Consider the following 53783-nt stretch of genomic DNA (forward strand, 5'->3'; position numbering starts at 1 on the left):
TGCAAGGGAGACCGGCTTTTCCGGCTCTGGCCTTTGCACCGGCTTTGCTGTGCGGTCAAATGTGAACCCGGCGGCAGGCCCGCCGCGCTTTACCCGGAACCGCATGGCTCAGCCCTCTGCACTGGCGGTAGAAACAGCCCCGGCGGTCAGCTTGTTCCACAGTTCTTCGCCGCCCTCAAGCAGGTCGGAGGAGTCCTTGTTCCATGCGCCGCGGATGCCGATATAGTACCGGCTCATCAGCTCCTGACTGGAGCCGCTTTCGCTCTGCACAGCATCAGAAGCGTAATCGCCCAGATCAAGGCCGGTTAGCACCGGGCAGTCGGTCCAGCGGTAGACCATGTTCCACCAGTCACTGTCTGCGTCGGACTGGGGCAGGCTGCCGTTGAGGTAGCGCAGGGTGCCGGTGGTCTGCTGGAACCCGGCTGGGTCGTACAGGATGAAGATGGAGCTCAGTGCACCCTGAATATCGGTGGAAAGCTTGGTGGTGCCTGCCATGTCGAGGTAGGCATCCGAGTCCTCGTTGCCAAAGTCCATGGTGTAGAGGTTCAGCTTTACCACCACCTTGCCGTCGCCGTTCCGGTCTTCGCCGTAGGCGGCAAGGGTGTCCTGCAGGGCGGTCTGGGTGGCTTCCGGCAGGTAGTGGGGTGCCACCACGGCCACGTTATAGTCTGCATGGACGGTAAAGAAATACTGCCCGATGAAGTTGTAGCCGAAGAACACCACGATGATGCCGATGATGATGACCCACTTGAGGTTATAATCCCACCAGTTGGCCCAGCGTTCCTTGCGGGTGTACTGGCGCTGTTTGCGGGGCTGGAGGTCTTTGGGGTCGATATCGCGTTCGTAACGGTAGCTTGCCATGGGGCAGTTTCCTCCAAGTTCTGATTTACAGCTGTGCCAGAATGGCCTGACGCACAGCGTCCGGCAGCTGCTTCTGCTCGGCCTTGCTCATGCCTTCGGTCCGGATGGGCGGCAGCACCTTGATATGCACGCTGCCCGGATGGCACAGGCTGCCATTGCTCTCAAACAGGGCACGTGCACCGGTAATGGCCACCGGAACCACCGGTGCGCCGGTCTTGACGGCAATGCGGAATGCACCGGCCTTGAACTCACCGGCACCGCCCTCTTCTCCCTTGTAGCGGGTGCCCTCCGGGAAAATGATGAAACTCTTGCCGCTCTCCACAATGGCAGTGGCATCGTTCAGGGCGCGCACGGATGCCCGCAGGTCGTCGCGCTGCACGAACACGCAGCCCAGCAGCTTCATCCAGCGGTTCAGCAGCGGGATCTTTTCCAGCTCTTCCTTGGCAAGGATGCCGTGGGGCTTATCCAGACTGGCCAGCAAAAGCGGGATGTCGTAGTAGCTGCGGTGGTTGCCCACGAACACGCAGGCCGTATCTTTGGGGATATTCTCAAGGCCCTCCACGCTCAGGGAAACGCCGGTCACCTTTAAAATACCCCGGCTCCAGTGCGGGATATGCTTGTTGACGAGCTCTTCCACCAGCTGCATGTCGCCTGCAGCCAGAGCGCGTTCCGCCCGGCGTAGCACGCCATAATGGACGATCATATAACCAAATAAGTAAATAAACATCGCAATCGTGCGAAAAATGTTCATTGCGTTTTCCTCCCTCCGGCAAAATATGCCATTGTCATTGTATCACACTTTTTGTAAAAAGGGGAGAAATAACACTTTTTTTACAAATCGGAGGATCTGCGGTCTTGCAAAATTGACAAAATGCGGGTATATTTATAGTTGTAAAGCCAGCACAATGGCACTTTCTGCACGAAATGCTTTCTGCCGGCCCAATGGATGAAGAGAGAGGTACCATACGAACATGGGTTTATTTCCTTCCGCAAATGACTTCAAGGCCGGTAAGGGCGTTGAAAAGGATGCTCCCCGCAAAACCGGCATAGGCCGCTTTTTTGAGCTTGTGGGCCGTGATATGAACGGCATGTTCCTTGCAAACCTGCTGGCCTGCATCGGCTTTCTGCCGGTGATCTGTCTGGTGTACATCGGTTTTCTGGCAAACAGCCTGCCGGTCATGCTTATCAGCGCTGCGGTGGGCGGCATTCTGGCCGGGCCTGCGCTGGCCGGCATGTACGATACCGTGCTGCGCGCCCTGCGCGATGAGGCCGGTTATTGGTGGGTGACCTACCGCCGCGCTTTCAAACGCAACTTCAAGGCCAGCATCGCGCCGGGCATCTTCTACTGTGTAGTGGTCACGGCGCAGATCTTCCTTGTGTATTTCTGCTTCAATATGCTGAGCAAGGGCACCAATGTGGGCGTGCCGCTGTGGGTGGCCACGGTGCTGAACCTGCTCATCTTCCAGATGCTGTTCGCCTACATGTGGCCGCAGATCGTGCTGCTGGATCAGCCCTTCAGCCTGACCGTGAAAAACAGCATCAACTGCATGATCGCGTTCCTGCCCCACGCACTGGCGGCGGCCATCGTGCAGATCCTGTTCTGGGGCGTGGTGATCCTGTGCATGCCGCTGGGCCTGCTGCTCATGCTGATCTTCGGTTTCTGGTTCGTGACCGAAGTATCCTGCCAGATCATCTACGGCGATATTGAAAAGGTGTTCCACATTGAGGAGAGCATCCGCAAAATGAAGGATGCCGAGCTGGAAGCCGCCCTCAAAGAGGACTACGGCGAAAGCACCGACGACACCGAAGAGTAAATTTGAACTTCCGCAAAGGAGAGGTGCTCCATGGAACAACGGAATAATCTGGTTTTGCAGGGCACCGAGACCTTCTCCCGCGGGCAGCTGGACAATGTGGCGCTGGACGGCGGCGCGCTGGTGCTGGACAGCGTGGCGGGCCGCTGCCTGCAATACGGCAGCTACACCACGCCGGAATTTGCCATGCCGGCCTTCTGCAACCTGAATGTCAGCTGGAACGCCTTTGCGCCCCACAACACCATGGTGGAGGTGCGCTGCCGGGTATATGCCGGAGGAAACTGGACCGGCTGGATGAGCTTTGGCAAGTGGGCACCGGGCTACCCCCGCTGCAGCTGCAATTCCCAGAGTGACGACGGCATGATCTTCCTCATGGGCGATACCGTGACCGTGGCAACGCCCGGCGGCGGCACCGGCGTGCAGCTGCAGGTGAACCTTTCCACCAACGATGACAAGGTCTCGCCCGCAGTGCGCCTGCTGGCCGCGGCAGTGCGGCCGCTGGCGTGGGAGAAGCACAACGGCCACCCGCTGAACCGGCAGCTCTATCTGCCGGAATACTGCCTTGCGGCCCACGATCCCAGCTTTGGGCGCACCATGGATCTGCCGCTGGTCATGGCGGCACTGATGAACTGCTGGGGCGAGGATGTCCTGCCCGAAGAAGTGGCTTATGTGATGGAGGACATGGCCCACAGCACCACCGCCAATGCGGCCTTTGCGGCTGCTGCCGCCGGCTGCTGCGGCTACCCCTGCTGGCAGGCATGGATGGACCTTGCCGACCTGCGTGCCCAGATCCACGATGACTGCTGTGTGGCAGTGCAGGTGGAGCGGCGCATCCGCGGCCAGCGGGACCCGGTGCGGGTCTGGATGGGCCTGCGCGGCTTTGGCCACGACGATGCCGTAATGGCAGATTATGTGCTGCTGAACGACCCCACCGCAGATTCCAACGGCGCAGTGAACTGCACCATGGCATTGGTGGACTTTATGCGGTACTTTACCGGGCGCGCCATCGCACTGCGGGCAAAACCCCGCGATATTGCCGCCAACCGTCCGCTGCGGATGCGCTGCGAGCTGGTGCCCGGCGAGACGGCAGACGTTTACTATTTTGAGCAGCGCGGTGTGAAGGACCCGCTGCCGGAAGGCTTTTCCGGCTGGGTGGCCTGTGCGTGCCACGACGGTGTGGCCCACGCCACCACCGCCCACCGCAGCTTCTGCCGGATGGAGCGCACGCCGGAGGGCGGCATCCGCTTCCCGGAAAAGATCATGGCCGCAGGCTGCCGCTGCAGCGTGTATGCAGTGGACCAGACCGGTGCCATGCGCGTGGCGGAGGTGCGGCTGCCAAAGCCGCGCCCCATGCCGGAGCAACCTGTTTCCCAGGCACAGGAAAAGCCGGCGGAATGACCGGCCAGACCCAAAGCCTTTGGGCTATAGATCAAGACATAGGAGGAACACATTATGGCAAAGACGATCATCACTTTGGGACGTGAATACTGCACGGGCGGCCGCTACATCGCTGAAGATGTGGCAAATGCGCTGGGCATCAAGCTTTACGACAAAGAGCTGATCACCATGGCAGCAAAGCACTCCGGTCTTTCGGAAGAAGCTGTTGCCGCCAGTGAAAAACGGCATACTCACAGCCTGCTGTACAGTCTGTACACCATGGGCAATGAGCTGCCGCTGGGCGATCAGGTGTTCATTCTTCAGAGCCGCATCATCAAGCAGCTGGCCGAGGAAGGCCCCTGCGTGATCCTGGGCCGCTGCGGCGACTATGTGCTGCGTGAGCGCAAGGATGTGCTGCGTGTGTTCGTGTACGCCCCCAAGGAGTGGCGGCTGGAATACGCAAAGATCAATCCTCTGGTCAAGGCCAAGGACGAAAAGGGCATCAAGGACGAGGTGGAAAAGACCGACCGCAACCGTTCCGCCTACTACAACTACTACACCCAGAACCGCTGGGGTGATGCCCACAACTATGATCTGGCCATCAACGCCGCTCTGGGCCGCGAGACCTGCGTGAAGATGATTCTGGACGCAGCCGCCGCCAAGGAGAAGAACCTTGGCTGACCGTCCGGGCACTTCAAAATAAAACAGCGATGATTCGTGGGTAGGGCGCTTTGGCACCCTGCCCACGTTTCGGGCAACGGCGACTGTTTTACTCCTTCAGTCACGGCTCCCACCGTGCCAGCTCCCTCGGAGAGGGAGCCTTTGGCAGTATGATGGAGTTTCTGATTTTGCCAATGCCTCCCTCATTGAGGGAGGTGGCATCGCGCAGCGATGACGGAAGGAGTTATTCGGCAGCGGCCTTGCCATATCCCCTATAACCTCAACGTCAAAAGGAGCAAACGTGGAAACAAAGCAACCCCAAACCTCTCCCGCCCAAACGCGGGAAAACGTTATGGGCACCATGGAGATCAACCCTCTGCTGGTCAAACTGAGCGTGCCCATGATGATCTCCATGCTGGTGCAGGCGCTTTACAACGTGGTGGACTCGGTGTTCGTGTCCCATGTGAGTGAAAGCGCCCTCACCGCTGTGTCCCTCGCCTTCTCGCTGCAGAATGTGATGATCGCTGTGGGCGTGGGCACCGGCGTAGGCGTGAACGCCATGCTGTCCAAAAGTCTGGGCGAAAAGAACCAGAGCCGTGCCAATGCCACGGCAAAAAACGGCATCTTTCTTTCGCTGTGCAGCTTCGTGGTGTTCCTCGTCATTGGCCTTACCTGCATGAAGCCCTATTTCTATGCACAGACCAGTGATGCGGCGATTGCGCAGCAGGGCATCCAGTATCTTTCAGTGTGCTGCATCTTCAGTCTGGGCCTTTTCACCCAGACCATGGGCGAAAAGCTGCTGGCCGCTACCGGCCGCACCTACCTGAGCATGATCAGCCAGCTGGTGGGTGCAGTGGTGAACATCATTCTGGACCCCATTTTCATCTTTGGCTACTGCGGTGAGGCCCTCAGTGGTACCACCGGCGCAGCTGTGGCAACGGTCATCGGCCAGTTCTGCGGCGCAGGCATGACCCTGTTCTTCAACCTGAACAGGAACCCGGATATCCAGATCGGCTTCAAGGGCTTCCGCCCCAGTGCAAAGGCCATTGGCCGCATCTACACGGTGGGCCTGCCCAGCATTGCCATGCAGTGCGTGGGCAGCCTGATGACCTTTGGCATGAACCTGATCCTCATGACCTTCTCGGCCACGGCGGTGGCGGTGTTCGGTGTGTACTTCAAGCTGCAGAGCTTCGTGTTCATGCCCATCTTTGGCTTGAACAACGGCATGGTGCCCATCATCAGCTACAACTACGGTGCCCGCAGACCGGACCGCGTGAAAAAAACCATCAAGCTGGCAGTCTGCTATGCCGAGTGCATCATGCTCATTGGTTTCTGCATCTTCCAGTTCGCACCGGATAAGGTGCTGGGCATCTTTGCGGCCAGTGATGCCATGCTGGCCATTGGTATCCCGGCCATGCGCATCATCTGCCTGCATTTCCTGTTGGCGGGTGCCAGCATCGTGCTCAGCTCGGTGTTTCAGGCACTGGGCAACGGTGTGTTCAGCCTGATCGTTTCGGTCTGCCGTCAGCTGTTCGTGCTGCTGCCGGCCGCATGGCTGCTGGCACAGACCGGCAATGTCAACAATGTCTGGTGGGCCTTCCTCATCGCTGAGATCGTCAGTGTCCTGCTGAGCCTTGGCTTCTACGCTCGCATCAACAAAAACATCATTGCCCCCATGTATTCCCCTGCCGAATGAGGACATGAAAAACTGTCCCTGCAAAGGAAAGGAACGTGATCTCTATGGTAAAAAAGCTCAAATGGAATCTGGTGCTCATGAGTGCGCTGTATCTGGGTCTGGGCGTTTTTCTGCTCATGAAGCCCACCACGGCCCTGAACATCGTGTGCTATGCGCTGGGCGCTGTGGTGCTGGCCTGCGCGGCGGTGCAGCTCATCCGCTATTTTGTGGTGGAACGCGGTGTGTTCCAGAGCCAGCTCACCCTGATCTCCGGCATCATCTGTCTGGCATTGGGTGCGTTCCTGATCCTGCGCAGCGACATCGTGGTGAGTATCCTGCCCATCGTGTTCGGCCTGTTCGTGATCTTTGACAGCATCAGTCGTGTGCAGAACGCACTGGACCTGCGCCGCTGCGGCTATTCCAGCTGGAAGAGCTTTCTGCTGCTGCCGGTGCTCAGCGTGGTGCTGGGCGTTATCATGATCCTGAACCCCTTCGGCACCATGGAAACGCTGGTCATGGCCATTGGCATCATCCTGATCGTGGAGGGTTCCATCAACCTGCTCAGCGCCCTGTACACGGTGCTGGCCGTGCGCCGTTTTGCCAAACTGCACCCGGAGACCCAGTCCATGCTGGAGTCCCTGACCGGTGAAGACCTGAACGGCGACGGCGTGGTCGCCCCGGATGTGACCCGCACCGATGCCGAGGCCAGCGCTGTGGAGCTGGATGAGGTGGACGAGAGCGCCACTGTGGAACAGGAGAACGAGAAAGATTAACGGGCTTGCCCTCTCAGTCTCGCTCTGCTCGCCAGCTCCCCCAAAGTGGGAGCCCTTGGCGGTCCACGCAAGGTTCATCTCTTTGCCAAGGCCTCTCCCTTTGAGGAAAGACTTCCCCCGCGCCGGGGGAAGATGTCGCGTAGCGACAAAAGGGGGAGTGTGGAACGGCGTAAGCCGTGACGGAGAGGGCGAGGCCGTCAGTCTTATCATGCAAGCTTGAGCCAAGCTTGAGCAAATAAAAATCATATAAAGGATAAAAGAGAAATGGAAAAGTATGATCTGATCATTGTCGGTGCCGGCCCGGCTGGCATTTTTACCGCTGTGGAGCTGCTGCGCCACGGCAGCAAAAAGAAGATGCTGCTGGTGGAAAAGGGCAAGCCCGTGGAAAAGCGCCACTGCCCCAAAGCCGAAGTGGGCCACTGCGTCAACTGCCGCCCCACCTGCGCCATCACCACCGGCTTTTCCGGTGCAGGTGCCTTCTCGGATGGCAAGCTGAGCCTCTCCTATGAGGTGGGCGGCGACCTGCCCACCCTGATCGGAGAGGAGTTTGCACAGGAGCTTATCGACTACACCGACAAGATCTATCTTGAGTTCGGCGCAGACCCCCATGTGGAGGGCATCTACACCGGCGAGGAGATCAAGGAGATCCGAAAGAACGCCATCCATGCCGGCCTGAAGCTGGTGGACTGCCCGATCCGCCATCTAGGCACAGAGAAGGCGCAGCAGCTGTATCTGGCCATCCAGAACTATCTGGCCGACAACGGCGTGGAGATGCTGTTCAATACCGAGTGCGAGAACATCATTCTTGAGAACGAGGAGTGCAAGGGCGTGCTGCTGAAGGACGGCGATCAGGTCCGGCCTGTGTATGCGGATACCGTGGTCATTGGCACCGGCCGCCGCGGTGCAGACTGGCTGGAAAAGATCTGCGCCGAGCACCACATTGCCCACAAGCCCGGCACCGTGGACATCGGTGTGCGCGTGGAGTGCCGCAACGAGGTCATGGAAAAGGTGAACAAGGTGCTGTATGAGTCCAAGCTCATCGGCTACCCCAAGCCCTGGAAGAACAAGGTGCGCACCTTCTGCCAGAACCCCGGCGGCTTTGTGGCACAGGAGAACTACGACAACGACCTTGCCGTGGTCAACGGCCACAGCTTCAAGGAGAAAAAGAGCGAGAACACCAACCTTGCGATTCTGGTCTCCCATAACTTTACCGAGCCCTTCAACCAGCCCATCGCCTACGCCCAGAAGGTGGGCGAGCTGACCAACATGCTGGGCGCAGGCCACATCATGGTGCAGCGCTACGGCGACATCCTGGACGGCAAGCGCACCTGGCAGAAGGAGCTGGCCCAGTCCAACGTGAAGCCCACCCTGAAGGATGCCGTGGCAGGCGACATTACCGCTGCCATGCCCTACCGCGCCATGACCAACATCATTGAGTTCATCAAGATGCTGGATATGGTGGTGCCCGGCTTTGCCGCCAACGAGACCCTGCTGTACAGCCCGGAGCTGAAGTTCTACTCCAACAAGGTGAAGATGGACGAGAACCTTGACACCAACATCAAGGGCCTGCACTGTCTGGGCGACTCCTCCGGCTGGACCCGCGGCCTGATGATGGCTTCGGTCATGGGCGTGCTCATGGGCCGCAAGCTGGCCGAAAAAGAAGGCTGCTAAAAAACGGCAGCATCGTAAATATAAATAAAAGAAAAGCGACAGTGTGTCAAAATTGCACGCTGTCGCTTTTTGTGCTATACTGTCTCTGCGGCCCTTCTCCATGTCCCCCAAGCGCGGAAAGGAGGTGGCACCCATGAATGGATTCGTCACATTCATTCAGACTGTCGGAGCACAAGTAGTAGCCTACTATCTGTGCAAGTGGCTTGACAGTTTGATCGGCAAGGGCAGTAAGCACTAAAAAGAGCCCCTCGGTAGTGCTAGTACCGGGGGGCTTTGTTTTTTGCGTGGCATCCACGTTCAGGCTTCGTCACATTGCCTAGCTCTATTATATGCAGCTACGCGCAAAAGTCAAGAGAAGCAAGGTGGATTTTTGAGGAGGATCAGCCCTCAATGAGCTCCACAGTCTTCATCTTGACCGGGGTGGTGGGCTTATCGTTCCAGTCGGTGCGGACAGCTGCGATCTTATCCACAACATCCATGCCTGCAACCACCTTGCCAAAGGCAGCGTACTGGCCGTCCAGATGAGGTGCATCCTGATGCATGATGAAGAACTGGCTGCCTGCGCTGTTGGGGTTCATGGCGCGTGCCATGCTGATCACGCCGCGGGTGTGCTTGAGCGGATTGTTCACGCCGTTTGCAGCAAACTCGCCCTTGATGTTCCAGCCGGGGCCGCCGGTGCCGTTGCCCAGCGGGCAGCCGCCCTGGATCATAAAGCCGGGGATCACGCGGTGGAAGGTCAGGCCGTTGTAAAAGCCCTCGCTGACCAGCTTCTTGAAATTCTCACAGGTGATAGGAGCGGCTTCTTCGTTCAGCTCGATATCGATGATGCCGCCGTCTTCCATAGTAATGCGAACCATAACGCTACAATACTCCTTTTGTGTTGCCCCGCAGCAGTGCGGGAGTGTTCGGCAGAAGGCCTGCCGGATATCTCTTATAGTATACCATAGGTTTTGGGGGTTGCAACGCCGCAGATGCAACGTTTTTGTTAAAATTCATCTTTCATCTCCACCATATCGGCCCAAAAGCGCTTGGGGCAGTGGGTCATGCGGCATTTTTCGTTGTGACGGGCCTTGATCTCCAGCGTCTGGTAGAACTGCTTCCACAATGCCTGAAACTGCTGCTCCCGCTCGCTGGGCGGTGGCAGCTTCAGCGGCGCGGCCAGCTCCAGCAGCCGGGCCTTGTGGTCCTCCTGCAGCAGCACAGCCTGATGCACCGCATCGTAGATCATAAAGTTCTCTTCCGGGAAGCGCCCGCAAAAGTGGGGCCGCAGCAGCGGCAGGATGTAGTTTTTGGGGTGGATGACGGTGCCCAGCATCCCGTCGTGCTCCTCGAAGCGGACGAAGCCCTGAAACTTGTCCACTTCCCAGTCAAGGCTTTTCTTCATCTCATACAGCGGGGCCACGTCCGGGTGGCCGGTGCGCTTCACGGTGCCGGGGCCGAGGGCGAAGGCCAGATGCAGAAAGCGGATGAGCAGCAGCTCTTTGTCCTCCCGCCCGGAGAGGAAATCCCGGCTGACGAGATACTCTGTCTCGGGGCCAAGCTTTCTGCCAAAGCTGGCAAACACCCGCTGAGCCTTGGCGTGGTCGGTGGGGATGTCCTTGACCGGGTACAGGGTGGAAGTTTCCCGCTGGGGCGTCCACACCGCAAAGGGAATCTCGTGCTGGGCAAAGCTCTCGAACACGCAGCACAGAAAGCCTTCAAAGCTGCTGTCGTAGAGGTACACCACATCCGCATCGTGGAGCCTGCGGGCTTTCTGAACTTGAACATTTACAGCGCCTTCGCCAGACATTGCACCGCCTCCTCCCGCACCATGCGCATGGCTGCGCGCGGTGCCACGCCCTGCGTGATCAGATCGTCCACCGCAGGCGGCGTGAACAGACTGAGCTGTTCGCAGCTGCCGCCGAACACGTTGGGGTCGATGAGCGCCTGCGTGATGCGCTCCCGCCCGGCGGTGCCGCGGCCCGGGTGCGCACCCGCAAAACCCTTGCAGGTGATGAAATACTGTGCCCGCTTGAGCACCACGCCCATGCGCTTCAGCTCGTCCAGCCCAAGGCTGGAAAGCTTGCGCGCGTGCCAGATGCGCCGGGCGCTTTTGGGGCCGATGCCCGGCACACGCAGCAGCATTTCAAAGGGCGCGCGGTTCACATCTACCGGAAAAAGCCCGTAGTGCTGCACGGCCCAGTTGCATTTTGGGTCGAGGTAGGGATTGAAGCTCTGGTTGGCTTCATCCAGAATTTCGTCTGCCTTGAACTGGTAAAACCGCAGCAGCCAGTCAGCCTGATACAGCCGGTGCTCCCGCAAAAGCGGGGGTTTGGTGTCCAGCGCAGGCAGGCGGGTGTCCTCGGCTACCGGGATGTAGGCGGAGTAGAACACCCGTTTCAGACTGTACTTCTGGTACATGCCCTCAGTGAGCTTTAAAATGTGGTAGTCCGTCTCCGGCGAAGCGCCCACGATCATCTGGGTGCTCTGCCCGGCGGGTGCAAACTTTGGCGCATGGCGGTAGACGGTCAGCTCCTGTTTGCTCTGCGCGCCGGAAACTGCGATCTGCTTCATGGGCCGGAAAATGGAGTGCCGCCCTTTGTCCGGGGCCAGCAGGTTCAGGCTCTGCTCACTGGGCAGCTCCACATTCACGCTCAGGCGGTCGGCCAGATATCCCAGCTGCTGCAGCAGTTCCGGGCTTGTGCCGGGGATGGCCTTGGCGTGGATGTAGCCCCCAAAGCGGTATTCGTCCCGCAGCAGCCGCAGGGCGGCCAGCATCCGTTCGGTGGTGTAGTCCGGCGTGCCCAGCACCGCGCTGGAAAGGAACAACCCTTCAATGTAGTTGCGGCGGTAAAACTCCACCGTCAGCTCGGCCAGCTCCCGGGGCGTGAAGGTGGCGCGGGGGATATCGTTGGACTTGCGGTTGACGCAATAGCTGCAGTCGAAGGCACAGCAGTTGGTCATGAGCACCTTTAAAAGGCTTACACAGCGGCCGTCGGCGGTAAAGGCGTGGCAGCAGCCCGGCGCATAGCAGCTGCCAAGAATGCCTGCCCGCGCGGTGCGGGATGCGCCGCTGGAGGTGCAGGCAACATCATATTTGGCGCTGTCGGCCAGAATGGTAAGCTTGTCCATCAGGGTCTGTTCCATGCAGAATACACCTCCAAAGTGGGAAAAAGGGTCAAAAAATAAAGCCATGCGCAAAATGCAGATGGCTTTTATGGCTTCACGGTTAGCGTCCTCGCCCTCTCAGTCTCACTTTGTTCGACAGCTCTCCCAAAGGGAGAGCCCTTGGCAAAACCAGAAACTTTGCTGTACTGCCAAAGCCTCTCCCTTTGGGAGAGGTGGCACTGCATCAGCAGTGACGGAGAGGGCGAGCCCGCTTCCCTTATAAAATTACCATTTTGCCTTAGTCTCCACCACGCGGCCGGCGATGTGCAGATGGTTCAGGTCCTCGCCCTTGATGACCATTTCGCTGTAGGCCGGGTTGAAGGGCTGCAGCACCACGCAGTTGCCGCGCTGGATATAGCGTTTCAAGGTGCCCTCGCCCTCATCGCCGTAGATCAGCACGCCAAGGTCGCCGTTTTCCAGTGTGTCCTGCTTGTGCACAAGGGCAAGGTCGCCGTCCTGAATGCGGGGCTCCATGCTGTCGCCGCGCACCACCAGATAAAAATAGTTGGAGGGGTCCTTCACACGGGCATACTCCTGACCGTAGTCCTCCTCAAAGGCGAGGGCGCCGTAACCGGCCTTTACCGTGCCGATCACCGGGATCAGGCTTTCAGAATAGCTGCCAAAGAACCGCTCTTCCGGGGCGGAAACATTGCTTACCGGGCGGTACAGGCCCAGCAGATAATCTGCTGTGGTGTTCAAAAGCTCGGCAATGCGGGCCACGGTAGACGGATCGGGAGAGGACTTGCCGCTTTCCCATTTGCCGACAGCCTGCTGTGTCACGCCCAGTTTGGAAGCCAGCTCAGCCTGGCTGATGCCCTGCTTTTTGCGGCACTGCTTCAAAAGTTCTGAAAACGACATGGTATATTTCTCCTTTACACCGCGAGGAAATTTTCTTGTGTTTATTATACAACAAAAAGGTGTACTTGTAAAGACCTGAAACAGGCCGAGACCCAAAAAGGTTGTGGTAAATTTTGTTTTTAAGGGCTGAAAGAAAAAAATTGCGCCAAAGGCTTGACACCGGCGTGCAAATCTGGTAAATTAAATAGGCATTCGACACGGCGTAAGGCGGATGTCCACAAGGAGAGATGTCCGAGTGGTTTAAGGAAGCAGTCTTGAAAACTGCCGTACGGCAACGTACCGTGGGTTCGAATCCCACTCTCTCCGCCATTTTTTATTGAATAAGTGTAACACACTTTGCTCTGGAGTAGTACTCAAGAGGTCGAAGAGGCGCCCCTGCTAAGGGCGTAGGTCGTCTAAACAACGGCGCGAGGGTTCAAATCCCTCCTACTCCGCCAAGAAAAAGCTCGTTGATTCGTTGAAATCAATGGGCTTTTTCCTTTGTAAAGGAAAAATGCGGCTTGCGGAACAAAAAGGAGGAACCAATGGCGTTTGGCGTTTTGGCGGGTCAGATTACGGTGATCTTTCTGGAAGTGCTGCTGGGCTATGTAGGTGCACGCAGCGGCATTATCAAGGATCGTGACAGCAAGTTTTTGTCGGATTTTATCATGAAGCTTCTGCTGCCCTGTACCATGCTGGCTGGTGCAGCCGTGGACGGTGAGCCGGAGCTGCTCACTCAGGCAGGGGTGCTGTTCGTGCTGCTGCTGGCACTGTTTGTGGTGACCACCGGCCTGTGCCGGTTGAGCAGTTGGCTGCACCACGACACGCCGGGCAAGTATGCGGTGCTGGTGGGCACGGCGGCTATGCCCAACTGCGGCTTCATCGGCCTGCCGCTGTGCAGCGCCCTGCTGGGCACCGCGCGCGGCACTGTGTTTGCAGGCATGGCCATGGCCTCTTATAATGTATGGTTCTTTACCTATGTGGTGTGCCTGTTCCGCCCCGGCGAGAAGATCCGGCTCAAGACCTTCATCACCCCCACCAACATTGCCACGGTGGCTATGCTGGTGCTGCTGGCCACCAGCTGGCGGCTGCCCGCACCGGTGCAGCAGTTCTGCAGTGCAGTGGGCGGCTGCACCACCCCGCTGGCCCTTATGATCGTAGGTGTGCTGCTGGCAGACAGCGACATCCGTGCGCTGCTGCACACCGGTTTCCTGTACCGGGTCACCCTGCTGCGCGGCATCCTGTTCCCGCTGCTGTTCATGCTGCTGCTGTGGCTGCTGCCGCTGGACAATGTGCTGCGCACCGGCCTGTCCATCATCGCCTGTTGCCCGGCCGGCAGCCTTGCCGCTGTGCTGGCCAAGCAGACCGGCACCGAAGCGACCCTTGCCAGTCAGGCGGTGGCCCACTCCACCGTGTGTATGCTGGTCACAGTGCCTGCCATGCTGCTGCTGACGGGCGTTATGTTCCCGATGTGAGAAGCTGTAAAAAAGCCCGCTGTCTTTGGACGGCGGGCTTTCTGCTGTTATAGCATAAGGTTCGTGATACCTGCTAGCACCAGCAGGTGCACCGGGTAGAACCAGTAAAAGGCTTTTTTCTGCAGCGGACTGCACGCGCCGCGCTGCCCGTTGTAGAACCAGACCAGCACAAAGGCCAGCGGCGCGGTCAGCTCGAACAAAAATAGCAGCGCACCTGCAAGGCACTGCCGCTTGCGGTCTGCGCGGGTCAGGTACAGGGTGCAGATGATGAGCACGCCGATGGCGTGGTAGTCGGTGTTGGCAGCCAGCGCCAGCGCGGCGCAGCCGCCCGCCCACACAAGCCCCTGCCAGCCGGGCAGGCCGTTTTCCTTTTCAAAGCGCTTGAGCCCTGCCATAGCCAGCACGCCCAGCGCCAGCGTCCAGTAAACATTCTGGTGCTGCGGGGCGAACGGTGTGCGGAAAAAGGCAAGGTCAAAAGGCACCTCGCTGACAAGCCCGAACAGCAGAAGCCGCCGGACGTATTTTTTTACATCGTGGGTGTGCAGAAAGCCCTCCACGGCCAGAAAGCAGAAGATGGGAAAGGCCAGCCGCCCGATATACCGCAGCACACGGTCTGCAGCCAGCAGGGTGCTGACCGGGATACCGCCGCAGCTGGCAGCACCGGCGGCGAGGGCCGGCAGCAGGATACCGGCTTCGATGCAGGAAGCGCCGATGTGATCAATGAGCATGGTGATGCAGGCGATGTATTTGAGCGCTGTGCCGCTGAGTCCACAGCGGACAGGGGCTTTGGCAGTCTTGGTCATAAGGAATCCCTCACTTGATAAAAAATCTACTTTTTGTGCTTTTTTAATGATACGGCGCAGGCTGGCAGGCTCCTGCGTCATCTTTGACAAAATACGCCGGAAAAGCGCATAAATCGGGCAAAATGCTTGACAGAAAAGGCGCGGGATAGTACAATCAAGAATATAATTGAACTATCTCAAATGAAAGATGAAAAAGATTCACAGAGAATCGGGCGTCTCCGAACCAGTAAAGACGGAAGGAGGCTTTGGGCATGACGCTTTTTTCCTACGAGATCTTTGATGCCGTGGCCCGGCAGGGCAGCTTCAACAAGGCGGCACAGCAGCTGCACCTGACCCCATCGGCCATCAGTCACGCCATTGCCGTAATGGAGGAGGAGCTGGGCTTTGCTCTGTTCAACCGCGGCAAGAACGGCGTATCCATGACCAGCTACGGCGCATCCCTGTACCCCTCTATTCGCGATGTGCTCAACAGCGACGAGGCCCTCAAGCAGAGCATCGCCCGCCTGAACGGCCTGGAAAAGGGCAAGGTGAAGCTGGGCGTATTCAACTCGGTGTGTGCTTCGCTGCTGCCGGGCCTGCTCAAAAGCTTTATGACCCACTACCCGCAGATCGAGATCGAGGTGTATCAGGGCACCTACGACGATGTGAAGGAATGGCTGCGAACCGGTCAGGTAGATATCGCGTTCCTTTCCTCCACCTGCCGTGAAGAGTTCAACCTCACCGAGCTGTTCCGCGAGCCGCTGCTGTGCATCGTGCCGCAGGACTGGCCCGAACCGGAAAACGGCGTGATGACTCCTGCCCTGATGAACGGCCAAAGCTTCGTTGTGCAGTGCGATGCCACCGATGCTGAGATGCGTCAGTTCCTGAAAAAATATAAGATCGGCACCGAGCGCCGCTGCCATGTCATCGACGACCAGTCCAACATCGCCATGGTGGAAGCAGGTCTGGGCATTTCCATCATGCCGCAGATGCTGCTGCGCGACTGCAAGGCCGCGATCAAAATCTATCCCATCGAGCCAGAGGAAGACCGTGTGGTGGGCCTGGCTGTGCAGCGCCCCGCCGCAATGGCCCCGGCAGTGGAACAGATGTTCCACCATATCGTGGACTACTGCAGGCAGATCGAGCTGAGGTGAGCCGGACACCTTTATACTATACCATAAAACAGTCTGTGTGTGGAGCATGGACTGTTTTTTTATTAAAAAGAGCGATTGTATCAGCGTGCAAAATCCGCTATACTTAGAAAAACAGGCTGGTTTTATGCAGAAGCCTTGATTGGAGCAGAAAGATGAAGACCATAAAACGACGTGCCTTTTGCAAGGCGGCAGCAGCTGCCGTGGCAGGCGTGCTGGCCCCGCACGCGGCGGCAGAGGCTTTGCTGCCGCAGGCCGCACAGGCTGTGGTGGGCAGTGCGGTGCCGGAGGATTACTACTCCTTTGCCTTCCGCAGCGACCACAGCGAAACAGATCTCTCCCACGATTTTTATTATACAGATGCCTTTTTTGAGAACACGGCGCTGCAGTACAGCCACAAGCTGGCACTGGCAACGCTGGGCCTTGTGGCGGCAAGCGGCAACACCTACCAGAGCGATGCGCTTTACTGGGTGGAGGGTGAAGCGGGCCGTGAGGACAGCATTGCGGATGCCTACCAGAAGCTTGGCTTTGCCAATGCGGTCTATGCGGGCTACCAGTGCAGCCTGAACACCCCGGTGGATACCGCGGGCTGTGCTTTTGCGCAGAAAACACTGGTACAGGATGGCCAGCGCACCACCATTATTGCAGCCATGCTGCGCGGTGTCGGCTATGGTGCCGAATGGGCCAGCAACCTGCATGTGGGCGAAGGCGGTGGGCACTATGGCTTTGTGACAGCAGCAGAGCATTTTTTTGAGGATCTGCAGGACTACCTGAAAAAAGCCGAGGCTGCAGCGGGAACGCTGGGCACCATTAAGCTCTGGCTGGGCGGCTACAGCCGCGGCGCGGCTGTGGCAAACCTGACGGCGGCGCGCATCCGGCAGCAGCTGCCGCAGATCGCGCAGGAAAATACCTTTGTTTACACCTTTGCCGCACCGGCGGCACTGACGGAAGCGGATCGCCCGGATCTGCAGGCGGACTACGACAACGACCACACTGCAGACGGCGGTCTGAAAACGGATTGGGATGTAAGCAATATCTTCAACATCATTTCCAGCGGCGACATCGTGGCCCGCGTGATGCCGGAAGAGTGGGGCTACCACCGCAACGGAAACGACCGCTTTCTGCCCTCCACGGCGTACCAGAACGAGCTGGATGATCTGAGCATCATCGAGAGCCGGATGGGCGGCGTGCCGCTGCGGTTCGACCAGCTGGCGACAAAGGAAGATGTGGATTCGGTGGTCGCGGCGGCTCTGGCGTTCTGCAAAAGCGCTGCAAATTACCACGAAAAATATGAAGCTGCCTTTATGGATATGCTGCAGTGTGCCTTTACCCTCTCGGAGAAAGAGGCAGCCGAGGGCGTGATCCTGGACGATGAAGCTGTGATGGAACGGCTGCGCAGCATGGAGAACATCCGCAAAATGTCGTGGACGAAGGTGCTGCGCTGCGTGATGACGGCTTCGGCCATGAGCAGACCCATTCTGGAGCAGGTGGGGGCCATCGTGCCGCTGCGGGCGCAGCAGGTGGTGGTGCCGGTGCTGGCGGTGGGTCTGTGCTACGAGGTGGAGAGCGATGTGCTGCGGATGCTGGTGTACTACATCCTCAGCCTGATGAGCGTGAACAGCCCGGCAGACAGCGTTCTGCGTGCGGCATTCTGCCACTACCCGGAAAACTACATCACCCTGATGGAATATTACGACCCCGCCGAGCACGGCATGGAAGCCTATACCCGAAAATAAAATCTCCGGAAATAAAAAAGAGGGGCTGTTGCAAAATAAAAATGCGATAGCAACTTGCACAAAGGAATAGCGCAAAAATCAGAAACCCGGAACCCTTTTTGAGCCATTTTGGCCCTGAGAAGGTTCTGGGTTTTTATAATTTTCCGGCGCAAGACCGGGCTGCCACTCAAACGCCCCGCTGGGGCGTTCGTTGCTTCGCAAACGCGGTCTTGTTGGGGCGTGCGGAGCCACAAACCCTGCTTCTTACTATTTGGAAATTACATGATTATGCACCACTGGGTCCACGAGAACTGACGCTCATCGGAGGCATAGAACTATAAAAAGATTGGCCGTTCACAGTGTTTTGAGTCAACCCAATCAAATCGATCAACTGGCTCTCGTTATAGCGCTCTTGACAGTTATCCAGCACAGCGCATTGGCAGCTATATACACCACTATCGTTAGAGACAACTCCCCACCATTCAAGGTCTGCCAAAAGTTTTCCAATCTTCTTGCGGTCAAAGCGTATTTCTTTTTCCAAAAGGGACGAGCAAATTTGTGGAGCAGACATCGGTTTTTGCTTTAATAGGAGAGCTAATGCTAATTCCTGTCCATGCAAACGGTGAAGCAAAAGACCTCTGCGAACCCAAATGTTCGATGCATTTTTCATAGCAAATACCTCCTTTTTTAGATAGCTCGTTCACTTAAAATATGATTGATGTCCATTTGAAATTGCGCTCATTCACAATTGTTATGTTGACGTGAGTATATCATATTACACAATAAAAGACTACTGTTATATATCAGAACTTGCCCTTTTTCCTGCGTACGTGCGTACCGACCATGTACGGACGTACGCAGCGATTGACCCGAAACGCACAACATGAGGAAAGGACAGAATCAAGTTATCAGATTGCGAACCTGATTCCAAAGCAAAAGGCAGGGCACCACCGCTATGGTGATACCCTGCCTTTACTCGTTCCTGCTCACCGTTCTGCGTACTCCCTCCGCAGAACCTCCCGTAAACAAAAAACGTACCCGAACCCTTTTTCGTAAAGAATTGGGTTCGAGTACGAACTGTATGGTGGACGGTACAGGACTCGAACCTGTGACCTCCTGCACGTCAAGCAGATGCTCTACCAGCTGAGCTAACCGTCCATATTCTGTTTTGCCGAAATCAGCTTGATTATATTACCATACCTTCTGCCAAAAAGCAAGTGCTTTTTCAAAAATTGTAAAACTTTTTTAAAGGCAGGGGCGCTGACTGCCCTTTTTACGCGCCAGCGCACATTTGGCGGCGGCATGCGAGCTGAATAGTTAAAATAAACTCGAAAGAAATCGACACGGTTTCTTACGGGTTTATTTTTTTGCGCATTTTTAGGAAACGAGGGGGCTGAGAGAACTTTGGGCGGCAGACATTTGACGATTGAGGATCGTCGGGAGCTGGAAAAATATTACCTCGATAGGATCAGCGTGGAGAGCATCGCGGAAACTCTGAGGGTTCACCGCTCCACTATTTATAACGAGCTTCGCCGCGGGGACACCGGGCGGGTGGACAAAAACGGGAACTGTGAGTACAGCGCAGAGCTGGCACAGAAAAGAATCTGCGATGCCCGCCGCAGCATCCATCATAAGAAGCAGGAGGACACCGCAAATGCCGATGTTTAAGACCTGCACGGCCTGTAAGGAAACATTCATTGCAGAGTCACCGTTCATCAAACTGTGTCCGATCTGCAATGCAAAGAGCCAGACCACCCCGGCGGAACGTGCGCAACGCAAAACTCGCATTACCCCGGATCGGCTGATGCTGGATGTTCGACAGGCGGATGCAGCGGGTAAATCCTATGGCCGGTGGCGGTACGAAGAAACCGAACGCCGCCGCAAAGAGGAAGAAGAGGAACGCCGCAAGTTTGAGGAACGCCAGAAACGGCGTAAACAGATGAAAGCAGCAAAGGAGAACGAACATGGCGAAAGTGAAACTTGACTACATGAGCCTGAGCATGAGGGCAGAGGGAAGCGATGACATGGTGCGGGAGCTGTCCGGCAGATTCCTTGACATGGCGGACAAGTATGCCGCACCCGGATTTTACTTCCCGGCTCTTCCTCCCTCCGTTTTCGAGGACGGTTGCCGTGACCCGGAAGAACTGAACACGGGAGATATGAAGCCGCTGACCACGCCGAAAGAAGTTGCACCCGGCGCAGACTGGGACGTGGTGGCAATCTATGACGATGCAGGCATTCCGTCCATCATGCACCGATTCCGCCGCATGAGCAATAAAGAGTTGTTCGGTGGCAGCGACAAGCCGCACCCGGCGTTCATCATCGGCGGCGAGGTATACGACGAAATCTATATTTCCGTGTACCCCAATGTGATGATTAACGGAAAGCCGTACAGCCTGCCGTTTCAGAAACCGGCGGGAAACATCACGCTGGACGACTTCTCCAAAGCCTGTTTCAGCAAGGGCGAGGGCTGGCATCCAATGACGGCAGCAGAGTGGGGCTTCCTTGCAAACCTTAGTCTGAAACTGGGGACTCTGCCGCACGGGAACACCGACTACGGCGCATGGCATGGCGACCATAAGGAGCACGGCCAGAAAGCACCGAACAGCAATCGGACGCTCACCGGAACTGGCCCGGAAACGTGGACGCACGATCACACCAAAACCGGTGTCCACGATCTGTGCGGCAATATCTGGGAAGTGCTGGCCGGTCTGCGGATTAAAAACGGTGTGCTGATGGTGGCCGCGAATAACGATGCAGCACTCCCCGAAACCGACCTGACCCAGTGCGGCGACGACTGGAAGCTGCTGACGGACGATAAGGGCGCACCAGTGTATGTTTCCGCATCCGGCAGCGAGATCGTGTTTACCACTGACAACGATGAAGCAGGCGGCGTGGGCAGCTCTGAGTGGGGCAAGGTCAAGACGGAATGCAAGAGCGAAATGCTCAAAGAGTATGCGCTGTTCGCCGGGGAGGAAGAAGCCTACTGCTACATTGATGCAACTGAGGGCGAATATATTCCGTTCCGCGGCGGCTACTGGGGCGATGGCGAGAGTGCGGGCGTGTTCTACTTGCACCTCGACTGTCCGCGCTCTAATTCGTGGACGGACGGCGGGGGCCGTTCCGCTTTCTTCAAGAAGAAGCAGAAAGCTGAACGCTGAAAAGCTGATGGGCTGCGCGGTAGCGCAGCCAAAAGCCGGGAGAGAAAATGCTGATCTATTTTGTAGAGTGCTTTATCATGGGGTTTGCGTTGGGCCTATCGTGGGCTTCGTTCGCCATTCCGGTTTACCTGATCTGCTGTTTTGCAGGGTGGGTATTTGATTGGAAAATTCCAACGGCATTGTGGCTCGTTGCATTTGCTGTTCAGAACTGGGACAACGCAAAGAGCTGGTTCAAATAAAAACGGTCTGGGCGTACCGAAACACGCCTGCCACATGACCGGGCACTTAGGGAGCGCACCGGTCAGCCGGTTTCCGCAAGACCGGCATCTTACCTGCTGGGGATGAAAAGAACACGGCAGGGCGACCCGCACGGGCAGGAGCGGAAGCATTGCGCTGTACGACACCGCTCCTTTATATGGCGCAGCCAGTGCAAGCGGGGATTCCACACCGCCCCGCCGCCCAGTGCTGACTCTGGGATGCGCCGCCACTTCCGAATATTCATCAAGCAAAGAAAGGACAAAGTTATGAACGACATGGAAAAGTGCTTTTACGAACCGGCTGAATTGTCGGTGGTGGACGAGGGAAAAGGATGCTCGCTGGTAAAGGCGAAAGGTAGTCCGTACAAGCTGGGCTTTCTGGTGGCGCAAGGTGCTGACGGCATTTTCAAAAGCCTTAACGACGCAGAAGCGGTAGATGCGATGGAGAGGGCAATCGTGGGAACCATTCGCATTATGGCGATGCGGCGCAAGGCGGAGTTCGGGAACCGCAACGGTGCGTTCGATATGAGCAGCGGTTTCAACGCTGTCCGGGACGAGGGTGCGCTGAAAGAAATTCTTAAAGGCATCTTCGGGAAGCAGTAAGAACATGAAAGTACATATTAGAAGCCCCACCGTAAAGGAAGTTCGCAAGAGCGAACAGTGTCGCCACACGTTCAGGATCACGGATGCGAAGTGTGCGCCGTGTGATGGGTACAACATGAACTGTGAGCATTACGAGAAAACCAACAAGGGTGCCGCTGATACAAAACATCTTTCGAGGTAAACAAGCCGCCCTGCGCCGCGTCAGCGGGGCGGCTTTTATATGTGGTGCGGGGCGGTTGGATGCGCGACCGACCACCGCAAGCGGGGCCGAACCCCGTCCGCACCTGCTTTACTTGAAATCATGGAAGCCAGACTGCACCGGCAGGCGCGAAGCGTCAAGCCATACCTGCATGACAACGACGGAGGTTGAAAGGTATGCCCGCTGCATGAGCGAAGAAATGCCTTGTCCGATCCACCCAAGCCAAAGGTGGTAGGTCTGGTTTGGTAGATCAGACCGCCCCGCCGCCCTGTCTTTCTTTGAGTTCAGCAGGGCGGCGGGTGTCTATTATGCGGATGCGCAATGGAGAAGAACGGCTCCCATGTTACTCTGAGCCGAAAGGTCGGTTCGATCCCGACCGTCCGCACAAGAAAGAATGGAGAACGTCAATGGAAATCGAATGTTTGACACCGGAATTTCCGCAAGGAGCAAGGGTATATAGTTCGGATGGTATTGCTCCAACTCTCCTGAACAGCGCGTCGGCCATGAGGTCACAGTCGATTTTGATTCGGGGGGGGGGTAGCATGAAAGTTCACAGCGAAAAATCAATGTGTCTGGCCGGGAATTTTGTGGATAGGAACACCAACCAAAACGGGAGCGGCGTAAAAGAAGATACGTCTTTTACGCTGAATACAGTAGACCGCCACGCAGTCGCTTATAGAGAGCTGCAATATGACAGTTACATAGAGGATGATGTGAGCGGAACGCTTAAAAAATCAGGTGGAGCGTTGGGAGGGGGTTCAGAAACGGTGGTTTGCGAAGAAAGAGAACAGCCGGACTGGATCGTCCGCCGATTGATTCCGCTGGAATGCAGTCGATTGCAAGGGTTCCCGGATGGATGGGCGGAAATTGAATCGCTGAAAAATCCGAAAGAGTTCAACTTCTGGCGGGAAGTCTATGCCAGAAGTTGCGAAATCAAAAAGACAAAACCAAAACAGACCATCCTTCGCGCGGACGGCGCAAAGAGCGATGAAGCGTTGATGCGGTGGCACGATGGGCTGCACAGTTTGGCGGCAGAATATGCGATGTGGGGAAATGGAATGGCGTTGCCGAATGCCATTTTCTTTGTCCAGAACGCATTCCGCGAGCTTGGAAAACCGCCGCATGAGGTGAAGCTGGGAAGCCTGTTTGACGGAAGCGGAACAATGCCGCTGTGCGCCGCCATGTGCGGCGGTCATCCGGTCTGGGCGAGTGAAGTAGAACCTTACCCGATTGCGGTGACAAGAACCCATCTGCCGCACATGAAGCATTTGGGCAGTGTAACGGAAATAAAAGGGTCGAAAATCGAACCGGTGGATATTATCACGTTCGGTTCACCCTGTCAGGACTTGAGCATTGCAGGGAAACGCGCCGGTTTGAAGGGAGAAAGATCCGGCCTGTTCAGAGAAGCAATACGGATCATCCGGGAAATGCTGGCAGCAACTAACGGAAGATACCCACGCTTTGTGATCTGGGAAAACGTGCCGGGCGCACTTTCATCGAACGGAGGTGAAGATTTTGAAGTTGTCCTCAATGAACTGCTCTGTCTTAGAGAATTTACCGGAAGTGGAGCAGCTAAGTTTATTCGGCAGCACGGAAAGTGGAGGAACTTCGCAAATTACGGAGCTGTTGCCTATCGAATCGTCAACGCGCAATTTTGGGGAGTACCCCAGCGCAGGCGAAGAATATATGCTATCTGCGATACTTGTGGAGAATCCGCCGGAGTGGTCGTTTTTGAGCGAAAAGGCACTCAATGGAATTTTGACCCGTGCATCCCGCAGGGGGGGGAAGTTGCAGGACTTACTGCTGACTGCTATTCATGGCATGATCGAATGGTGGCATCAAAACCCAGCGGGGGGGCAGCAGCATATACCATGAAAATCCGTGGAGGATGTGAGGGCGGCGGAAAGGGCGCACTTGTGCAAGAAGAACTTTCCGCAACGCTGGCAACCCATCAAGACCAAACGCTTTTTGAAAGCCACGGGTGCTTCCCAATAAACACAATGCTTGCGATGCGGTACAAAGCCCTTGGTCGAGGAACGGGACTTGGTATCGGCAACGATGGCGACCCGCAGTATACGATAACAAAAGGACATGAACACGCAGTAGCGTATAGCGTTGGCGATGTACCGGACACGGCCTTTGCAAATGCCGGGGATACGGTAGCAAGAACACTGACCGCTCGTGCAGACGGAAGCCCGATGATTGACCGAGGCCCGAACATTGTAACACAGAAAGGAAAGTAGATGCAGAGGTACAAGGTGGTTGTCGTCTGCTGCACCGCTGACGAAACGGATGTACATACAATCCGCGTCAACGGCTGGGGTGAGAGCGAAGCAGAGTACAACGCCCGCCGCAAAATCCAAAAGTTCCACCGCCACGAGTATGAAAAGATTACCGTGACAAGGATAGAAAAAATCAAATAGGAGGTTGAGAACGTGCTGTATGTTGATGCAATCAGGGTTCTGGAAAAGGTGGCACGGGCGAGGTTTGATCTTGCGTCGATGCCGAAGAAAGAGGAAATCGAAGAAGCGATTCCGATCGTGGCAGGCATGGCAACGGTTCAGGCTTGCCCGAAGTATGCGCTTCACGCCGCGCTGTGGTGGCTGGCGATCAAATCCAGCGAGGTGGAACAGTGACGAGAAGAGATAAAGCGATTCTGGCTCTGGTCTGCGCCGCTGAAATCATCAACTGCGCAAAGGCTGGTGCGTTGAAAAGCCGGGTCGCTGACCTTGAAGCGCAGCGGGACATTTACGCAAGCCGGGCGCAGCACTGGATCGACCGGGCAGTAGAGGACGAAGAGGTTATAGATTCTATGCAGCTTCGCCTTGACGCTTTGGCGGACGGGAAGGTTAAGCTGGAAGATGCAGGAGTGTTTTTCTGCACGGCCTATTGCACAGAGCAATACCCGCATATCTGCGGAGAGGGTCACGGAATCACAGCCAGCGGCCAGCCGATACAGGCGGGCGTAACAGTGGCGGCAGACCAGTCAATCTTCCCGTATGGCACGGTTTTGTACATTGAGGGTATAGGAATCCGCATTGTGCAGGACAAGGGCGCGGGAGTGCAGGGAGCGCACCTTGACGTTGCTGTTGATACCCATGAGAACGCGCTTGCGTGGAGCGGGTACGGTGAGCATCGGGTGTGGATTTTGAAAGGAGAATAAATTATGCCGAACTGGGTAGAAGGAAAATTGAAAGTCCGCGGGAAACCGGAAGATATTAAGCGGTGGGTGGAGGAATGCCTGCATTGCTACACTACGAACTGGCTGGGCGACGGCGCACACACGGAGCTTGTAAAGGGTGCTGTCCGATTTGAGCACGACCCCGACAGCGAAGAAATGTATCTGTATGTAGACAAGAGTGCTCATATCGAGGGGACGAGAAGAAACTTCATAGAAAAAGGCGAGTATGTGGACTTCTGCGAAGAGGGCAAGAAGTCGATCCTCGTTGTGAACATGAAAGCTGCATGGAATATCGAAGAGCAGCCCTATATTGAAATGTCCAAAAAGTACAACTTGGATTTTAGAGTGTATGGCTATGAAATGGGCATGGAGTTCAACAAGGAAATCGAGATCGTAGAGGGCGAGATCGCAACGTATCGGCTGATCCAATTTAAGGACTACAAGTGGGAATGCCCTGATCCGAAACTTGGAGGGTGAGCGGAATGACAAAAGAAGAAACTATTGCAGCAACAATGGAAAGAGCATATCGCGCGGGCGTGATCGGGCGAGCCGAAATGTTCAAGATCAAGATTATGCTCATTGTACACAACGCCTACAAGTTTCAGGGCTGTGCGCAGATTTACCGCAATTACTTGCCGCAGCACATCGCAATCCATGTTCGGAAACAGTACCTTGCTGAACTGAACAGAAAAAGAAAGGGCGGACGAAATGCGCAGGGCGATAGCCATTGATTTTGACGGGTGCATTTGTCAGAGCAAATACCCGGAGATCGGGGAACCAAACTGGCACGTTATCGAGGAAGCCAAGAAAGAACAGGAGGCGGGTGCTGGCCTGATCCTGTGGACTTGCAGGGCGGGCAAGGAACTGGACGCAGCTATTGCAGCCTGCAAAGAGTGGGGCCTGAATTTTGATACCGTGAATCAGAGCTTGCCGGAGTGGATCGAAGCGTGGGGCAGCGATTCCCGCAAAGTTGGCGCAGATGAATACTGGGACGACAAAGCGGTGATCGCGGACACGACCTGCATCCTGCGGAGTGCTACCTGCTACCAGAGGAAAAACAAATGAATTTGCCAGATAAAAAATACGCCGTGATCTATGCTGATCCTCCGTGGTCATATCGCCAGTGTGGAACCGGCCCAAAGAGCCGGGGCAATGCCGCGCAGCATTATAACACCATGACGACGGATGATATATGCGCCCTGCCGGTTAAAAACCTTGCGGGGGGGTCGGTGTGCTTCATGTGGGCGACATTCCCACAGATAGCTGATGCCCTGCGCGTCATGGAAGCATGGGGTTTCGAGTATAAGACCTGTGCCTTTGTGTGGATCAAGAAGAACCGGAAGAGCAACACAAACTTTTGGGGCATGGGAGCGTATACACGAGCGAACGCTGAGATTTGTCTACTGGGAGTAACGCCCGGATTCAAACCAGCGGCGCAGATCAAGAGCCATGCAGTACATCAAGTTATAGAGTCCCCGGTAGAGGAACATAGCAAGAAGCCGGAAGAAACAAGGCGGCGGATTGTGGAGCTGCTGGGTGACGTGCCGAGGATAGAACTTTTTGCCCGCCAGCGGTCGCCCGGATGGGACGCATGGGGCAATGAAATAGGTGAACAAGATGAAAAGTGAAAAAGCAGTTATGCCGATGCGTAGCGTCAACGCAAACCCCGGAAAGTATGTCAGCATCATTACGAACTTTGGCTGTCATTACACCTGCCCGGAGTGCATCGTAAGAAACAATGGGCTGAAAATGAGCGAAACAGACGATTTCAGCACACAGGAACCGCTCAACAAGGTGCTCTGCAAGGAAAGGCCGGAGTGGGTTTCAGTGTCCGGTGGTGGCGATCCGCTGTTCCATTGGAAAGATCATTGGTCATTCTACGAGGGCCTTTTCCACACGGCAGAACGACGAAACGTCAAGTTGGAAATGCACACGAGCTATCTCCCGGATAGCCCGGAAGTGCAAGACTTCCCGCTTAATTGGTTTGAACGAGTGGTGTACCACGTCCATAAATTCGACGATCTGCTCCACGTTAAAAGAAAGTTCGGTGAGATAGTCCGCGTGGTATTTGTCGTTGACGACAATATGACCGAACAGGATGTGCTTTTCATCGCAGGTTATGTGGCGGGCAGCAAAGAGATTGACGAACTTTCTTTCCGCCAGCGGGTAGATGAAAACTACAAGGAAACATACCACCTCCACGATTTGCTGACGGAGTATCACAAGAAGCTCTGGTGGTACATTACCCAGTGCGATTATAACCTCTACTTCCATAATGGCAAGGTGTACACGAAGTACACTGATATTTTTACGGAGGGCAAAGAGTGACACAGTATTGCCGGTATTGTTCTCTGGCGGTTCTGAATGACGATGATTTGATTTACTGCGAAGCCAAAGACGAAATGCGAGAGGGCAAGCAGATAAGAAATCCGAACAAGTGCAAGCACTTTGAGTTCAACCCGGTGGACGTTCTGGACGAGAACAAAAAGTATAGACCGAGAAAACCGAAGAAGAAAAACATTGAGGGGCAGGTGAGCTTTTTATAAACAACTGGAAACCAAACCTGCCCAGATCGGACCCCACCGCAGCTTTCGCCCGTACATAAGCACATGAGCGAAAGCGAGGAAATATGATCTTTTTCATCATCGGAGTGCTGGCCGCGTTGGTTGCACTGGCCGTTCTGCTCCTGTCCGAAGAGGGCAAGGCCGCAGCATTTATTCCCGGCGTGGTCGCCGTTATCATGATCGGTGTGTCCTGCGTGTCCTACGTCCCCACCGGCTACACCGGCATTGTGACCACGTTCGGCAAAGTCGAAGATGGCACAAAGGACGCTGGTGTGGTGTTCAAGTCACCGTGGCAGTCTATCGTCAAGATGGATAATCGTGTTCAGGAAATGAACATGGATTTATCGGCGTTCAGTTCTGACATTCAGGAAGTCGCCACGAGCGTTGCCGTTGGCTACCGGATCAACCAGCAGAATGCCATGACGATTTACAAGTCGGTCGGCAAGAAGTACGAGGACACTCTGATTACTCCCCGTGTGCAGGAAACGGTCAAGGCCGTGGTCGCCCACTACGATGCAAGCAGTCTTATCTCGAACCGGGATGCCGTTGCATCACAGATGGACACGAAGCTGCGGGAAGTACTGGCAGAGTACAACATTGACTTGCAGTATATCAGCGTCACCAACTTCGACTTCACCGATACCTTTACGGATGCCGTTGAAGCCAAAGTAAAGGCTCAGCAGGAAAAGGAAAAGGCGGAAACCGATGCGGAAAAACGCCGCGTCGAAGCGCAGGCAACGGCGGACGCTGATTTGATCGCGGCCAATGCCGAAGCGGAGAAATCAAAGGTTGCGGCGGACGCGGAGCTGTACGTTGCCGAAAAGAAAGCGGAAGCAAACCGCGCCCTCAATGACAGCCTGAATAGCAATTTGCTGGAATACTACCGGATCACAAACGTCGATTCCCTCTGGAATGGCGAACTGCCTACATACGTTGGCGGTGATGGCAGTATTCCCATCATCAACGGGATCAACTGATTTTCTCCTACCGGAGCCGCCCGGCGCGGCGGCTCCATTCTGTGAGCATGGGGACAGGCCCCTACCGGTTCAAGCCCGGAAATGCCCGAAACTAACAGGAGGAAAGGACAATGCCGAAATACTTAGTCATGCTGCGGTGCAGCAGAGCAAGAAGCAACGCAAACCGCCATAGGCAGGAAACACCGGCCTATCTGCCGTACCGCATAGAAGCACCGAAAGCACTTGACGCAGCGGACAAGGCAAAAGAAGAAGCGGCCCTGTACTACCCGCAGTACCAGAAAATCCAAGTGGACAGTGTAACGGAGGTGCGGGACTTGTGAACAGGTACTACATCAGCGTTGCCGGTTGGAATGGTGCTGGCGTGACTGCGCCGTGCATCATCATCGGACAGGAATTTGAAGCGGAAACGGAACGCGAAGCCGGTGAAGCGGCGGAGAAATCCGCAGACGAACAGTTTCCCGGATATGCGCCGTTTGCAGTTATCAGAAAGGTGGTTTGAATATGAAACTTTCGGGAGTTACAAAGATGGTGAAACGACAGCTTGTGTGCAACGTCTTTCACAATATCAAGAGCGACGACTTTTATATTGGAACAGCATCGGCTATCTACTGTGCGACAGGCTTCCCGCTCCCGCTGAACCGCAGCCAAATGGGTGCGCTGCTGGGAATCAGCGAAGATACCATGATCGAAAAGGTGATCTACAACGATTTTGATTGCGCATACAAAAGCGATCTTGAGGGGTTCAATCTGGACGACACGGTTAAGGGCGAAGTAGAAGTAAAGAAAATGGCCGTCGGCATTTACTACATGGGAGAAATCCTTATCCCGGTCACAACGGAAGATAAACACATGGTCGGCCTTATCTGCTGGTCGCAGCTTGCACCGGTTGAGGATGAAATCAAGAACAACGGGTTTATCCGCTACTATCAAAGAAAACGCGCTGACGGAAGAACGTACTATGTGGTAAAAAATGGTATGAGAGTACGCGCTGCTGTCACGTCTTATTCCCTGAACGAATATGCAGAAGCGACACTGCAAGAGCTGGTCGCTATGCTGGCTGAAACTCACACCGGCGAACCGGAAGAGCATGAACAGACATTCGATAATCTGACGGATGAAGTGGAGAACGAAGCGAACAATGAAGATGTTTGATGCAGTATACAAATGCCGCTTGTGCGGTGAAGAATTTGTGGAATGCTCTACCAGCGGAGAAGAAAGTAACCGTAGCTTTGTAATGAAAATCATGTGCAGAGCGGTTGACTTGAAAGAACCGGAAGAGGTCATGGAACCGACAATCTACGCTTGTCACCCGTGCAGGGATGGAAGCTATGGAGTTGCCGACTTTCGGGGGTTCAAATTCAACGACAAGGAGAACGCAGAATGAGAAATAGACCCGGAATCTACGGCAGAGTTATGTGTCCGCCGTATACCGCAGAAGATGCAGAATTTTTGGCCGAGAGAAATAAAGTTCTTGAAGAAGCCGTGAACGGACTAGCGGCTGAAAATTTTGAATTACGGGAGGATAACCGGAATCTCAAAGAGAGTTACAGGTATTTGAGCGCGACTAGAATCGAGGAAAAAAAGGAGCTAAAGGAGCAAAGCGAAAAGTCGATTCTGCACAGAACAACCGTTGGCGTTACGCAATGGGTGATTTACTGGCTGAACGCTGCTGTAAAGGCGGGAAACTGGCTGATTGGTAGTTTGTTGGAATGAAATAGAGCGTTTCTGAGCGGAGGAAGAGAAATGCCGGATAAGTACATCAACGCAACGAAGCTGATCGAACGGCTAAAATGCGAGAAAAGAAGGGAAGTCGCGGAAGCGGCGAGCAATCCGTTTTCAACCGGTCCCGCGCCGGAAATCAGAATATCGCAAATCTATGACGGTGTTGTGTCTGTTCTGGAAAAGGAACCGGCGGCAAATGTGGTTCCGCGCCCTGCTCCAAAGTGGCCGATATGCCAGAATTGCGGTAGGCCAATGGTCTATTGTGGAGAAGAAAACACGGACGGAGTTGTCTGGAAGCGGTATTCGTGCAAGGACTGTTATAACCAGTTTTGTGCAAGAAGGGTGATGGCAGGAGAAGAAACATGGCCGAAATGATAAGTAAGCAGCATTTATTGGAGCAGATCGACACGACGGGAAAAGGCTGCGAATATGAAGGCAAGGAATTTCTCGCATATCAAGAAGCAATGCTGGCCGTGGTGGAGTTGATCGAGAAAGAACCGACGGTCGAGAAAGAATACGATGTGATGTTTAGCGGGACAGAGCACATAGATTCACCGGGACCAGCACCGGTAGTTGGTTATAGAATCGCGGCGAAAAGCTGGGAAGAAGCTGTGCAAAAAGGTAAATTTTATGCAGAAATGCAGCACCCGGCATTTATTCCGTTTGCGTTTGCAGGGCCGGTAATTGAAGTGCCAAAAGAAGAACTTGAAAATTTGGAAACGGAGAAAAAATAATGGACGCAGTAAGAAAAGATGTTCGCCGTCTGGTAAACAAGGAGCTGGAAGCAGCAAACAAACGCTTCCCCCAGTTCGCCAGCCCGCACGAGGGACAGAATGTTGTTCGGGAAGAGCTGGAAGAAGCGGAACGGGCGATTGTGCCGCTGAAACTTTACATCGAAACCCGGATGTGGAACATGGTCAAGGCAAACTCGACTGTGCCGAAAGACGATTTCAAAGCCATTCGGGAAGCCGCAGTAAATCTGGCTGTCGAAGCAATTCAGGTGGCAGCAATGGCGAAGAAGTTTGAACACGGCCAGCGGAACAACTGGCCCGGCGCAAGGGAGGATAGTCATGGAGAAGAAAAAAACCGTGCCGGAAGTGGAAACAGTGACAATCACCATGAGCCGACCGGTGGCGGAAGCGGTAAAGACCGCCTGTGAGTGGTATCTGAGGTTGCACATGGGCCAGTTCTGGGATATGGCCGACGACCTCTGCATGGAAAAATTTTATTCCGATCTGGAAAACAATGTGTATGAGACGAACGAGCAGCGGGAGAATGCTTTTGACGTTGCCCTGCATCGGCGGGATACCATGCGGGAGGAAATGGAAAAGCTGTATAACCGTTGCGTTCTCTCTGCTCCAATTTCGGATGTGATGAAAATTCCGTACAGAGCGGAAATTGTATGGCTGGTCATTCGACACGCGCTGTCGTGGCACGACAACCCGGACGGTGTTGCAGGGTGCGTCAGCTATTATGCGCCGTTGAACCGCAGCGACCAGCCGCAGCCGAAAATCGAGCTGAAACTGAAAGGCAAAGGTGAAAATCATGGGTAGTGTCTTACAGGTAATCGGCATAATGCCGCTGAAAAAGAACGTCCCGCACCCGCGGACGGCAGACTGGAAACTGAAAACCTGCCCGGAGTGTGGCCGGGAGTGCTGGTATCAGACCAACAACGCGAAGCTGGTTTTGCGGGTCAACCCGGATATGAAGTTTGTTTGCTCGGAATGCGCGCTGAAAGCTGGGAGAAATTGAGATGGAACAGTTTACCAACACGGAAGAGCTGCTTCGGAGAATCCGGGAGAACGTGCCTGAAATTTTGGGCGGCGAAAGTAACCCGGATATGGAAGATGAAGTGGAACAGATCATGTGCGTGGTTGAGAACGCACCGAGGGTCGCCCCGGAGGGGGTGCGCCCGGTGGCGCACATCGCATGGAGAAAACGGCCCAAGCAGTTTGTCGTATATGATCCTGTTCCGACAAACGAGTGTTTGTACGATGGAAAGCCGGTTTATACACGGCGGGTTTTGAAACTCGAAGAATACACAGTGCCGTTTTGCTCTAACTGCGATCACCGTTTGGACGATTGCGCCGGGAGTTTTTGTCCAGTGTGCGGTTCGATTATAGAAGAAAGGCGCAGAACATGAAAAAAGAATGTTCCACCTGTGCATGGCATGACGGCTATACATGGGTGTGCTTCAACGGAAATTCTGAGTACCGGGCGGACTTCACTGACCCGGAAAATACCTGCCCTGCATGGGAAGAAAGGAAAGAGAAAAATGAAAAAACTTGAACCGGCGGAAATCCGCAGACTGGCCGCAATCGCCCTCTGGTGGCTGTGTGTCGGCATTGCGCTGTCAAACCTGCTGTCGGTGCTGATGCAAAACCTGACAGAGTGGATTATGTCGCTTGTCTGAGCGGCCCGCCAAAGCCCATATCTATATTATATAGGAAACCCGTCGTTAAATTGCCGCCCTGACGAGGCGGCAAGGGGCTTGTATACCGTAGATAAACTAAGGGACACAGAGAAAAGAGCGCGGAGAGATGCGCTTATCTCCGGCGGGGAAAGGGAGTGCAGAGGGAAAACGAGGGCGGCGTTACAGCAGCCTACCGGGATAGAGAGCAAAGGGAACGCGGCCCGGTGTTTCCCCTCTGCATCGTTCCCCCTCTCGTGTTTGTGGCCCATGATTAAGAAAATTCCATGACGTTTGCGGAAAGGAGGACGTGGAGAATATGACCGGCGGCTTTAGAGTTCGGGAACAGAAATTTATCTGCGGTATGAATTATGCCACGGCCCCCTCTATGCAGGTGGACTTCTTCGAGGTGACAGAGCAGCAGCACAAGGCCAGCACCCGGAAAAAGAAAGAGCTTGCCACCAGCATTGCCAAGGAATCGTATAATCTGCGCAAGAGTGGTCGGTATTTGGAACTACTGGCAAATCGGAACTTCCGACCCGGTGACTATTCCGTTACATACACCTACAACGAAGAACACCACCCTGCGCCCGGTGATCTGCAACGTGCCGACCGGGATTTTTCCAATGCCATCAAAGCATTGTACCGTATCTGCGACAAAAACGGAATCGAACACCCGAAATGGATCGTGGTTTCGGAATACTGCACGATGGACGGGGACAAGCCGCTGGGACGTCACCATCATCATGTTATCATGTCCCACCCGGCGGGGCTGACCCGTGAAATGGTTGAAAAGGCATGGGGTAAGCGCGGCAGATCGCGGTGCGAGCCATTGGAGTTTGACCACAACAGCATTGAATCCCTCGCAAAGTACATCACCAAGAACGTGCGCTGCAAACGTCACTGGCGGCAGAGCCGCGGGCTGAAACCGCCGAAGATGCCGCGCCCAAATGACGGGAAAATGAGCCGCACCCGGCTGAAAGACGTTTGCGAGAACCGGCTGGAAGATCGAGACTACTGGGAGAGGATGTACCCCGGCTATACCCTGCACCGGTGCGAGTGCATCATAACCGGCAACGCCACCCGCCACCTGATCGTGCGCCTGTACCGCAAGCCGGAACAGCGGAGGAATAGGAGGAATCAGCCTTGAACCGTTTGACGCTGGACGACCTGCCGCCTAGATACCGGGCGCAGGCAGAAGCACAGATCGCGGCCAGAAGCCGGGGAAAGTGCGCCTTGCCGCAGTCTGTCCCCGCCGCAGTTGCCACCGCTGAAAAAATCGGCATGGACTTTGACAGCCGGGGCGAGTACGAATATTACATGGGGACGGTTCTGCCCAAAGTGCAGACCGGGAAGATCGTGAAAGTGGAGCTGCACCGCACGTTCCTGCTCTTGCCAGAAAAAGAGTATGACGCGGTGAAACTCCCGGCGGTGCATTATACCCCGGATTTTGTGCTGACCTATGCAGACGGCACGGTTGAAGCCGTCGAAGTGAAATCGAAGTTTGTCCGGCGGCAGCAGCGCGATTACATACACCGCCGCCGGATGTTCATTGACCTTGTGGCCGAGCCGCGGGGCTGGCATTTCATCGAGCATATCACCGCAGACACGGCGGCAGAGGTCAAAGCGTGGAAGAGTCTTGCAAAACAGAGAGGATGAAGAACATGGGAAAATCTATGCCGCCTGTTGAAGTGCGGAAGATGATGTACGAAAAGGCCGTCAACCGCTGCGTGGTCGCAAAGGGCGACACCATGGAGAACATGAAGCTCAACCGGGCCGCTGTGGGGCAGGTGGTGACGTACTGCGCCATCATTGCCGCGCAGAATCTTTTCGACCTTGATCGGGACGGGGTGGAACGCTGGCAGGCAGAGCTTATCCGGCGGAGTGAGGTGTACACGCTGGAAACCAACGTGTACGGCACACCGAAAGCACGGGAAAATCTGCGCAAGCGCACGGCCCCCAAGATGAAAGAGGACTTCACCCTGCCGGTCGAGAAGTGGCCACGCAAAGAGTGGGAGAGGGTGCAGCTCTATGAACGCCGCAGCGCGGGTGATCTTGTGGCCCGGTTCTTTGTCGAGGTCATGGACGGTCTGGGCTACACCACAGAAGAAATCGCCGCCGCCCTGAAAGAGATACAGGGCAACTTCCGGCAGTTCCTTGAATGGTCGAAAGACGGCGAATATGTGGCCTACTACAAAATGGCCCAGTGCTATGAGCAGGCCACGGGTATAGAAGCGGCAATAGACGAAGAACCCGGCACGAAGCCGATCTTCGGGAAAGAAATCTGAGAGCTGACAGGCAGGAGGATAAACGCGGATGCAGAAAAAGGACACTGAACAGATTTTGCTCTACTATGGCAAGATCGAGAAGCAGCTTGATAGTGTCAACATGGAGCTGGCCGAGCTGCAAGACCGATACAGCCCGATCAAGGGCCTTGCGATGGACGGGATGCCACATGGCAGCACACCCGGCGACAGCACCGCGTCCCTTGCCGTCAAGCTGGCCGACAACGAAGAGTACCAGAACCGAGAAAATGAGCTGATTGTCCGGCGGGTCGTGCTGAAGTCGGATTTACAGGAAATCCGGCAGAAATTAGACCGCCTGAACGATGATTACAAAACGATCCTGAAAGGGCGGTACGTCTACGCTGACCGGTCGTTACAAAAAACGTGGGAAAGCATTGCAATTTCCATTGGCAAAAAGAAGATCACCGCGCAGAGGTGGAAAGACGCGGCTCTGGTCGTTCTGGGCGGGATGTTCGATGAAATTCCCATGATCGAAGAAATCCTCTCCCGCGCGTATGACGCGCGCGATTAAAAGGGCCGGTGTGCTGGGTATGCCGGGAAAGTGATAGAAAATCTATCAGAACCGGCAGAAACAGTCGCCCGGACAGCGGGCAAGGGAACAGCCCGGAAAGCTGTCTATAAAGGCAAGTTGGTAAAGCTCTATGCGCGTGTGCGATGAACCGCTTCCGCAAATCCTCCGAACCGCTCAGAAAAACAAACTTGCGAATACGCCAAAATAGAACGCCCTCGGCGGGTAACTCCGTCGAGGGCGTTAGTTTATATTATCACTCACCAAAACGCACTGTGAAGCCGTCCAGCGGGTCACAGTGATGCTTTTGAAGCATGGCGTTGATCTTCTTGTCCTGTTCGGTGCGATCCGGCGCGGTCACGGTGTAGGGGTGGCCGGGATCGTCCTCGTCATAGATGGCGGTGCAGCCGTGCGGAACAGAGAATGTGCCACGGTTATAGGGGTCAAAGTAAATATCAAAGTCGAATTTCCGACGCAGGTACTTGTCTAGCATGAAAGAGCTTTTGTCCAGATCGGTGCAGAGCCGATACCCGGCGGGATCATCAATCCACAAAAGCACGTTGCCGCCAACAAGAGCGCGGGCGGAATCCTCTGAAAGAGTGCCGCTGTACACCTTGCCATTGAACAGGCTGGACAGGATGCCGAACAGCTCTTTTTGTGCCGTGGCGGGAAGCTGCTCGATGCGGTCAACAGCAGTTTCAAAATCTACGCCGTCCAGCTTGTACTTGATTTTGCTGGGATCATGGATGAAATCACCGGGCATAAGATTAAGCTCCATTGCAAGGCGGTACTGGTGCTTGCAAGGCCGGGTGTGGCTACCGCAAACACAGCCGTTCGGCACGTCCAGCGTGACAACGTAGTTGCCGTGTCTACTGCTGAAATAGCCGGTCTGACCGTCAATGCAGGTCGGTGTCATATCGGCTTTGAGGGCGGCAAGGTAGCTTTTGAGCAGCGGGCCGTCCGAAACGGTGGGAATGTGGTTCACCCATTCTGGAACCCTATTTTCGTCGGGGGGGGGGGGTAACATTACGACACATATTTTCACCTCGTTATGTTCTTTTTTGCGTGTGGCCGGGGCGTTCCCGGCTGGCGCAAAATCACCACTTCAATGATAGCGCAAAACGCGAATAAAAGCAACAAAACGAGAAAAGAAAATCCCCGGCGGGATGCCCGCAGGGGATGGAAGAAATTCGTGTTCAATTCGTTGGAATCGTGAACGTACTGACCGGGATTCGTTCGGTGACGGTGAATGTGTAAGTGCCGGGGCTGGTTTCGTGGCCGGAAACATCGACGTTCTCCGGCGCAAGGTGATGAACGGTGCAGAGCCGCATTTTTGCATCCGCTTCCAGCACCTTTAACCGTTCGGGGGAAGTCGTGCTTTCCTGCTTGAAGTATTCTTTAGTCATTTCTTCCTGCATCTGGTTCAAGAGCTGGCGGACAAATTCGTTGGTTTCGCTGGTCATGTTTCGTTGTCCTCTTTCGGTTCGTTCTTCTTGAAGATGATCTTCGGAACGGTGGGCGGCTCACCCTGCTGTTTCATGTATTCGCTGATCTCGTTCGGCAGACCGACCGGAAAACCGTTTTCATCCAGCGGGCCGTCATAGCCGGAAAAATCTACCACATGAACCGTGGGCGGCTGGCGGAGCGTCTTGTAATACTGGCCGTCGCTGTAATTTACATCGGTTACATGATCCCACCACGCAATGTCGCCGTGTTCGTTCTGGGCGGCTTCCATAGCTGCGCGGGCTTGCTCTTCGGTGAATCCGTCAAAGGTCAGGCGGGAATCGTCGGCAAATTCGGCGACAACACGCCAAGGCGCGAAAAACTGGGCTTCGTTCACAAAAAGACCTCCTTTTTACGCATTTTGTAAAGCATAGTTCAATCTCTGGCACGAAAAATAGAAAATTCGTTGATGAAAGTATAACACAAAAAGCCCCGGCGGGGAACCGGGAGCGGAGATTCAGCGGGCCGGTCGCCGCTGAAAAGTAAAGCCGGGGTTACGTTCGGTCATTCGTGCAACAACCTTGTCCGCCTGATCTTTCGTGAACCGGGGCGCAAAAACCTTGTTCATGCCGCGCCTGCCGCCCCACGGGTCGCAGAGGGTGAAATGCTGATCTCCGGGGCCTTTGCAGTAGATGAAGTAGTAAATCGTGCTGGCCGCGGGCATATCGGGGTATCTGCGGGGCGTGGAACGCGCGGCGACATCGACAGAGAACGCGGACAGCATCGCGCACCCGAAAAGATGGGTGCAGCAGTTCGTTTTGCGGTCGAAAATCGCGGCTCCGTCCAGATTGCGCCCGTCTGTGGCATATTCTTTGACCAGATAGGAAATTCGTGTGCGGGCTTCGGCAATGGTGCGAAAACTCATATCTTCATCAGTGAAATCGGCGGAAGCGCAGGTGATAACCTGATACCGGTGGTTCGGATCGTATTCACGCATGGTTTGTATCTCCTTTTCGTTTTGTGGTAGCCTTGCGGCTGGGGCTGGGCTGCTTTACGGTGCAACCCGGCTAGAGTATCCGTTTTATGCGTTGAGCTGTAAAAGCGTGGCTTTCGTGGGGATCAGATGCCGTGCAAGGGTGTCTGTGTAACTCGCTTCGCCCTCGTAGCTGTCCACGATCTTCTGCTCTGCCTTGCTCATGTCGTGATAGGCTTTCTTGCCGTAGGACGGCGGCAACCATCCTTTCTTCTGGCTGGCGAACAGGTTAAATGACTTCAAAATGTCGTCATTTGAAAACTCAATGTGGCAAGTGCCTTTTTTGTAAAACGTGGCGGTGAAGTAGTGGAATTGCACTTTCTGGCTCTGTCCGGCTTCCCCGGCAGCTTTCAGCGTGGCCCGGAGATCATCACCGTTGTACTTCTTGCCGTTCGTGTCCAGATAGTGCAAGGTGCGTTCAATTCGTGACAGGCAGCTTTCCGCGTTCCAACTGGGTTCAAACCGCCCAGACCAATCGCTGAACGCTTGACACCGGAAAATCACTTTCTTGCCGACTTTGTACGCTTCGTTCGTACACCAGCCGTTGTAGTAGTGGACGTTCTTCGAGTATTCGGAATTGTAGTGCAGATTCGTCCAGTCGTCGAACAGTTCCACGATCTCGCTTTCGATGCCCTGCACGATGTTGGCGGACATTTCTTCCCGAATCGTGAGAATGTTGTAAGGGCTGAAATCGTAGTCAACCAGTTCGGAAACGCGGTTGTGATATTCGTCTTGCATCGCTCTGGTTAAGTTGTCCCGGATTTGGGGCAGGTCAAAGAGCTTTTGCCAGTACAAGCCGCGCAAGCTGCGGATCGCTTCGTTATAGCTCTTGTTGAAGTTCAGCACTTCGGTTTCCTTGTCGTCTGCGGTAGCAGCAGAAAACAGGCTCTTGATTCCGTTGTACTCTTCGTAGATACGGCGGATGCCCTCGGCGGCTGCGTTGTACCGTTCCACCGCGGCGGCGATGGGATCAGCAGACACCAGCGCGGCAAGCTGCGGATCGGCTTTCATGTGGTCGGTCATTTCGTTGTTGAGTTCCAACCGGATTTTGCTTACTGGCTCCTTGTCGGGAATGTCAACGGAGATCAACGCCACTTCAACGCGGGCGGCGCGGCGGGCGTTCTTGAAAGCGTCTGGGATGTACTTGATCTGGGCGTTGAGTTCGTTTAGCTTTTGCGCCAGCTCTTTCCGCTCGTTCGTGTAGGGATTGCGGATCGTTTCGGCGTTGAGCAGACAGCGGATTTTGCCGCCGTCTTTCATGATCTCTAAAGCCTTGAGCAAGTGAGCAGCACCGGCGGAAAAAGGTGGGTTCATGATGATCGCCGCGTATTTCTTCGCGGGGCGGAACGTGAGAAAATCGTCATGCACCACGCGGAAACCGTCTTTCTTCAGTTTGGCGCGGAAGTCGCTGGACAGTTCCACACAGTCAAGATCAAACTCTTTCGCCTTGCTCGTGCTGTAACGGTCAAGTTCTCCCGTTTTGGGATCGTGCCGAATATCTGCGACGGCGTGAATCTGGCGGGCCAGTGCGCCGTCACCGGCAGAGGGTTCAAGGATGGGCTGCGGTAGGTGCTTCCAGCCGTATTTTGTGCTTTGCAGACTGTAAGCCATTTCCCACGCGAGATTGTCCGGGGTAGGGTAAAAGTCCCGGCTATCGTTCGGGGTCGTCATGGTTCGTTCTCCTTTTCGTGTTTGATTCACCCCGGCGGGGTGTTGGGATCGGGTCGCTTTACGGTGCGGCCCGTCAAGGTATCCGTTTCACTGCTGGGCTAAAATCGTGCTCAACCATGTGGAAGAATCAGCGCAATCAACCATTTTCGCAAAGTAGCGGCCCGTTACAAGCTGGAACGCATATTGCGTGGTGTAAGTGCCGCTGTACATTTCCCGGCTGCAAAACTCTTCTATGTTGTTCCGGGTGTGCCAGTTGCGCGGCGGCAACACGTTCAGCGCGTTCTCATAGTCCTGTTTCGTGATCTCGACCATTTCCGGGGTGAGCAGCTTTTCCCGCTCAAAGTCCAGCCATTCGCCGTAGGTCATGACGGCATAAGAGCGGGCCTTTTCTTGCGCAAGGCGGCTTTCCCAATATCCCCGGTCGCTTTCGTAGTCGCCGGACTCGATGATCTGGGTGATCCGCTGGATGCTTTCGGCGGTGCTCTTCCGGGCGGCGTTCAACACCTCTTCGGCGGTGCGGGGCGTGGGCCAGCCGGACACGGTGAAAGCGTAGATATGGACGTTGGGAACATCCACAACAACAAGTTCGTTCTTCTCTTCGTTGGCGGTCATGGTATAATCTCCTTTTCGTTTTCGTGATTCACCCCGGCGGGGTGTGGGGCTGGGCTGCTTTGTGCGGTGCAACCCGGCTAGAGTGTCCGCGCTGGAATCATGCCAGCACACCGGCGGCGATGCTCGCAAAGTCGAGCTGTTGGACGCTGGGAACCATTTCGGGCTTGCTCTGCTCTTCTTCGAGTTCGTGCAAGGCCATCACAAAGGCGGCTGCTTCCCGGTCGCTGCTGATAAAGTCGTGCATCTTCTGCACCCACTGATCCACCAGCGCATGAAACGCGGGGTCATTCTTTGAACGGTTGTCAAACTCTTTCACCGCTTCCCGGTATTCGTGGCTTTCGTCGTCATCGTGAGAGCGGTACAGCCGGGAATAATGCTCACCAAACAGCTTTTCGAGCTTGTCCAGATCGACGACCGGGGCGGCGGGCTGCTTCTTTGCTTCCTCTACGGCGGTTCGTGCGGTGCGCCACTCAGCAAGGGCGGCGGCTTGTCCGGCGCGGTCGGTTTCGGGAACAGCAATAAAGCGGTTCATTGCATCCCGTGCGGCCTGTTCTGCCTTTTTGACGGCATCCGGGGCGGCTTTCGTGGTGCGGGACTTCTTCGGGGCCGGTTTCGTGGGAAGCGGTTCAACGTGAACCAGTTCGGGAAGTTCGTGGTGCTCTTCAACGATGATCGGCGCGGGGCGGGCGGCTTCGGCGGCTGCTTTTTCGGCGGCTTCCTTTGCGGCCTTGCGTTCTGCTGCAAGCCGCTTGTTGTATGCGATGATCTCCGCCGTGGACTTGAACCGGGCTTGCGGGGCGGGCTTGCTGCTTTCAACCTGTAAGCAACTGAAAAGATGGGACTTCGTAGGGTAGTAATGCGGATCGGGTGCGGCTTCCTTGCCCTCTGCCGCGGCCTTTTCGCGCTGCTCTTTGCTGGGCTTCGTGGTGTACTTCCACAAGTAGCATTCAATCAACGCTTTTTCGCCTTTCTTGACGCTCTTGCCCTCTTTCTTCCAATAGTCGAACGTGTGCAGTTCGTCCGCTGCAAACATGATCTCAATGTCCGCGGCGGTGGCGGGCTTTTCGTTGCCGTCCTTGTCAACGATCTTGCAAGATGCAGCAACGGCGGCGATCTCTTCCGGGGTGTGGTGTGCGGCGGCGATCTGGTGCAGCGTGGCCGGGTCAAGACGTTCAGCGGCGGCGCGGATGATCTGTTTATTCGTCATGGTAAATACTTCCTTTCGTGTTTCGTTTTGTGGATCGTCCCGGCGGTGTGCCGGGGGAATGGGATCGGGTCGCTTTCAGCGGTGCGGCCCGTCAAGGTGTCCGGCGGGGGTCAATCTTCGGTTTCGTCGCAATCGTGGCAATACAGCGCGTCAATAACCTTGTCGTCGCTGAAATCGTCCGGGGTTCCGTTGGCATCGACCACAAGATCGATCCGGTCAAAAATCCGCAAATCGGTTTCGCCGTCCACCAGAAAATACCAGTCGTCGCCGTCTAGCGCGTCACTGCACCAGACTTCAATCTGGTTTTCGTTGGTGGCAGTCATGCCTTGCACAATGGCCGGGGCGATATACCGCCCCAAAGGGCCGACTTTGTAGGGACAGGCGGCAGCGGCGCGGGGTGCGCTGGACAGCAGCGCGGCGGCAAGTGCGGCGGCGGTCAAAATTCGTTTCATGGTTGTTTCTCCTTTTCGTTTCGTGGTGTGGCTTTTCGTGCTTTTCCCCGGCTATTGTCGGGGCGTGGGATCGGGTCGCTTTTCGTGGTGCGGCCCGTCAAGGTGTCCGGGGGTCATGCGTAAATTTCATTAAACACTTCGACGGCGTTCCATTGCACCGCCTTTTCACGCTGGGCAGCTTTCGCGGCGTTCTGGTCGCCGCCGTTGGCTTTCAATGCCATATAGAAAGCATCAACAAGGGCGGCTTTTTGCCGCTCCCGCTCCCGCCATGCGTCCAACTGTCCAGCGTCGCAAACTTTGACGGCCCACGATTCATAGTGGAGCGGCGACAGCGTTTCAAGGTGTAAACCCTTGCACCGGTTCAGCGCGGCGGTGATCTTCCCGGCATCCTCATAGGTTGCCGCGTCGATGATATAGCAATCGACGGCGGCGCGGTGCTGCTTCTCGATGCTCCACCCGTGGCGGGCGGCGATCTGGTTTATTTTGCGGTCAAGTGCTGTCATGGTTCAAAACCTCTTTTTCTGTTGATTCACCCCGGCGGGGCGGTGGCATAGGGTTGCTTTTGCGGCAGCGGTGCAGCCCTTGAAAGTGTCCGCTTGACTTTACCGGCGAAAGCTGGTAAAATCATTGCAAGATCGGGATGCGAAAACCTATCTTGCAAGCCTGTCACCCTTTACCGGGTGGCGGGCTTTTTCTTTTGCCATTCGGCAAGAAGAGCGGCCCAAACTGCCCGCTTGACAGCTTTCGGCAGCTTGAAAAACTCTTTATTCATGGCTTTCACCTCTTTTCTGGTTTGATTCACCCCGGCGGGGTGTTGGGATCGGGTCGCTTTCAGCGGTGCGGCCCGTCAAGGTGTCCGGCGGTTCATGCGGTGTAGTGGTTCGCGGCGGCGAAAGTGTCCAGATCATCGGCGGTGTCAATCGCGCCCATCGGTTCGCCGTTGCGATAAACAACGTAGTACGGGCCATAATCGGCGGCTTTCATGATCGACCCGTCGGGGGTCGTCCATGTTACGGCGTATTCGCCGGATTCAATCGCGGCGATCTTTTCAGAAAGTTTCATGCGGCTTGACCTCTTTTCTGTTTTGCGGTGTTTCCTTTGCTGTGATTGCATTCTAGCATGATTCATGCTGTATGTCAAGCATGAATCATGCGAATCAGCAAAATACACAAAATTGCATGATTCATTCCGTCGATTTTTGCATGGTGCATTCCGGCAAAAAATGATATAATGGAGCAAAAAAGAAAAGAGGTGAACAAAATGCCATTGACACAAAAGAAAAAAATAACGAATGAACGCTATTTATCAAAATTCATCACAAAGTCGATACGGATACCAAAAGAGCTTGACGAAAATTTGACCGCCGCGGCGACAAGTTCCGGGGAAAGTGTGGCGGGGTATATTCTGACAGCCACGCGGGAACGAATGGCCCGCGACGGATTCCAGCCGCCCAACGTGGACGACAGCAGCACCGGCGGCGGGTGATTCCAGCCGCCCGAAAATTTGACGCGAAAAAAGAGGTAGACACGGCCCGCCGCCGCGCCTACCTCTTTTTTTGTTGCCCGTTTTCCGTGGGGCGATTTTTCCGGGGCGTTTTCCGTGGGCGGTTCGATGCCGCCCGCCGCCGGGGAGATCGCCGCCGATCTGGACAGGCCGCGCCCCGCCGCCCCGCGCCGGGCCGATGATGCCCGCGCCGGTAGGAGATCGCCCCCCGCCGCGCCCTACATAGCTATATAGGAGAGGACAGCAGCACCCCGCCCGCACATCATACCAGCACCAGACAGCAGCACCGCCCGCCATACGCCCGCCGCCCTACATAGCTATATAGGACAGGACCGCCCCGCGCCGGGCCGATGATGCCGCCGATCTGCACCCCGCGCCGGGCCGATGATGCCCGCGCCGGTAGGAGATCACGCCCCGCCGCGCCCTACATAGCTATATAGGAGAGGGCAGCAGCACCCCGCCCCGCACATCATACCAGCACCAGACAGCAGCACCGCCCGCCATACGCCCGCCGCCACGCCCCGCCGCCCTACATAGCTATATAGGACAGGACCGCCCCGCGCCGGGCCGATGATGCCGCCGATCTGCGCCCCGCGCCGGGCCGATGATGCCCGCGCCGGTAGGAGATCACACCCCGCCGCGCCCTACATAGCTATATAGGAGAGGGCAGCAGCCCCCCGCCCCGCACATCATACCAGCACCAGACAGCAGCACCGCCCGCCATACGCCCGCCGCCACGCCCCGCCGCCCTACATAGCTATATAGGACAGGACAGCCCCGCGCCGGGCCGATGATGCCGCCGATCTGCGCCCCGCGCCGGGCCGATGATGCCCGCGCCGGTAGGAGATCGCACCCCGCCGCCCTACATAGCTATATAGGAGAGAGCAGCAGCACCCCGCCCCGCTGGACAGATCGCCCCGGACAGGCCGCGCCGATGATGCCCCGCCGCCGCGCCGCGCCGGATCGAATCGGTGACAGCCTGTCACCAATTCGGCCCGCCCCGCGATACCTTAAAGGATGCCCGCCGCCGGTGTTTTGCCGCCGTTTTTCCGTCATTTTGCCGGGGTTTTGGGCTGTTTTGGCGGGATTTTTCCCGGATTTTTGGCAATTTTGACGGCTGAAAAAGTCCGATTTTTCGGTCTTTTCTTCCTTTTTCTACCATTTTCCGGGCCACCGGCAAGGTACTGGGGAGGAAGATTCTTCCACTCACGGGTCCGAAAGCCCGAAAATTTTCTAGGTATAGGGGCTTTTTTGCACTTCCCCGGAGGGGGGTCTGAAAAAGTTAGGGGGGATTTTTTCGGGAAAATTTTCAAAATGATACACTGTGATACACTTTTCCGGGTATAATGGGTACAGTGAAAAGTAAGCGAAGCTCCACGGCGTTATGTCGTGGGGCTTTTTCTTTTGCGCGGATTCTGGAAACGGGGTGCAGGAGTGATGCAGGATGCCGAAGCGGAACGACAAGCGCGACACCGCCAAGGCTGAGTACGTCAAGCGGCGGCGGTCGGGCGAGAAGATCAATCTCAAAGACTTTGCCAATGAGCTGGGCGTGACCTATGGCACAGTCCGCAACTGGAAAAGGATCGACCAGTGGGAAGATGCCATAGAGCGCAAGCGCGGCGGGCAACCCGGCAACAAGAACAGCCGGGGCAAGAAGAACGCCAAGGGCAACACCGGTGGCGGTGCGCCGGATGGCAACACCAACGCGGAGAAAGACGGCGCATATAGCACCATCCACCTTGACCGGCTGACCGAAGAGGAACGGGCGTGGCTGGATGCGATACCCACCGGGGCCAGCGCGAACAACGCCTATGAGTTGAAGCTGCTGCGGATTCAGCAGCGGCACATCATGGAGAAGATCGCGGAGTACGAGAAGTGCAGCCCGGAAGAACTATTTACGGCCACCATCACCGATATGCGCAAACCCGGCCCGGATGCCGAGGGCAAGACGGCGGACAGTGCCGTGCAGAAGATGGCGATGGTCAACAAAGACAGTGCCTTTGTCCGGGTGACGCAGTTGCGGGAAGCTCTGAACAAGGTTTCCGGCAGAATCATTTCCCTTACGACCCAGATTCGCCAGCAAGAAGAATTTGAAAAACGGTACGCTCTGGAACTGGCCCGCCTTGACATTGCAAAGATGCGGGCGACCGGTGAGGTAGACGTAGACCCGGAGGGGGACGAAGAGGATGAAGAAGAAGCTCCACACGACAAAGATAGTGGCGCAGTATCTTGACCTGTCCGAACGCCGGGTACGCCAGCTCCGGGATGAGGGTGTGCTGGAAGAGAAAGCCCCCGGCCTGTATGATCTGCGTTCCAGTGTCCGGCGGTACATCAATTACCTGCGGGGCGACGAGGGCGGCAAGGCTGATCTCAACGAAGAGCGGGCGAAGCTGACCAAGGAAAAGCGGATCGCTGCTGAAACCGAGAACAAGGTGCGGAACGGTGAGCTTTACCGCAAGTCGGATATTATGACCGGCATGACCACCATCGTCATGAACCTGCGTTCGAGATTGCTTGCCCTGCCGAACAAGCTGGCAGCGAACATCGCCAAGCTGGACGGCGACGAGGACAAGATCATGGATTTGCTGCAAAGCTCCCTCCACGAGATCATGGAAGAGTTTTCAAACTATCAGGTCGCATTGGAGCGGCCAAAGGATGATGAAGATGAACAAGACGGAGAAAAAACCGGATAAGCCCGGAAGCAAGTGCAAGGGCTGTCCGTGGGGTAAGCGCATCCATCAGCGGCTTATCCTGTGTATGTTCCCGGAATGCGTCAGGGGTGAGTCGAAACGTGAAGAAGAAACGGATCGTAAAACTTGAACCGCAGACCGTGGAGCTGTTCGCGGAGGTTTTGAGCAAGCTCCGTCCGCCACCGCCGCTGACCGTAAGCCAGTGGGCGGACAAGTACCGGGTGCTGTCCGCTGAGTCCAGCGCAGAGCCGGGGCGGTGGCATACAGAGAAAGCCCCCTACCAGCGGGCTATCATGGATGCCATTGGTGATCCTCACGTCCGGTCGGTCGTGGTCATGTCAGCAGCGCAGATCGGCAAGACGGATGCTTTCATCCTCAACCCGTTGGGCTACTACATGGACTATGCACCATGTCCGGTGATGTGTATGCAGCCGACCCTTGACATGGGACAAACGCTCTCGAAAGACCGCATTGCTCCCATGATCCGGGACACGCCACGGCTTACCGGCCTTGTAGATACCAAGAGCCGGTACGCTGGCAACACCGTCATGAAGAAGAATTTTCCCGGCGGACACATCACCATTGTGGGTGCAAATAGCCCGTCCAGCCTTGCCAGCCGCCCCATCAAGGTGCTGCTGGCGGACGAGATCGACCGTTACCCAAAGAGCGCGGGAACTGAGGGCGATCCCCTTGATCTAGCAAAGAAACGCCAGACGACCTTTTGGGACTACAAGACCGTCATGGTCAGCACTCCCACCATCAAGGGAGACAGCCGAATCGAGGATGCCTACTTGCTTTCTACGCAAGAGGAATGGAACGTACCATGCCCGGAATGTGGAGCATACCAGCCGTTCCTCTGGGAGAACGTCAAGTTTGACCCGGACGATCTTGACAAGGGTGTGAGCTACGTCTGCCGGGAGTGCGGCTGCATCGCCAACGAATACCGGTGGAAAGAGCAGGGCATTCACGGCAAGTACGTTGCAGCCAACCCCGGCGCAGAAGCCAGAGGATTTCACCTGAACACGCTGGCTTCAACCTTTGTGGGCTGGAAAGAGGTCGTGCAGAAGTTCATAGAAGCCAAGATCGCCCTTGACCACGGAAACCCCGAACAGATGAAAGTTTGGGTGAACACCGAGCTGGGCGAAACGTGGGAAGAGCGTGGAATCCAGTTGGAGGACACCGAGCTGTTCAACCGCCGCGAAATCTACGCCGCAGAAGTGCCGGACGATGTTCTGTATCTTACTGCCGGTGTTGACGTGCAGGACGACCGCTTTGAAGTTGAGGTGGTCGGCTGGGGCGAGGGTGTGGAGAGCTGGGGCATCCGCTACCAGAAAATCTACGGCGATATGCTGTCGGATCAGGTGTGGGACGACCTTGACAACTTCCTGCTCCAAACGTGGCGCAAGGCGGATGGCACGGCCTACCCACTGTTGGCTACCTGCATCGACTCCGGCGGACACCACACCGACGCGGTGTACCGGTTCGCCAAGGAACGGCTCAACCGCCGTATCTTTGCGATCAAGGGCATGGGCGGCAGCGGAGTCCCGTTCATCCGCAACCCGTCCAAGAACAACCGCGTCAAGGCGGAGCTGTTCATTCTGGGCGTTGACGCTGGCAAGACGACCATCTACCAGCGGTTGGAGGTCAAGACCCCCGGACCGAACTACTGCCATTTCCCGTCCAACCCGGAAGCGGGTTACACGGAGGAATACTTCAAGGGCTTAACGGCTGAGAAGAAAGTGGTGCGGTTTGTGAAAGGCCGCTTGAAAGAATACTGGGAAATCAAAGACAAAGAGCATAAACGAAACGAGCCGTTGGACTTGCGCAATTACGCAACCGCGGCTCTTGCCATTTCTCGCCCTGTGCTGAAAAAGACGGACGCAGACGGAACCACCGTCCAGCCGGTCAAGAAAGCGCGGGGCCGTCGTCAACTTTCGGGAGGTATCTAAATGGCAGGAATTACGCTGGAAACAGCACAACGGATGCTGGACGTTTGGGTAGCCGCCGAAGAGAGCGTATCGCACGGCCAGAGCTACCAGATCGGCAACCGGTCGCTGACCAAAGCCGACCTGACGCAGATCGGTAAACGAATCGAATACTGGTCGAACAAGGTGACGGAACTTTCCCGTCAGCGGAACGGCAGGAACCGGATGGGGCATTTTGTACCCCGCGACCTGTAAGGGAGGGCTGACATGGGAATGTTTGATAGCCTGCTCACGGCGATTGCCCCGGAGCGGGCGGTGAAACGTGCTGCCGCACAGTCGGCAATACGGGCAATCAATTCGGGCTACTCCAACTATGGAGCCAGCCTGCACAAGAAATCCATGCGGGGCTGGACATGGCACGGCGGAAGCCCGAAAGAGGACATCGAGGATAATCTTCGAGTCCTGCGGGAAAGAAGCCGCGATGCCTTTATGGGCGTTCCGCTGGCGACCGGTGCAATCAAGACGATGCGCACCAACGTGGTGTGCGGCGGCTTGACCCCGACACCCCAGATCGACAACGCCTTTCTGGGTATCTCCGATGAAGAAGCCCAGAAGATCAACGCCCAGATCGCACGGGAGTTTGGCCTGTGGGCGAACAAACCGACCTGCGATGCAGACCGGCTCGATAACTTCTATATGCTCCAACAGCTCGTGTTCACGGGTTTCCTGCTGAACGGTGACGCTGTGGCGGTGCTGCAAAACAAGAAGTCGCCCGGTGTGCCGTATGATCTGCGGCTGCGGATCATCGAAGCCGACCGGCTGTGTTCGCCCAGCTTCATGGACGTGCTTTCGCCCTGCGAGATCAACGGTCGCCATGTTGAAAAGATCGTGCAAGGTGTTGAAACCGATGCCGAGGGCATGGTCGTTGCCTACTGGATTTGCGACCGTCACCCGCTGGCAAGCACGGCGGCGGCTGGCCTTGCAGCATCACACTGGACGAGAGTGGAAGCCTACGGCGCAAAGACCGGGCGGCAAAACATCCTGTGCCTGATGCAGCGTGACCGCGCCGGTCAGGTGCGGGGAGTGCCGCTGCTGGCTCCGGTGCTGGAAAGTTTGAAGCAGTTGGGCCGCTTCACGGACGCAGAGCTGACCGCCGCTGTGGTGTCAGCCATGTTCACGGTTTTCATCAAGAAAACGGATCAGTCTGACGAGATACCGTTTGGCGAGATGCTTCCGCCGGAGGTGCAAGTGGATGCCCCGGACAAAACCAGTGTAGAGCTGGCTCCCGGCGCGTTTATCGACCTGAATCCCGGCGAAGATGTACAGTTTGCAGACCCCAAACATCCGACCACGGGATTTGAAGCGTTCATGAACGCCATTGTGAAGCAGATGGCCGCAGCGTTGGAAATTCCGTCCGAGGTGCTTTACAAACAGTTCAGCACAAGTTACTCAGCGGCGCGGGGCGCACTGAACGAGTTCTGGCGAACAACCGGGATGCACCGTGACTGGTTTGCAGATTATTTCTGCCAGCCGGTCTACGAAGCATGGTTCCGGGAAGCTGTGTGCAAGGGCAGGATCAAAGCCCCCGGTTTTCTGGTTGACCCGGCTGTGGCCGCGGCCTACATGAACTGCACATGGAACGGCCCGGCACGGACAAACCTCAACCCCAAGGATGAAGCCGCAGCCGCCCAGATGCGGGTGAACAGCGGCTTCTCTACGGCAGCACAGGAAACCGCCCAAATGACCGGCGGAAGTTACGAAGCAAATATGCGGCAGCGGAAATCCGAAGCCGCACTGAAACGGGAGGTGGACGAAATTGCAGGAGCGCAAGCACAACAGCAAACCGCTGTTCCTGAACGGGACGGCGGCGACCCCGGCAAAGACGAATAATAAGAAATTTTGGGAGTTCCGCAATGCAGCCGACACCGGCGGCACGGCGGAACTTCTGCTTTATGGCTACATCAGCGAAACGAGCTGGATGGGCGATGAAGTGACCCCGAAAGAGTTCGCCGCTGATCTTGCGACGATCCCGGCAACGGAGGATTTGACGGTGCGCATTTGCAGCGGCGGCGGTGACGTTTGGGCTGCACAGGCCATCGGTGCGCTGCTGGAAAACCGGATCGGCACAGTCACGGCGCAGATCGAGGGCATTTGCGCCAGTGCCGCAACCATCGTGGCAAGTCATTGCAAGGTGGTCAAGGCGGCGGAAGATGCAACCTACATGATCCATCCCATCCGGGTGAACCCGAACGGGTTTGTGGACATGGCGGGCTTGCAGCAGCTTATGGATGCGCTGACCGTGATGCGTACCAACGTGCTGAACCAGTACGCCAAAAAGACCGGCCACACCGTCGAGGAAGTGGCGGCGTGGATGGATGCTACATCGTGGTGGTCTGCAAACGAAGCCAAAGAACACGGCTTTGTGGATGAAGTCACGACCGGCAATCAAACCAAGGCACAGGTCGAAAACCGCAACGGTGCGCTGTTCATCAACAGCGTTGCCGTGCCGGGTGCTTTCGACGATGCCCCTGAATTTGTACGAAACCGCGCTGTGGTGGCCCCTGCCGCAGAGGGCGGTTTTGTAAATACCACCGACAACAGCAACCCGGCGGAAGAGCCGGACAACGACAACGGAGGAACCGAAATGGAGTTCAAGAACAAAGAAGAGCTTCGGGCGGGCTGTCCTGATCTGGTCAATGAGATCGTGAACGATGCCCGTGCAGAAGCACAGAAGCAGGAACGTGACCGTCTTGCCGCCATTGACGAGATCGCAGACACCATCCCGTCCGAGCTGGTGGCAGAAGCCAAGTATGGCGCAAAGGCTTGCACCGCACAGGAGCTTACCTACCGCGCCGCTCTGGATGCAAAGAAGAAAGGCCATAAGCTGCTGGACGATGTGCAGGACGACGCACAGGCCAGCGGCGCAAATGCCGTGGGCGGTGCAACCGCTGGCGGTGTGGGCGGTACTGGCGTGACCAACACCAAGCCGACCGATGCCGAGAAGCGGGCCGCTTTCAAGAACCTGCTGCACCCCAAAAAGGAGGACTGACCTATGGCAACTAAGATGCTGAGTGAAAAGCTGGGCGAGGTTGAGTACGACAACCTGATCGTGGGTCTGACCCCGCCCAAGCGCGTCGGTGCTGGCAAGATCGCCAGCACCGGCAGTAAAGAAGCAACCTATACCCGCGGTACTGTGTTCGCCAAGAGCGCAAAGGACGGCAAGCTGTACATTCTGGGCAGCACCGCAGCTTCCGGCGACACGCTGACCGCTGACTGCATCCTGACCGACGACGTGACAGTCCCGGCCACCGGCGATGCGACCACCACCGTTTATCTGGCTGGCTGTTTCAACCCGGACAAGCTGGTGGTCAAGGACGAGTACACCATGACCGAAGCGGACAAGAGCGCACTGCGCATGAACGGCATTGCAGTCCTGCCCGTGACTGAGATGTGAAAGGAGGATACATACAATGGCTGAGATTCTTCTGAATTTCTTCGACAACATCATTCTGGCAACAGCCGTTGAAGAGGTCGTCCCGGCGGTCGGCTTCTTCAAAGATCGCTATTTCCCGACCGGTGCAGGTGACATTTTCAAGGCCGACAAGGTTATTACCGAGTACCGCGACGGCGACCGCAAACTGGCCGCGTTTGTTGCTCCCCGTGTTGGCGACATTCCCATGACCCGCCGCGGCTATGAGATCACCAGCATCAAGCCCGCCTACATCGCACCGTCCCGTCTGCTGACGCTGGACGAGCTGACTAAGCGCGGCTTTGGCGAAGCAATCTATCCCGGCATGGACGAGCAGCAGAGAGCCGCCCGTCTGCTGGTGGATGATATGGCCGACATGGATGCCCGCATTACCCGCCGCGAAGAGTGGATGGCTGCGCAGACCATGATTAACAACGGCTGCGATATGGTGGAGTACATCGACGATGTGACGCAGGGCGACACCAAGCAGGTGCGCTTCTTCACCGGCGAAAAGAGCGACCACCTGTATACCGTGGCAAAGAAGTGGAACGAGACTGGCGGCGATTATCGCAGCGATGTGCGTAATATGTGCCGTATGCTGTCCGCTCGTGGCCTGCCTGCCGCCGATCTGATCCTCGGAACGGATGTTGCTGATTACATCCTGACCGATGAAGCAACCCAGCGGCTTCTGGACAAGAACAGCGGTATCATCACCGGCGAGATTCGCCAGCAGCTTTCCAAGTACGACGGTGTTGTGCTCATGGGTACTCTGAACTTCGGCGGCTTCATGCTCACCGTGTTCAGCGTTGATGAAACCTACTCCGACGACAACGGCGTGACGAAGAAGTATTTCCCTGCCGATGCTGCCATGGTGACTGCTCCCAACTGCGGCCACATGATGTACGGCTCCATCACCCAGATGGATTACGGTCAGGTGAACTACTCGACCTATGCTGCAAAGCGTGTTCCGAAGTTCGTTGTGGATCAGGACAAGGACACCCGCAAGCTCCGTCTGGGCTGTCGTCCTCTGGCCGCTCCCAAGAACAGGAACCCGTACATCTTCGCCGCAAACGTGGTGGGCTAAACCGGAAAGGAGCAGCTACATGAAGATCGTTCAGATCATCGCCGGTGGTTACGGCCACCGCCCAAAGGCACACGCCCCCGCCAAGCTGATTATGGCGGGGGAATTTGTTTGCCTTGATGATGCCGAAGCCGCCCGCCTTGTGCAGCAGGGCGTGGCAGTCTATGGAGAACCAGACGAGGAAACCCGCGAGATCGTGGAACAGGCAGATGCCGACAGCGGTGTGCCTGAACCGCAGCCCGCAGCGGAGGACAAACCGACCCGCAGAAAGGCCCGCAAGACCTCCGCGGAGTAACGGGTGCAACCATGACCGACTTTCTGGAAATGGCAATGGCCGACATTGACGAGGTTTTCTTTCAAGAGTTTGTCGAAAAGCACACCATCGACGGAGAAGAGTTCGATGTTGTGCCGTATGAGGTAGACCTGAGAGAACGCAAATCGCACTGGGAAGCCGGAGCCAAACAAAACTTCGACCAAGGCTTGTACATTTCGCAAAAGCAATTTTTTGTCCGGGCAGAAGATTATGGTCCCGCTCCGAAAATCGGGAAACCGATGGAGTATGACAACATCACATACTCGGTGAAAAACTGCCAGACAGAACATGGTCTGTATTTGGTCACGTTGGAGAGGGTGCGGCAGTAATGGCAAAAGCAATCTATGACGTGCAAGTGCCAAACATCGGTGAGGTGGAACGTGCGCTCGGCGATCTGCATGACAAGGCTCCCAGAGCCATGAAGAATGCAGTCAACCAGACCGCCACGAGAGCCAAGAACATGATGGTTCGGCAGGCACGGCTTCGGTACGCCGTCAATTCCGCCGGTCGCCGTCACCTGAATGCGTTGAAAATCCGCAACAGGGCGACGACGCAGAACCC

The 53783-nt window shown here is 56.0% G+C and carries 71 protein-coding genes and 4 tRNA genes (2 of these 75 cut by a window edge); 55 read left to right on the forward strand and 20 right to left on the reverse strand.

From position 1 onward, the window contains the following. The 3 genes in view from DWV57_RS04030 to DWV57_RS04040 are tightly spaced (at most 25 nt apart) and all read right to left on the reverse strand, a layout consistent with a single transcriptional unit that may run on beyond the window. A protein-coding gene (locus tag DWV57_RS04030) for a hypothetical protein (RefSeq protein WP_005943509.1) crosses the window boundary here: on the reverse strand, window positions 1-105 show its 5' portion. 75 nt of this gene lie to the left of the window's left edge; 105 of the gene's 180 nt are visible here — the first part of the coding sequence; it begins with the start codon at window positions 103-105; its stop codon lies beyond the left edge, outside the window. Window positions 106-108: 3 nt separating this feature from the next. Then, window positions 109-861, reverse strand: a complete 753-nt coding sequence (locus tag DWV57_RS04035) for a hypothetical protein (protein WP_120020031.1) — start codon at window positions 859-861, stop codon at window positions 109-111. A gap of 25 nt (window positions 862-886) precedes the next feature. Continuing rightward, a complete protein-coding gene (locus DWV57_RS04040) occupies window positions 887-1612 on the reverse strand; it encodes a lysophospholipid acyltransferase family protein (protein WP_120020032.1) in 726 nt (241 codons plus the stop codon). Window positions 1613-1832: 220 nt separating this feature from the next. On the opposite strand from DWV57_RS04040, the gene DWV57_RS04045 reads away from it, so the two are divergent. From DWV57_RS04045 to DWV57_RS04070, 6 genes are all read left to right on the forward strand, one after another. Next, a complete protein-coding gene (locus tag DWV57_RS04045) occupies window positions 1833-2675 on the forward strand; it encodes a DUF624 domain-containing protein (protein WP_120020033.1) in 843 nt (280 codons plus the stop codon). Between the two features lie 30 nt (window positions 2676-2705). Next, window positions 2706-4070 (forward strand): hypothetical protein, encoded by a 1365-nt coding sequence (locus DWV57_RS04050; RefSeq protein ID WP_118527709.1) that lies wholly within the window; start codon window positions 2706-2708, stop codon window positions 4068-4070. 54 nt (window positions 4071-4124) lie between these two features. Next, window positions 4125-4730, forward strand: coding sequence for a cytidylate kinase-like family protein (locus tag DWV57_RS04055; RefSeq protein WP_005943500.1), 606 nt, complete (start codon window positions 4125-4127; stop codon window positions 4728-4730). Between the two features lie 280 nt (window positions 4731-5010). Then, entirely contained in the window at window positions 5011-6405 is a 1395-nt protein-coding gene (locus DWV57_RS04060; protein WP_120020034.1) for an MATE family efflux transporter, read from the forward strand. 44 nt (window positions 6406-6449) lie between these two features. Beyond that, window positions 6450-7157, forward strand: a complete 708-nt coding sequence (locus DWV57_RS04065) for a DUF308 domain-containing protein (protein ID WP_005943498.1) — start codon at window positions 6450-6452, stop codon at window positions 7155-7157. A gap of 264 nt (window positions 7158-7421) precedes the next feature. Further along, complete coding sequence (locus DWV57_RS04070; protein ID WP_118527713.1) at window positions 7422-8828, forward strand: FAD-dependent protein; 1407 nt, start codon at window positions 7422-7424, stop codon at window positions 8826-8828. Window positions 8829-9208: 380 nt separating this feature from the next. Here DWV57_RS04070 and DWV57_RS04075 read toward each other — a convergent pair whose 3' ends face one another. The 4 genes from DWV57_RS04075 to DWV57_RS04090 form a co-directional block, all read right to left on the reverse strand. After that, complete coding sequence (locus DWV57_RS04075) at window positions 9209-9685, reverse strand: peptidylprolyl isomerase (RefSeq protein ID WP_005943496.1); 477 nt, start codon at window positions 9683-9685, stop codon at window positions 9209-9211. 128 nt (window positions 9686-9813) lie between these two features. Beyond that, on the reverse strand, window positions 9814-10617 hold the full coding sequence (locus DWV57_RS04080; RefSeq protein ID WP_120020035.1) for a TIGR03915 family putative DNA repair protein: 804 nt from the start codon (window positions 10615-10617) through the stop codon (window positions 9814-9816). Then, window positions 10596-11954 (reverse strand): putative DNA modification/repair radical SAM protein, encoded by a 1359-nt coding sequence (locus tag DWV57_RS04085; protein WP_118527717.1) that lies wholly within the window; start codon window positions 11952-11954, stop codon window positions 10596-10598. Before DWV57_RS04085 ends, DWV57_RS04080 begins: the two co-directional genes overlap by 22 nt. A 246-nt stretch (window positions 11955-12200) precedes the next feature. Beyond that, window positions 12201-12833, reverse strand: coding sequence for an XRE family transcriptional regulator (locus tag DWV57_RS04090; RefSeq protein WP_005943491.1), 633 nt, complete (start codon window positions 12831-12833; stop codon window positions 12201-12203). A gap of 221 nt (window positions 12834-13054) precedes the next feature. Between DWV57_RS04090 and DWV57_RS04095 the strand changes: the two genes are divergently transcribed. From DWV57_RS04095 to DWV57_RS04105, 3 genes are all read left to right on the forward strand, one after another. Then, window positions 13055-13142 (forward strand) — tRNA-Ser (locus tag DWV57_RS04095). Window positions 13143-13176: 34 nt separating this feature from the next. Continuing rightward, window positions 13177-13270, forward strand: a tRNA-Ser gene (locus DWV57_RS04100). Window positions 13271-13357: 87 nt separating this feature from the next. Further along, complete coding sequence (locus tag DWV57_RS04105) at window positions 13358-14287, forward strand: AEC family transporter (protein WP_120020036.1); 930 nt, start codon at window positions 13358-13360, stop codon at window positions 14285-14287. A gap of 47 nt (window positions 14288-14334) precedes the next feature. Here the strand turns inward: DWV57_RS04105 and DWV57_RS04110 are convergent, their stop codons facing one another. Then, window positions 14335-15090 (reverse strand): TraX family protein, encoded by a 756-nt coding sequence (locus DWV57_RS04110; RefSeq protein WP_120020037.1) that lies wholly within the window; start codon window positions 15088-15090, stop codon window positions 14335-14337. A gap of 251 nt (window positions 15091-15341) precedes the next feature. On the opposite strand from DWV57_RS04110, the gene DWV57_RS04115 reads away from it, so the two are divergent. After that, on the forward strand, window positions 15342-16223 hold the full coding sequence (locus tag DWV57_RS04115) for a LysR family transcriptional regulator (protein WP_005943485.1): 882 nt from the start codon (window positions 15342-15344) through the stop codon (window positions 16221-16223). A 152-nt stretch (window positions 16224-16375) separates the two neighbouring features. After that, a complete protein-coding gene (locus DWV57_RS04120) occupies window positions 16376-17956 on the forward strand; it encodes a lipase (protein WP_120020038.1) in 1581 nt (526 codons plus the stop codon). A 265-nt stretch (window positions 17957-18221) separates the two neighbouring features. Here DWV57_RS04120 and DWV57_RS04125 read toward each other — a convergent pair whose 3' ends face one another. Further along, entirely contained in the window at window positions 18222-18605 is a 384-nt protein-coding gene (locus tag DWV57_RS04125; protein WP_120020039.1) for a hypothetical protein, read from the reverse strand. A 412-nt stretch (window positions 18606-19017) separates the two neighbouring features. Continuing rightward, a tRNA-Val gene (locus DWV57_RS04130) sits at window positions 19018-19093 on the reverse strand. 246 nt (window positions 19094-19339) lie between these two features. Here DWV57_RS04130 and DWV57_RS04135 point away from each other — a divergent pair. The 32 genes from DWV57_RS04135 (at window position 19340) to DWV57_RS04285 (ending at window position 35826) form a co-directional block, all read left to right on the forward strand. Then, window positions 19340-19603, forward strand: a complete 264-nt coding sequence (locus DWV57_RS04135) for a helix-turn-helix domain-containing protein (RefSeq protein ID WP_120020040.1) — start codon at window positions 19340-19342, stop codon at window positions 19601-19603. Beyond that, window positions 19590-19919 carry a hypothetical protein gene (locus DWV57_RS14755; RefSeq protein WP_243112293.1) on the forward strand — a complete coding sequence of 110 codons (330 nt, stop codon included), beginning with the start codon at window positions 19590-19592 and terminating at the stop codon, window positions 19917-19919. Before DWV57_RS04135 ends, DWV57_RS14755 begins: the two co-directional genes overlap by 14 nt. Further along, complete coding sequence (locus tag DWV57_RS04145) at window positions 19900-21096, forward strand: hypothetical protein (RefSeq protein ID WP_120020041.1); 1197 nt, start codon at window positions 19900-19902, stop codon at window positions 21094-21096. Before DWV57_RS14755 ends, DWV57_RS04145 begins: the two co-directional genes overlap by 20 nt. 47 nt (window positions 21097-21143) lie before the next feature. Beyond that, the gene (locus DWV57_RS04150; RefSeq protein ID WP_120020042.1) at window positions 21144-21335 is read left to right on the forward strand and encodes a hypothetical protein; all 192 of its coding nucleotides are present in this window, start codon (window positions 21144-21146) and stop codon (window positions 21333-21335) included. A 285-nt stretch (window positions 21336-21620) separates the two neighbouring features. Beyond that, on the forward strand, window positions 21621-21956 hold the full coding sequence (locus tag DWV57_RS04155) for a hypothetical protein (RefSeq protein ID WP_120020043.1): 336 nt from the start codon (window positions 21621-21623) through the stop codon (window positions 21954-21956). A gap of 509 nt (window positions 21957-22465) precedes the next feature. Then, window positions 22466-22540, forward strand: a tRNA-OTHER gene (locus DWV57_RS14425). A 157-nt stretch (window positions 22541-22697) separates the two neighbouring features. Beyond that, window positions 22698-24398: a DNA cytosine methyltransferase gene (locus tag DWV57_RS14760; protein WP_243112294.1), complete on the forward strand. Its 1701-nt coding sequence runs from the start codon at window positions 22698-22700 to the stop codon at window positions 24396-24398. After that, window positions 24399-24578 (forward strand): hypothetical protein, encoded by a 180-nt coding sequence (locus DWV57_RS04165; RefSeq protein WP_120020044.1) that lies wholly within the window; start codon window positions 24399-24401, stop codon window positions 24576-24578. 12 nt (window positions 24579-24590) lie between these two features. Beyond that, window positions 24591-24791, forward strand: a complete 201-nt coding sequence (locus tag DWV57_RS04170) for a hypothetical protein (RefSeq protein ID WP_120020045.1) — start codon at window positions 24591-24593, stop codon at window positions 24789-24791. Then, window positions 24788-25318, forward strand: a complete 531-nt coding sequence (locus DWV57_RS04175; RefSeq protein WP_120020046.1) for a 3D domain-containing protein — start codon at window positions 24788-24790, stop codon at window positions 25316-25318. The genes DWV57_RS04170 and DWV57_RS04175 overlap by 4 nt, the downstream gene beginning before the upstream one ends. 3 nt (window positions 25319-25321) lie before the next feature. Beyond that, window positions 25322-25813 (forward strand): hypothetical protein, encoded by a 492-nt coding sequence (locus DWV57_RS04180; RefSeq protein ID WP_120020047.1) that lies wholly within the window; start codon window positions 25322-25324, stop codon window positions 25811-25813. Between the two features lie 5 nt (window positions 25814-25818). Continuing rightward, window positions 25819-26067 (forward strand): hypothetical protein, encoded by a 249-nt coding sequence (locus DWV57_RS04185; RefSeq protein ID WP_120020048.1) that lies wholly within the window; start codon window positions 25819-25821, stop codon window positions 26065-26067. After that, complete coding sequence (locus DWV57_RS04190) at window positions 26045-26401, forward strand: hypothetical protein (RefSeq protein WP_120020049.1); 357 nt, start codon at window positions 26045-26047, stop codon at window positions 26399-26401. The genes DWV57_RS04185 and DWV57_RS04190 overlap by 23 nt, the downstream gene beginning before the upstream one ends. Then, a complete protein-coding gene (locus tag DWV57_RS04195) occupies window positions 26398-26964 on the forward strand; it encodes an MT-A70 family methyltransferase (RefSeq protein WP_120020050.1) in 567 nt (188 codons plus the stop codon). The genes DWV57_RS04190 and DWV57_RS04195 overlap by 4 nt, the downstream gene beginning before the upstream one ends. Beyond that, window positions 26954-27664 carry a hypothetical protein gene (locus tag DWV57_RS04200; RefSeq protein WP_243112295.1) on the forward strand — a complete coding sequence of 237 codons (711 nt, stop codon included), beginning with the start codon at window positions 26954-26956 and terminating at the stop codon, window positions 27662-27664. Before DWV57_RS04195 ends, DWV57_RS04200 begins: the two co-directional genes overlap by 11 nt. Beyond that, window positions 27661-27882: a hypothetical protein gene (locus DWV57_RS04205; protein ID WP_120020052.1), complete on the forward strand. Its 222-nt coding sequence runs from the start codon at window positions 27661-27663 to the stop codon at window positions 27880-27882. The genes DWV57_RS04200 and DWV57_RS04205 overlap by 4 nt, the downstream gene beginning before the upstream one ends. Window positions 27883-27965: 83 nt before the next feature. Beyond that, window positions 27966-28877 carry a prohibitin family protein gene (locus tag DWV57_RS04210; RefSeq protein ID WP_120020053.1) on the forward strand — a complete coding sequence of 304 codons (912 nt, stop codon included), beginning with the start codon at window positions 27966-27968 and terminating at the stop codon, window positions 28875-28877. A gap of 110 nt (window positions 28878-28987) precedes the next feature. Continuing rightward, on the forward strand, window positions 28988-29197 hold the full coding sequence (locus tag DWV57_RS04215; RefSeq protein ID WP_120020054.1) for a hypothetical protein: 210 nt from the start codon (window positions 28988-28990) through the stop codon (window positions 29195-29197). Then, the gene (locus DWV57_RS04220) at window positions 29194-29376 is read left to right on the forward strand and encodes a hypothetical protein (RefSeq protein ID WP_120020055.1); all 183 of its coding nucleotides are present in this window, start codon (window positions 29194-29196) and stop codon (window positions 29374-29376) included. Before DWV57_RS04215 ends, DWV57_RS04220 begins: the two co-directional genes overlap by 4 nt. Window positions 29377-29402: 26 nt before the next feature. Next, a complete protein-coding gene (locus DWV57_RS04225; protein ID WP_243112296.1) occupies window positions 29403-30029 on the forward strand; it encodes a hypothetical protein in 627 nt (208 codons plus the stop codon). Continuing rightward, complete coding sequence (locus DWV57_RS04230) at window positions 30016-30261, forward strand: hypothetical protein (RefSeq protein WP_120020057.1); 246 nt, start codon at window positions 30016-30018, stop codon at window positions 30259-30261. The genes DWV57_RS04225 and DWV57_RS04230 overlap by 14 nt, the downstream gene beginning before the upstream one ends. Further along, a complete protein-coding gene (locus DWV57_RS04235) occupies window positions 30258-30590 on the forward strand; it encodes a hypothetical protein (RefSeq protein WP_120020058.1) in 333 nt (110 codons plus the stop codon). Before DWV57_RS04230 ends, DWV57_RS04235 begins: the two co-directional genes overlap by 4 nt. Before the next feature lie 30 nt (window positions 30591-30620). After that, entirely contained in the window at window positions 30621-30974 is a 354-nt protein-coding gene (locus tag DWV57_RS04240) for a hypothetical protein (protein ID WP_120020059.1), read from the forward strand. Then, complete coding sequence (locus tag DWV57_RS04245) at window positions 30962-31333, forward strand: hypothetical protein (RefSeq protein ID WP_120020060.1); 372 nt, start codon at window positions 30962-30964, stop codon at window positions 31331-31333. Before DWV57_RS04240 ends, DWV57_RS04245 begins: the two co-directional genes overlap by 13 nt. Further along, complete coding sequence (locus DWV57_RS04250) at window positions 31333-31758, forward strand: hypothetical protein (RefSeq protein WP_120020061.1); 426 nt, start codon at window positions 31333-31335, stop codon at window positions 31756-31758. Before DWV57_RS04245 ends, DWV57_RS04250 begins: the two co-directional genes overlap by 1 nt. Next, a complete protein-coding gene (locus DWV57_RS04255; RefSeq protein ID WP_120020062.1) occupies window positions 31670-32152 on the forward strand; it encodes a hypothetical protein in 483 nt (160 codons plus the stop codon). Before DWV57_RS04250 ends, DWV57_RS04255 begins: the two co-directional genes overlap by 89 nt. 200 nt (window positions 32153-32352) lie before the next feature. Then, window positions 32353-32742, forward strand: a complete 390-nt coding sequence (locus DWV57_RS04265) for a hypothetical protein (RefSeq protein ID WP_120020064.1) — start codon at window positions 32353-32355, stop codon at window positions 32740-32742. A gap of 132 nt (window positions 32743-32874) precedes the next feature. Beyond that, window positions 32875-33012, forward strand: coding sequence for a hypothetical protein (locus tag DWV57_RS14430; RefSeq protein WP_165853656.1), 138 nt, complete (start codon window positions 32875-32877; stop codon window positions 33010-33012). A gap of 316 nt (window positions 33013-33328) precedes the next feature. Next, a complete protein-coding gene (locus DWV57_RS04270; RefSeq protein ID WP_120020065.1) occupies window positions 33329-34159 on the forward strand; it encodes a hypothetical protein in 831 nt (276 codons plus the stop codon). Further along, entirely contained in the window at window positions 34156-34668 is a 513-nt protein-coding gene (locus DWV57_RS04275) for a DUF1064 domain-containing protein (protein ID WP_120020066.1), read from the forward strand. The genes DWV57_RS04270 and DWV57_RS04275 overlap by 4 nt, the downstream gene beginning before the upstream one ends. A 5-nt stretch (window positions 34669-34673) precedes the next feature. Next, a complete protein-coding gene (locus tag DWV57_RS04280; protein ID WP_243112297.1) occupies window positions 34674-35297 on the forward strand; it encodes a hypothetical protein in 624 nt (207 codons plus the stop codon). 28 nt (window positions 35298-35325) lie between these two features. Continuing rightward, entirely contained in the window at window positions 35326-35826 is a 501-nt protein-coding gene (locus tag DWV57_RS04285) for a hypothetical protein (protein ID WP_120020067.1), read from the forward strand. 253 nt (window positions 35827-36079) lie between these two features. Here the strand turns inward: DWV57_RS04285 and DWV57_RS04290 are convergent, their stop codons facing one another. From DWV57_RS04290 to DWV57_RS04335, 10 genes are all read right to left on the reverse strand, one after another. Continuing rightward, window positions 36080-36808, reverse strand: coding sequence for a hypothetical protein (locus DWV57_RS04290; RefSeq protein WP_120020068.1), 729 nt, complete (start codon window positions 36806-36808; stop codon window positions 36080-36082). 211 nt (window positions 36809-37019) lie between these two features. After that, window positions 37020-37286 carry a hypothetical protein gene (locus DWV57_RS04295; protein WP_120020069.1) on the reverse strand — a complete coding sequence of 89 codons (267 nt, stop codon included), beginning with the start codon at window positions 37284-37286 and terminating at the stop codon, window positions 37020-37022. After that, entirely contained in the window at window positions 37283-37663 is a 381-nt protein-coding gene (locus DWV57_RS04300; RefSeq protein ID WP_243112298.1) for a hypothetical protein, read from the reverse strand. The genes DWV57_RS04295 and DWV57_RS04300 overlap by 4 nt, the downstream gene beginning before the upstream one ends. Before the next feature lie 120 nt (window positions 37664-37783). Then, window positions 37784-38263 carry a hypothetical protein gene (locus DWV57_RS04305; protein ID WP_120020070.1) on the reverse strand — a complete coding sequence of 160 codons (480 nt, stop codon included), beginning with the start codon at window positions 38261-38263 and terminating at the stop codon, window positions 37784-37786. A gap of 84 nt (window positions 38264-38347) precedes the next feature. Then, the gene (locus DWV57_RS04310; RefSeq protein WP_120020071.1) at window positions 38348-39970 is read right to left on the reverse strand and encodes a DUF4942 domain-containing protein; all 1623 of its coding nucleotides are present in this window, start codon (window positions 39968-39970) and stop codon (window positions 38348-38350) included. An 87-nt stretch (window positions 39971-40057) separates the two neighbouring features. Then, window positions 40058-40582, reverse strand: coding sequence for a hypothetical protein (locus DWV57_RS04315; RefSeq protein WP_120020072.1), 525 nt, complete (start codon window positions 40580-40582; stop codon window positions 40058-40060). A 97-nt stretch (window positions 40583-40679) separates the two neighbouring features. Further along, window positions 40680-41789, reverse strand: coding sequence for a hypothetical protein (locus DWV57_RS04320; RefSeq protein WP_207666236.1), 1110 nt, complete (start codon window positions 41787-41789; stop codon window positions 40680-40682). Between the two features lie 110 nt (window positions 41790-41899). Next, complete coding sequence (locus tag DWV57_RS04325) at window positions 41900-42241, reverse strand: hypothetical protein (RefSeq protein WP_120020073.1); 342 nt, start codon at window positions 42239-42241, stop codon at window positions 41900-41902. Window positions 42242-42354: 113 nt separating this feature from the next. Beyond that, entirely contained in the window at window positions 42355-42744 is a 390-nt protein-coding gene (locus DWV57_RS04330; RefSeq protein ID WP_120020074.1) for a hypothetical protein, read from the reverse strand. A 361-nt stretch (window positions 42745-43105) separates the two neighbouring features. Beyond that, window positions 43106-43303, reverse strand: a complete 198-nt coding sequence (locus DWV57_RS04335; protein WP_120020075.1) for a hypothetical protein — start codon at window positions 43301-43303, stop codon at window positions 43106-43108. 198 nt (window positions 43304-43501) lie between these two features. Here DWV57_RS04335 and DWV57_RS04340 point away from each other — a divergent pair, with 198 nt between their 5' ends. The 12 genes from DWV57_RS04340 to DWV57_RS04395 all read left to right on the forward strand — a co-directional run. Beyond that, a complete protein-coding gene (locus DWV57_RS04340) occupies window positions 43502-43726 on the forward strand; it encodes a hypothetical protein (protein ID WP_120020076.1) in 225 nt (74 codons plus the stop codon). Window positions 43727-45188: 1462 nt separating this feature from the next. Further along, on the forward strand, window positions 45189-45977 hold the full coding sequence (terS, locus tag DWV57_RS04345) for a phage terminase small subunit (protein ID WP_120020077.1): 789 nt from the start codon (window positions 45189-45191) through the stop codon (window positions 45975-45977). Then, window positions 45931-46437 (forward strand): hypothetical protein, encoded by a 507-nt coding sequence (locus tag DWV57_RS04350; protein WP_120020078.1) that lies wholly within the window; start codon window positions 45931-45933, stop codon window positions 46435-46437. Before terS ends, DWV57_RS04350 begins: the two co-directional genes overlap by 47 nt. A gap of 98 nt (window positions 46438-46535) precedes the next feature. Next, window positions 46536-48383, forward strand: a complete 1848-nt coding sequence (locus DWV57_RS04355) for a phage terminase large subunit family protein (RefSeq protein ID WP_243112299.1) — start codon at window positions 46536-46538, stop codon at window positions 48381-48383. After that, window positions 48384-48614, forward strand: coding sequence for a DUF6148 family protein (locus tag DWV57_RS04360; protein ID WP_120020080.1), 231 nt, complete (start codon window positions 48384-48386; stop codon window positions 48612-48614). Between the two features lie 12 nt (window positions 48615-48626). After that, on the forward strand, window positions 48627-50249 hold the full coding sequence (locus DWV57_RS04365) for a phage portal protein (RefSeq protein WP_120020081.1): 1623 nt from the start codon (window positions 48627-48629) through the stop codon (window positions 50247-50249). Further along, window positions 50176-51408, forward strand: a complete 1233-nt coding sequence (locus DWV57_RS04370) for a Clp protease ClpP (RefSeq protein ID WP_120020082.1) — start codon at window positions 50176-50178, stop codon at window positions 51406-51408. The genes DWV57_RS04365 and DWV57_RS04370 overlap by 74 nt, the downstream gene beginning before the upstream one ends. A 3-nt stretch (window positions 51409-51411) precedes the next feature. Then, complete coding sequence (locus tag DWV57_RS04375; RefSeq protein WP_120020083.1) at window positions 51412-51813, forward strand: head decoration protein; 402 nt, start codon at window positions 51412-51414, stop codon at window positions 51811-51813. Between the two features lie 16 nt (window positions 51814-51829). Next, window positions 51830-52912, forward strand: a complete 1083-nt coding sequence (locus DWV57_RS04380; protein ID WP_120020084.1) for a major capsid protein — start codon at window positions 51830-51832, stop codon at window positions 52910-52912. A 19-nt stretch (window positions 52913-52931) separates the two neighbouring features. Continuing rightward, complete coding sequence (locus DWV57_RS04385; protein ID WP_120020085.1) at window positions 52932-53204, forward strand: hypothetical protein; 273 nt, start codon at window positions 52932-52934, stop codon at window positions 53202-53204. 11 nt (window positions 53205-53215) lie between these two features. Continuing rightward, window positions 53216-53551: a hypothetical protein gene (locus DWV57_RS04390; RefSeq protein WP_120020086.1), complete on the forward strand. Its 336-nt coding sequence runs from the start codon at window positions 53216-53218 to the stop codon at window positions 53549-53551. Next, a protein-coding gene (locus DWV57_RS04395) for a hypothetical protein (RefSeq protein WP_120020087.1) crosses the window boundary here: on the forward strand, window positions 53551-53783 show its 5' end (the start). It continues 451 nt past the right edge of the window; the window shows 233 of its 684 coding nt (coding positions 1-233); it begins with the start codon at window positions 53551-53553; its stop codon lies beyond the right edge, outside the window. Before DWV57_RS04390 ends, DWV57_RS04395 begins: the two co-directional genes overlap by 1 nt.

It is taken from the genome of Faecalibacterium sp. AF10-46 (assembly GCF_003604105.1).
GTDB classification, from domain to species: Bacteria; Bacillota; Clostridia; order Oscillospirales; family Ruminococcaceae; genus Faecalibacterium; species Faecalibacterium taiwanense.

Bases quoted from the DNA above. Each gene is read 5' to 3' on its own strand.
- DWV57_RS04035 (WP_120020031.1), bottom strand. From the start codon at position 861: ATGGCAAGCTACCGTTACGAACGCGATATCGACCCCAAAGACCTCCAG.
- DWV57_RS04040 (WP_120020032.1), bottom strand. From the start codon at position 1,612: ATGAACATTTTTCGCACGATTGCGATGTTTATTTACTTATTTGGTTAT.
- DWV57_RS04045 (WP_120020033.1), top strand. From the start codon at position 1,833: ATGGGTTTATTTCCTTCCGCAAATGACTTCAAGGCCGGTAAGGGCGTT.
- DWV57_RS04050 (WP_118527709.1), top strand. From the start codon at position 2,706: ATGGAACAACGGAATAATCTGGTTTTGCAGGGCACCGAGACCTTCTCC.
- DWV57_RS04055 (WP_005943500.1), top strand. From the start codon at position 4,125: ATGGCAAAGACGATCATCACTTTGGGACGTGAATACTGCACGGGCGGC.
- DWV57_RS04065 (WP_005943498.1), top strand. From the start codon at position 6,450: ATGGTAAAAAAGCTCAAATGGAATCTGGTGCTCATGAGTGCGCTGTAT.
- DWV57_RS04070 (WP_118527713.1), top strand. From the start codon at position 7,422: ATGGAAAAGTATGATCTGATCATTGTCGGTGCCGGCCCGGCTGGCATT.
- DWV57_RS04075 (WP_005943496.1), bottom strand. From the start codon at position 9,685: ATGGTTCGCATTACTATGGAAGACGGCGGCATCATCGATATCGAGCTG.
- DWV57_RS04080 (WP_120020035.1), bottom strand. From the start codon at position 10,617: ATGTCTGGCGAAGGCGCTGTAAATGTTCAAGTTCAGAAAGCCCGCAGG.
- DWV57_RS04085 (WP_118527717.1), bottom strand. From the start codon at position 11,954: ATGGAACAGACCCTGATGGACAAGCTTACCATTCTGGCCGACAGCGCC.
- DWV57_RS04090 (WP_005943491.1), bottom strand. From the start codon at position 12,833: ATGTCGTTTTCAGAACTTTTGAAGCAGTGCCGCAAAAAGCAGGGCATC.
- DWV57_RS04105 (WP_120020036.1), top strand. From the start codon at position 13,358: ATGGCGTTTGGCGTTTTGGCGGGTCAGATTACGGTGATCTTTCTGGAA.
- DWV57_RS04110 (WP_120020037.1), bottom strand. From the start codon at position 15,090: ATGACCAAGACTGCCAAAGCCCCTGTCCGCTGTGGACTCAGCGGCACA.
- DWV57_RS04115 (WP_005943485.1), top strand. From the start codon at position 15,342: ATGACGCTTTTTTCCTACGAGATCTTTGATGCCGTGGCCCGGCAGGGC.
- DWV57_RS04120 (WP_120020038.1), top strand. From the start codon at position 16,376: ATGAAGACCATAAAACGACGTGCCTTTTGCAAGGCGGCAGCAGCTGCC.
- DWV57_RS04125 (WP_120020039.1), bottom strand. From the start codon at position 18,605: ATGAAAAATGCATCGAACATTTGGGTTCGCAGAGGTCTTTTGCTTCAC.
- DWV57_RS14755 (WP_243112293.1), top strand. From the start codon at position 19,590: ATGCCGATGTTTAAGACCTGCACGGCCTGTAAGGAAACATTCATTGCA.
- DWV57_RS04145 (WP_120020041.1), top strand. From the start codon at position 19,900: ATGGCGAAAGTGAAACTTGACTACATGAGCCTGAGCATGAGGGCAGAG.
- DWV57_RS04150 (WP_120020042.1), top strand. From the start codon at position 21,144: ATGCTGATCTATTTTGTAGAGTGCTTTATCATGGGGTTTGCGTTGGGC.
- DWV57_RS04155 (WP_120020043.1), top strand. From the start codon at position 21,621: ATGAACGACATGGAAAAGTGCTTTTACGAACCGGCTGAATTGTCGGTG.
- DWV57_RS14760 (WP_243112294.1), top strand. From the start codon at position 22,698: ATGAAAGTTCACAGCGAAAAATCAATGTGTCTGGCCGGGAATTTTGTG.
- DWV57_RS04165 (WP_120020044.1), top strand. From the start codon at position 24,399: ATGCAGAGGTACAAGGTGGTTGTCGTCTGCTGCACCGCTGACGAAACG.
- DWV57_RS04180 (WP_120020047.1), top strand. From the start codon at position 25,322: ATGCCGAACTGGGTAGAAGGAAAATTGAAAGTCCGCGGGAAACCGGAA.
- DWV57_RS04185 (WP_120020048.1), top strand. From the start codon at position 25,819: ATGACAAAAGAAGAAACTATTGCAGCAACAATGGAAAGAGCATATCGC.
- DWV57_RS04190 (WP_120020049.1), top strand. From the start codon at position 26,045: ATGCGCAGGGCGATAGCCATTGATTTTGACGGGTGCATTTGTCAGAGC.
- DWV57_RS04195 (WP_120020050.1), top strand. From the start codon at position 26,398: ATGAATTTGCCAGATAAAAAATACGCCGTGATCTATGCTGATCCTCCG.
- DWV57_RS04200 (WP_243112295.1), top strand. From the start codon at position 26,954: ATGAAAAGTGAAAAAGCAGTTATGCCGATGCGTAGCGTCAACGCAAAC.
- DWV57_RS04210 (WP_120020053.1), top strand. From the start codon at position 27,966: ATGATCTTTTTCATCATCGGAGTGCTGGCCGCGTTGGTTGCACTGGCC.
- DWV57_RS04215 (WP_120020054.1), top strand. From the start codon at position 28,988: ATGCCGAAATACTTAGTCATGCTGCGGTGCAGCAGAGCAAGAAGCAAC.
- DWV57_RS04225 (WP_243112296.1), top strand. From the start codon at position 29,403: ATGGTGAAACGACAGCTTGTGTGCAACGTCTTTCACAATATCAAGAGC.
- DWV57_RS04230 (WP_120020057.1), top strand. From the start codon at position 30,016: ATGAAGATGTTTGATGCAGTATACAAATGCCGCTTGTGCGGTGAAGAA.
- DWV57_RS04235 (WP_120020058.1), top strand. From the start codon at position 30,258: ATGAGAAATAGACCCGGAATCTACGGCAGAGTTATGTGTCCGCCGTAT.
- DWV57_RS04240 (WP_120020059.1), top strand. From the start codon at position 30,621: ATGCCGGATAAGTACATCAACGCAACGAAGCTGATCGAACGGCTAAAA.
- DWV57_RS04245 (WP_120020060.1), top strand. From the start codon at position 30,962: ATGGCCGAAATGATAAGTAAGCAGCATTTATTGGAGCAGATCGACACG.
- DWV57_RS04250 (WP_120020061.1), top strand. From the start codon at position 31,333: ATGGACGCAGTAAGAAAAGATGTTCGCCGTCTGGTAAACAAGGAGCTG.
- DWV57_RS04255 (WP_120020062.1), top strand. From the start codon at position 31,670: ATGGAGAAGAAAAAAACCGTGCCGGAAGTGGAAACAGTGACAATCACC.
- DWV57_RS04265 (WP_120020064.1), top strand. From the start codon at position 32,353: ATGGAACAGTTTACCAACACGGAAGAGCTGCTTCGGAGAATCCGGGAG.
- DWV57_RS14430 (WP_165853656.1), top strand. From the start codon at position 32,875: ATGAAAAAACTTGAACCGGCGGAAATCCGCAGACTGGCCGCAATCGCC.
- DWV57_RS04270 (WP_120020065.1), top strand. From the start codon at position 33,329: ATGACCGGCGGCTTTAGAGTTCGGGAACAGAAATTTATCTGCGGTATG.
- DWV57_RS04280 (WP_243112297.1), top strand. From the start codon at position 34,674: ATGGGAAAATCTATGCCGCCTGTTGAAGTGCGGAAGATGATGTACGAA.
- DWV57_RS04285 (WP_120020067.1), top strand. From the start codon at position 35,326: ATGCAGAAAAAGGACACTGAACAGATTTTGCTCTACTATGGCAAGATC.
- DWV57_RS04295 (WP_120020069.1), bottom strand. From the start codon at position 37,286: ATGACCAGCGAAACCAACGAATTTGTCCGCCAGCTCTTGAACCAGATG.
- DWV57_RS04305 (WP_120020070.1), bottom strand. From the start codon at position 38,263: ATGCGTGAATACGATCCGAACCACCGGTATCAGGTTATCACCTGCGCT.
- DWV57_RS04310 (WP_120020071.1), bottom strand. From the start codon at position 39,970: ATGACGACCCCGAACGATAGCCGGGACTTTTACCCTACCCCGGACAAT.
- DWV57_RS04315 (WP_120020072.1), bottom strand. From the start codon at position 40,582: ATGACCGCCAACGAAGAGAAGAACGAACTTGTTGTTGTGGATGTTCCC.
- DWV57_RS04320 (WP_207666236.1), bottom strand. From the start codon at position 41,789: ATGACGAATAAACAGATCATCCGCGCCGCCGCTGAACGTCTTGACCCG.
- DWV57_RS04325 (WP_120020073.1), bottom strand. From the start codon at position 42,241: ATGAAACGAATTTTGACCGCCGCCGCACTTGCCGCCGCGCTGCTGTCC.
- DWV57_RS04330 (WP_120020074.1), bottom strand. From the start codon at position 42,744: ATGACAGCACTTGACCGCAAAATAAACCAGATCGCCGCCCGCCACGGG.
- DWV57_RS04335 (WP_120020075.1), bottom strand. From the start codon at position 43,303: ATGAAACTTTCTGAAAAGATCGCCGCGATTGAATCCGGCGAATACGCC.
- DWV57_RS04340 (WP_120020076.1), top strand. From the start codon at position 43,502: ATGCCATTGACACAAAAGAAAAAAATAACGAATGAACGCTATTTATCA.
- terS (WP_120020077.1), top strand. From the start codon at position 45,189: ATGCCGAAGCGGAACGACAAGCGCGACACCGCCAAGGCTGAGTACGTC.
- DWV57_RS04350 (WP_120020078.1), top strand. From the start codon at position 45,931: ATGAAGAAGAAGCTCCACACGACAAAGATAGTGGCGCAGTATCTTGAC.
- DWV57_RS04360 (WP_120020080.1), top strand. From the start codon at position 48,384: ATGGCAGGAATTACGCTGGAAACAGCACAACGGATGCTGGACGTTTGG.
- DWV57_RS04365 (WP_120020081.1), top strand. From the start codon at position 48,627: ATGGGAATGTTTGATAGCCTGCTCACGGCGATTGCCCCGGAGCGGGCG.
- DWV57_RS04375 (WP_120020083.1), top strand. From the start codon at position 51,412: ATGGCAACTAAGATGCTGAGTGAAAAGCTGGGCGAGGTTGAGTACGAC.
- DWV57_RS04380 (WP_120020084.1), top strand. From the start codon at position 51,830: ATGGCTGAGATTCTTCTGAATTTCTTCGACAACATCATTCTGGCAACA.
- DWV57_RS04385 (WP_120020085.1), top strand. From the start codon at position 52,932: ATGAAGATCGTTCAGATCATCGCCGGTGGTTACGGCCACCGCCCAAAG.
- DWV57_RS04390 (WP_120020086.1), top strand. From the start codon at position 53,216: ATGACCGACTTTCTGGAAATGGCAATGGCCGACATTGACGAGGTTTTC.